56 protein-coding genes, 1 tRNA gene and 1 riboswitch (2 of these 58 cut by a window edge) are annotated in these 54678 nt (G+C 71.8%); of the genes, 28 read left to right on the top strand and 29 right to left on the bottom strand.

Translation table 11 applies throughout. The features are described from left to right. From pdhA to NYZ95_RS09860, 5 genes are all read left to right on the top strand, one after another. Window positions 1-773: the 3' portion of a pyruvate dehydrogenase (acetyl-transferring) E1 component subunit alpha gene (gene pdhA, locus NYZ95_RS09880; protein WP_262851102.1), read on the top strand. The gene continues 334 nt to the left of window position 1, outside the view; 773 of the gene's 1107 nt are visible here — the last part of the coding sequence; the start codon falls outside the window, past its left edge; its stop codon occupies window positions 771-773. Then, window positions 770-1756 carry an alpha-ketoacid dehydrogenase subunit beta gene (locus NYZ95_RS09875; RefSeq protein ID WP_262851101.1) on the top strand — a complete coding sequence of 329 codons (987 nt, stop codon included), beginning with the start codon at window positions 770-772 and terminating at the stop codon, window positions 1754-1756. The genes pdhA and NYZ95_RS09875 overlap by 4 nt, the downstream gene beginning before the upstream one ends. Window positions 1757-1761: 5 nt before the next feature. Continuing rightward, window positions 1762-3078, top strand: a complete 1317-nt coding sequence (locus NYZ95_RS09870; RefSeq protein ID WP_262851100.1) for a dihydrolipoamide acetyltransferase family protein — start codon at window positions 1762-1764, stop codon at window positions 3076-3078. Window positions 3079-3224: 146 nt separating this feature from the next. After that, window positions 3225-4709, top strand: coding sequence for a hypothetical protein (locus NYZ95_RS09865; protein WP_262851099.1), 1485 nt, complete (start codon window positions 3225-3227; stop codon window positions 4707-4709). A gap of 50 nt (window positions 4710-4759) precedes the next feature. After that, the gene (locus tag NYZ95_RS09860; RefSeq protein WP_262851098.1) at window positions 4760-5317 is read left to right on the top strand and encodes a PadR family transcriptional regulator; all 558 of its coding nucleotides are present in this window, start codon (window positions 4760-4762) and stop codon (window positions 5315-5317) included. Here the strand turns inward: NYZ95_RS09860 and NYZ95_RS09855 are convergent. Further along, complete coding sequence (locus tag NYZ95_RS09855) at window positions 5314-6513, bottom strand: CaiB/BaiF CoA transferase family protein (RefSeq protein ID WP_308212231.1); 1200 nt, start codon at window positions 6511-6513, stop codon at window positions 5314-5316. The two genes, NYZ95_RS09860 and NYZ95_RS09855, sit on opposite strands and share 4 nt — an antisense overlap. Window positions 6514-6619: 106 nt before the next feature. Here NYZ95_RS09855 and NYZ95_RS09850 point away from each other — a divergent pair, with 106 nt between their 5' ends. Continuing rightward, window positions 6620-7309, top strand: coding sequence for a GntR family transcriptional regulator (locus tag NYZ95_RS09850; protein WP_262851097.1), 690 nt, complete (start codon window positions 6620-6622; stop codon window positions 7307-7309). Beyond that, window positions 7306-8628: an MFS transporter gene (locus NYZ95_RS09845; protein ID WP_262851096.1), complete on the top strand. Its 1323-nt coding sequence runs from the start codon at window positions 7306-7308 to the stop codon at window positions 8626-8628. Before NYZ95_RS09850 ends, NYZ95_RS09845 begins: the two co-directional genes overlap by 4 nt. A gap of 15 nt (window positions 8629-8643) precedes the next feature. Here NYZ95_RS09845 and NYZ95_RS09840 read toward each other — a convergent pair whose 3' ends face one another. Genes NYZ95_RS09840 through NYZ95_RS09830 form a run of 3 tightly spaced genes read right to left on the bottom strand, consistent with a single transcriptional unit; the run spans window position 8644 to window position 10950 of the window. Further along, window positions 8644-9141 (bottom strand): GNAT family N-acetyltransferase, encoded by a 498-nt coding sequence (locus NYZ95_RS09840; protein WP_262851095.1) that lies wholly within the window; start codon window positions 9139-9141, stop codon window positions 8644-8646. A gap of 55 nt (window positions 9142-9196) precedes the next feature. After that, on the bottom strand, window positions 9197-10150 hold the full coding sequence (locus NYZ95_RS09835; protein ID WP_262851094.1) for an oxidoreductase: 954 nt from the start codon (window positions 10148-10150) through the stop codon (window positions 9197-9199). After that, a complete protein-coding gene (locus NYZ95_RS09830) occupies window positions 10147-10950 on the bottom strand; it encodes a maleylpyruvate isomerase family mycothiol-dependent enzyme (RefSeq protein WP_262851093.1) in 804 nt (267 codons plus the stop codon). Before NYZ95_RS09830 ends, NYZ95_RS09835 begins: the two co-directional genes overlap by 4 nt. Before the next feature lie 60 nt (window positions 10951-11010). Here NYZ95_RS09830 and NYZ95_RS20400 point away from each other — a divergent pair, with 60 nt between their 5' ends. After that, window positions 11011-12786 (top strand): redoxin domain-containing protein, encoded by a 1776-nt coding sequence (locus NYZ95_RS20400; RefSeq protein WP_262851092.1) that lies wholly within the window; start codon window positions 11011-11013, stop codon window positions 12784-12786. A 4-nt stretch (window positions 12787-12790) separates the two neighbouring features. Here NYZ95_RS20400 and NYZ95_RS09820 read toward each other — a convergent pair whose 3' ends face one another. The 3 genes from NYZ95_RS09820 to NYZ95_RS09810 form a co-directional block, all read right to left on the bottom strand. Next, window positions 12791-13525, bottom strand: coding sequence for an SDR family NAD(P)-dependent oxidoreductase (locus NYZ95_RS09820; protein WP_262851091.1), 735 nt, complete (start codon window positions 13523-13525; stop codon window positions 12791-12793). Window positions 13526-13640: 115 nt separating this feature from the next. After that, the gene (locus NYZ95_RS09815; RefSeq protein ID WP_262851090.1) at window positions 13641-14237 is read right to left on the bottom strand and encodes a hypothetical protein; all 597 of its coding nucleotides are present in this window, start codon (window positions 14235-14237) and stop codon (window positions 13641-13643) included. Between the two features lie 19 nt (window positions 14238-14256). After that, complete coding sequence (locus NYZ95_RS09810; RefSeq protein ID WP_262851089.1) at window positions 14257-15174, bottom strand: LysR family transcriptional regulator; 918 nt, start codon at window positions 15172-15174, stop codon at window positions 14257-14259. An 81-nt stretch (window positions 15175-15255) separates the two neighbouring features. Here NYZ95_RS09810 and NYZ95_RS09805 point away from each other — a divergent pair, with 81 nt between their 5' ends. Genes NYZ95_RS09805 through NYZ95_RS09795 form a run of 3 tightly spaced genes read left to right on the top strand, consistent with a single transcriptional unit; the run spans window position 15256 to window position 17541 of the window. Beyond that, a complete protein-coding gene (locus NYZ95_RS09805) occupies window positions 15256-15969 on the top strand; it encodes an aspartate/glutamate racemase family protein (protein WP_262851088.1) in 714 nt (237 codons plus the stop codon). Between the two features lie 25 nt (window positions 15970-15994). Next, window positions 15995-16597 (top strand): RNA polymerase sigma factor, encoded by a 603-nt coding sequence (locus tag NYZ95_RS09800; protein WP_262851087.1) that lies wholly within the window; start codon window positions 15995-15997, stop codon window positions 16595-16597. Then, window positions 16594-17541 carry a hypothetical protein gene (locus NYZ95_RS09795; protein WP_262851086.1) on the top strand — a complete coding sequence of 316 codons (948 nt, stop codon included), beginning with the start codon at window positions 16594-16596 and terminating at the stop codon, window positions 17539-17541. Before NYZ95_RS09800 ends, NYZ95_RS09795 begins: the two co-directional genes overlap by 4 nt. A gap of 81 nt (window positions 17542-17622) precedes the next feature. Here the strand turns inward: NYZ95_RS09795 and NYZ95_RS09790 are convergent, their stop codons facing one another. After that, complete coding sequence (locus tag NYZ95_RS09790; protein WP_262851085.1) at window positions 17623-19494, bottom strand: acyl-CoA dehydrogenase; 1872 nt, start codon at window positions 19492-19494, stop codon at window positions 17623-17625. A gap of 145 nt (window positions 19495-19639) precedes the next feature. Between NYZ95_RS09790 and NYZ95_RS09785 the strand changes: the two genes are divergently transcribed. Further along, window positions 19640-20098, top strand: a complete 459-nt coding sequence (locus NYZ95_RS09785) for an RrF2 family transcriptional regulator (RefSeq protein WP_262851084.1) — start codon at window positions 19640-19642, stop codon at window positions 20096-20098. Window positions 20099-20129: 31 nt separating this feature from the next. On the opposite strand, the gene NYZ95_RS09780 is transcribed toward NYZ95_RS09785, so the two are convergent. After that, window positions 20130-20354 (bottom strand): hypothetical protein, encoded by a 225-nt coding sequence (locus NYZ95_RS09780; RefSeq protein ID WP_262851083.1) that lies wholly within the window; start codon window positions 20352-20354, stop codon window positions 20130-20132. A gap of 83 nt (window positions 20355-20437) precedes the next feature. On the opposite strand from NYZ95_RS09780, the gene NYZ95_RS09775 reads away from it, so the two are divergent. Continuing rightward, a complete protein-coding gene (locus NYZ95_RS09775; protein ID WP_262851082.1) occupies window positions 20438-21187 on the top strand; it encodes an SCO6745 family protein in 750 nt (249 codons plus the stop codon). A gap of 69 nt (window positions 21188-21256) precedes the next feature. On the opposite strand, the gene NYZ95_RS09770 is transcribed toward NYZ95_RS09775, so the two are convergent. The 4 genes from NYZ95_RS09770 to NYZ95_RS09755 all read right to left on the bottom strand — a co-directional run bounded on the left by NYZ95_RS09770 (window position 21257) and on the right by NYZ95_RS09755 (window position 24605). After that, window positions 21257-22831 (bottom strand): M20/M25/M40 family metallo-hydrolase, encoded by a 1575-nt coding sequence (locus NYZ95_RS09770; protein WP_262851081.1) that lies wholly within the window; start codon window positions 22829-22831, stop codon window positions 21257-21259. A gap of 218 nt (window positions 22832-23049) precedes the next feature. Continuing rightward, window positions 23050-23120, bottom strand: a tRNA-Gly gene (locus NYZ95_RS09765). Between the two features lie 98 nt (window positions 23121-23218). Then, entirely contained in the window at window positions 23219-23758 is a 540-nt protein-coding gene (locus tag NYZ95_RS09760) for a pyridoxamine 5'-phosphate oxidase family protein (RefSeq protein ID WP_262851080.1), read from the bottom strand. Window positions 23759-23825: 67 nt separating this feature from the next. Further along, on the bottom strand, window positions 23826-24605 hold the full coding sequence (locus NYZ95_RS09755; RefSeq protein ID WP_262851079.1) for a VldE C-terminal domain-containing protein: 780 nt from the start codon (window positions 24603-24605) through the stop codon (window positions 23826-23828). Window positions 24606-24717: 112 nt separating this feature from the next. Between NYZ95_RS09755 and dcd the strand changes: the two genes are divergently transcribed. Further along, window positions 24718-25293 carry a dCTP deaminase gene (gene dcd, locus NYZ95_RS09750; RefSeq protein ID WP_262851078.1) on the top strand — a complete coding sequence of 192 codons (576 nt, stop codon included), beginning with the start codon at window positions 24718-24720 and terminating at the stop codon, window positions 25291-25293. A 15-nt stretch (window positions 25294-25308) separates the two neighbouring features. Further along, the gene (locus NYZ95_RS09745; RefSeq protein ID WP_262851077.1) at window positions 25309-26211 is read left to right on the top strand and encodes a pseudouridine-5'-phosphate glycosidase; all 903 of its coding nucleotides are present in this window, start codon (window positions 25309-25311) and stop codon (window positions 26209-26211) included. Window positions 26212-26298: 87 nt separating this feature from the next. On the opposite strand, the gene NYZ95_RS09740 is transcribed toward NYZ95_RS09745, so the two are convergent. Beyond that, on the bottom strand, window positions 26299-26496 hold the full coding sequence (locus tag NYZ95_RS09740) for a hypothetical protein (RefSeq protein ID WP_262851076.1): 198 nt from the start codon (window positions 26494-26496) through the stop codon (window positions 26299-26301). 138 nt (window positions 26497-26634) lie between these two features. Further along, window positions 26635-26826: a hypothetical protein gene (locus tag NYZ95_RS09735; RefSeq protein WP_262851075.1), complete on the bottom strand. Its 192-nt coding sequence runs from the start codon at window positions 26824-26826 to the stop codon at window positions 26635-26637. A 97-nt stretch (window positions 26827-26923) separates the two neighbouring features. On the opposite strand from NYZ95_RS09735, the gene NYZ95_RS09730 reads away from it, so the two are divergent. The 3 genes from NYZ95_RS09730 to NYZ95_RS09720 all read left to right on the top strand — a co-directional run bounded on the left by NYZ95_RS09730 (window position 26924) and on the right by NYZ95_RS09720 (window position 29703). Beyond that, window positions 26924-27829, top strand: a complete 906-nt coding sequence (locus NYZ95_RS09730; RefSeq protein ID WP_262851074.1) for a carbohydrate kinase family protein — start codon at window positions 26924-26926, stop codon at window positions 27827-27829. Window positions 27830-27970: 141 nt separating this feature from the next. After that, the gene (locus NYZ95_RS09725) at window positions 27971-28891 is read left to right on the top strand and encodes an ABC transporter ATP-binding protein (RefSeq protein ID WP_262851073.1); all 921 of its coding nucleotides are present in this window, start codon (window positions 27971-27973) and stop codon (window positions 28889-28891) included. Next, a complete protein-coding gene (locus tag NYZ95_RS09720) occupies window positions 28888-29703 on the top strand; it encodes an ABC-2 transporter permease family protein (RefSeq protein WP_262851072.1) in 816 nt (271 codons plus the stop codon). The genes NYZ95_RS09725 and NYZ95_RS09720 overlap by 4 nt, the downstream gene beginning before the upstream one ends. Window positions 29704-29769: 66 nt before the next feature. Here NYZ95_RS09720 and NYZ95_RS09715 read toward each other — a convergent pair whose 3' ends face one another. Further along, on the bottom strand, window positions 29770-32151 hold the full coding sequence (locus NYZ95_RS09715) for a (Fe-S)-binding protein (RefSeq protein WP_262851071.1): 2382 nt from the start codon (window positions 32149-32151) through the stop codon (window positions 29770-29772). 190 nt (window positions 32152-32341) lie between these two features. Beyond that, a riboswitch (guanidine-III (ykkC-III) riboswitch) is annotated at window positions 32342-32400 on the top strand. Window positions 32401-32430: 30 nt separating this feature from the next. Here NYZ95_RS09715 and NYZ95_RS09710 point away from each other — a divergent pair. After that, window positions 32431-32745 carry a DMT family transporter gene (locus tag NYZ95_RS09710; protein WP_262851070.1) on the top strand — a complete coding sequence of 105 codons (315 nt, stop codon included), beginning with the start codon at window positions 32431-32433 and terminating at the stop codon, window positions 32743-32745. Window positions 32746-32770: 25 nt separating this feature from the next. Here NYZ95_RS09710 and NYZ95_RS09705 read toward each other — a convergent pair whose 3' ends face one another. After that, window positions 32771-33316 carry an NUDIX hydrolase family protein gene (locus NYZ95_RS09705; RefSeq protein ID WP_262851069.1) on the bottom strand — a complete coding sequence of 182 codons (546 nt, stop codon included), beginning with the start codon at window positions 33314-33316 and terminating at the stop codon, window positions 32771-32773. Window positions 33317-33364: 48 nt separating this feature from the next. On the opposite strand from NYZ95_RS09705, the gene NYZ95_RS09700 reads away from it, so the two are divergent. Continuing rightward, the gene (locus NYZ95_RS09700; protein ID WP_262851068.1) at window positions 33365-34819 is read left to right on the top strand and encodes an MFS transporter; all 1455 of its coding nucleotides are present in this window, start codon (window positions 33365-33367) and stop codon (window positions 34817-34819) included. Here NYZ95_RS09700 and NYZ95_RS09695 read toward each other — a convergent pair. Genes NYZ95_RS09695 through NYZ95_RS09685 form a run of 3 tightly spaced genes read right to left on the bottom strand, consistent with a single transcriptional unit; the run spans window position 34809 to window position 36742 of the window. Further along, on the bottom strand, window positions 34809-35513 hold the full coding sequence (locus NYZ95_RS09695; protein ID WP_262851067.1) for a GOLPH3/VPS74 family protein: 705 nt from the start codon (window positions 35511-35513) through the stop codon (window positions 34809-34811). The genes NYZ95_RS09700 and NYZ95_RS09695 overlap by 11 nt on opposite strands. Window positions 35514-35553: 40 nt before the next feature. After that, window positions 35554-36171 (bottom strand): nitroreductase family protein, encoded by a 618-nt coding sequence (locus tag NYZ95_RS09690; RefSeq protein ID WP_262851066.1) that lies wholly within the window; start codon window positions 36169-36171, stop codon window positions 35554-35556. 1 nt (window position 36172) lies between these two features. Then, on the bottom strand, window positions 36173-36742 hold the full coding sequence (locus NYZ95_RS09685) for a hypothetical protein (protein WP_262851065.1): 570 nt from the start codon (window positions 36740-36742) through the stop codon (window positions 36173-36175). A gap of 60 nt (window positions 36743-36802) precedes the next feature. On the opposite strand from NYZ95_RS09685, the gene NYZ95_RS09680 reads away from it, so the two are divergent. Continuing rightward, window positions 36803-37462 carry a hypothetical protein gene (locus NYZ95_RS09680; RefSeq protein ID WP_262851064.1) on the top strand — a complete coding sequence of 220 codons (660 nt, stop codon included), beginning with the start codon at window positions 36803-36805 and terminating at the stop codon, window positions 37460-37462. Between the two features lie 5 nt (window positions 37463-37467). Here NYZ95_RS09680 and NYZ95_RS09675 read toward each other — a convergent pair whose 3' ends face one another. The 9 genes from NYZ95_RS09675 to NYZ95_RS09635 form a co-directional block, all read right to left on the bottom strand. Beyond that, on the bottom strand, window positions 37468-38259 hold the full coding sequence (locus tag NYZ95_RS09675) for a DUF1295 domain-containing protein (RefSeq protein WP_262851063.1): 792 nt from the start codon (window positions 38257-38259) through the stop codon (window positions 37468-37470). Beyond that, on the bottom strand, window positions 38256-39524 hold the full coding sequence (locus NYZ95_RS09670; RefSeq protein ID WP_262851062.1) for an SAM-dependent methyltransferase: 1269 nt from the start codon (window positions 39522-39524) through the stop codon (window positions 38256-38258). The genes NYZ95_RS09675 and NYZ95_RS09670 overlap by 4 nt, the downstream gene beginning before the upstream one ends. Beyond that, window positions 39521-40849, bottom strand: coding sequence for an SAM-dependent methyltransferase (locus NYZ95_RS09665; RefSeq protein WP_262851061.1), 1329 nt, complete (start codon window positions 40847-40849; stop codon window positions 39521-39523). Before NYZ95_RS09665 ends, NYZ95_RS09670 begins: the two co-directional genes overlap by 4 nt. Continuing rightward, entirely contained in the window at window positions 40846-41538 is a 693-nt protein-coding gene (locus NYZ95_RS09660; RefSeq protein WP_262851060.1) for a DUF1365 domain-containing protein, read from the bottom strand. Before NYZ95_RS09660 ends, NYZ95_RS09665 begins: the two co-directional genes overlap by 4 nt. Beyond that, the gene (locus NYZ95_RS09655; protein ID WP_262851059.1) at window positions 41535-42797 is read right to left on the bottom strand and encodes an NAD(P)/FAD-dependent oxidoreductase; all 1263 of its coding nucleotides are present in this window, start codon (window positions 42795-42797) and stop codon (window positions 41535-41537) included. Before NYZ95_RS09655 ends, NYZ95_RS09660 begins: the two co-directional genes overlap by 4 nt. Window positions 42798-42836: 39 nt before the next feature. Continuing rightward, a complete protein-coding gene (locus tag NYZ95_RS09650; RefSeq protein WP_262851541.1) occupies window positions 42837-43337 on the bottom strand; it encodes a MarR family winged helix-turn-helix transcriptional regulator in 501 nt (166 codons plus the stop codon). Between the two features lie 81 nt (window positions 43338-43418). Then, window positions 43419-44930, bottom strand: a complete 1512-nt coding sequence (locus NYZ95_RS09645) for a gamma-aminobutyraldehyde dehydrogenase (protein ID WP_262851058.1) — start codon at window positions 44928-44930, stop codon at window positions 43419-43421. An 82-nt stretch (window positions 44931-45012) separates the two neighbouring features. Next, window positions 45013-45186, bottom strand: coding sequence for a hypothetical protein (locus tag NYZ95_RS09640; protein ID WP_262851057.1), 174 nt, complete (start codon window positions 45184-45186; stop codon window positions 45013-45015). Between the two features lie 36 nt (window positions 45187-45222). Then, a complete protein-coding gene (locus NYZ95_RS09635) occupies window positions 45223-46842 on the bottom strand; it encodes a PucR family transcriptional regulator (protein ID WP_262851056.1) in 1620 nt (539 codons plus the stop codon). Window positions 46843-46943: 101 nt separating this feature from the next. On the opposite strand from NYZ95_RS09635, the gene NYZ95_RS09630 reads away from it, so the two are divergent. The 7 genes in view from NYZ95_RS09630 to NYZ95_RS09600 are tightly spaced (at most 52 nt apart) and all read left to right on the top strand, a layout consistent with a single transcriptional unit that may run on beyond the window. Continuing rightward, window positions 46944-48464 carry a CoA-acylating methylmalonate-semialdehyde dehydrogenase gene (locus NYZ95_RS09630; RefSeq protein ID WP_262851055.1) on the top strand — a complete coding sequence of 507 codons (1521 nt, stop codon included), beginning with the start codon at window positions 46944-46946 and terminating at the stop codon, window positions 48462-48464. Between the two features lie 9 nt (window positions 48465-48473). After that, entirely contained in the window at window positions 48474-49799 is a 1326-nt protein-coding gene (locus NYZ95_RS09625; protein ID WP_262851054.1) for an aspartate aminotransferase family protein, read from the top strand. A 6-nt stretch (window positions 49800-49805) separates the two neighbouring features. Continuing rightward, entirely contained in the window at window positions 49806-51218 is a 1413-nt protein-coding gene (locus NYZ95_RS09620; protein ID WP_262851053.1) for an NAD(P)/FAD-dependent oxidoreductase, read from the top strand. A 52-nt stretch (window positions 51219-51270) separates the two neighbouring features. Then, window positions 51271-52383: an ABC transporter ATP-binding protein gene (locus NYZ95_RS09615; RefSeq protein ID WP_262851052.1), complete on the top strand. Its 1113-nt coding sequence runs from the start codon at window positions 51271-51273 to the stop codon at window positions 52381-52383. After that, window positions 52380-53546 carry a polyamine ABC transporter substrate-binding protein gene (locus NYZ95_RS09610; protein ID WP_262851051.1) on the top strand — a complete coding sequence of 389 codons (1167 nt, stop codon included), beginning with the start codon at window positions 52380-52382 and terminating at the stop codon, window positions 53544-53546. The genes NYZ95_RS09615 and NYZ95_RS09610 overlap by 4 nt, the downstream gene beginning before the upstream one ends. Window positions 53547-53550: 4 nt before the next feature. After that, window positions 53551-54450, top strand: a complete 900-nt coding sequence (locus tag NYZ95_RS09605; RefSeq protein ID WP_262851050.1) for an ABC transporter permease — start codon at window positions 53551-53553, stop codon at window positions 54448-54450. Continuing rightward, a protein-coding gene (locus tag NYZ95_RS09600; RefSeq protein WP_262851049.1) for an ABC transporter permease crosses the window boundary here: on the top strand, window positions 54447-54678 show its start. 635 nt of this gene lie beyond the right edge of the window; the window shows 232 of its 867 coding nt (coding positions 1-232); the start codon lies at window positions 54447-54449; the stop codon falls past the right edge of the window. The genes NYZ95_RS09605 and NYZ95_RS09600 overlap by 4 nt, the downstream gene beginning before the upstream one ends.

Here is a 54678-nt window from a genome sequence, read left to right as displayed (position 1 = left end):
GCACCGACCAGGGCACCTGGGACCCCGACGAGCACAACTTCGGCCTCTACACGATCGTCATCGGCGCTCAGACCCTCCACGCGACCGGGTACGCGATGGGTGTCCAGCGCGACGGCGCGGTCGGCACCGGCGAGCCCGGTCGTGACGCGGCGGTCGTCGCCTACTTCGGTGACGGCGCGACGAGCCAGGGCGACGTGAACGAGGCGTTCGTGTACGCCGCGGTGACCAACGCGCCGGTCGTCTTCTTCTGCCAGAACAACCAGTGGGCGATCTCCGAGCCCACGACCAGGCAGACCCGGGTCCCGCTCTACCAGCGCGCTGCCGGCTTCGGCTTCCCCGGCGTACGGGTCGACGGCAACGACGTCCTCGCCGTGCACGCGGTGACGACGGAGGCGCTCCAGCGGGCGCGGGAGGGGAGCGGGCCGAGCCTCATCGAGGCCTTCACGTACCGCATGGGCGCGCACACCACGACGGACGATCCGACGCGCTACCGCCACTCCGACGAGGTCGAGAGCTGGAAGCTGCGCGACCCGCTCGAACGGGTCCGCGCCTACCTGCGCCGCGTCAACGCGGTCGACGAGCAGTTCTTCACCGACGTCGAGGACGAGGCCGAACGCCTGGGCGAGACGCTGCGCGAGCAGGTGCGCGCGCTCGCCGACCCCGATCCGACCACCCTGTTCGACCAGGTCTTCGTCGAGCAGACGCCCGAGATCGCCGCCGAGCGCGACGAGTTCCGTACGTGGTCGGCGAGCCTGGAGGAGGTCGCGCGATGAGCCGCACCGTGACGATGACGATGGCCAAGGCGCTCAACGCCGGACTGCGCGCCGCGATGGACCGTGACTCCAAGGTCGTGCTGATGGGGGAGGACATCGGCAAGCTGGGCGGCGTCTTCCGCATCACCGACGGCCTCCAGAAGGACTTCGGCGAGGACCGCGTGATCGACACCCCGCTGGCCGAGGCCGGCATCCTCGGCACGGCCGTGGGTCTCGCGCTGCGCGGCTACCGCCCCGTCGTCGAGATCCAGTTCGACGGCTTCGTCTATCCCGCGTACGACCAGATCGTGAGCCAGGTCGCCAAGTACCGCTACCGCTCGGGCGGGCGGCTCTCGATGCCCCTGGTCGTCCGCATCCCGTTCGGCGGTGGCATCGGCGCTGTCGAGCACCACTCCGAGAGCCCCGAGGCGCAGTTCGCCCACACGCCCGGTCTCAAGGTCGTCGCGTGCTCCAACCCGCGCGACGCCTACGCGATGATCCAGCAGGCGGTCGCGTCGCCGGACCCGGTGATCTTCCTCGAGCCCAAGCGGCTCTACCACTCGACGAAGGCCGAGATCGACCTCGACGCCACACCTCCGCCGCTGTTCAGCTCGCGCGTCGTCCGGCCGGGGAGCACGGCGACGGTCCTCGCGTACGGGCCGTCGGTGTCGGTCGCGATGGGTGCTGCCGAGGCAGGCGTCGAGGACGGGCTCGACCTCGAGGTCATCGACCTGCGCACGCTGTCGCCGCTCGACATGGGACCGGTGCACGAGTCGGTGCGCAAGACCGGGCGCGCGGTCGTGGTCCATGAGGCCCACCGCAACCTCGGGCTGGGTGCCGAGCTCGCAGCCCGGATCAGCGAGGAGTGCTTCTACTCGCTGGAGGCCCCGGTCCTGCGCGTCGGCGCGTACGACATCCCGTACCCGCCCAGCAGGGTGGAGGAGTCGTACCTCCCCGACCTCGACCAGGTGCTCGACGCCGTCGACCGAAGCCTGGCGTGGTGAGGCCGGTGACCACGAACGAGTACAAGCTGCCCGATCCCGGTGAAGGTCTGACCGAGGCGGAGATCCTCACGTGGCACGTCGCCGTCGGCGACACGGTGAAGGTCAACGACATCGTCTGCGAGGTCGAGACCGCGAAGTCGGTCGTCGAGCTGCCCACCCCGTACGCCGGCACGGTCGTCGCGCTGCTCGTCGCAGCGGGCGAGACGGTGGCCGTCGGGACCCCGATCCTCGCCGTCGGGGACGCGGTGGCGGCGCAGGAGCAGCCGCCGGAGCAGGCGCCGGAGCAGGCGCCCGCCGAGGAGCACGAGCCTGTCGCCACCTTGGTCGGGTACGGCCCGCGCGAGCGCCAGTCGGTACGCCGCCGTCGTCGGGCCACCCCCGCCTCGGCCGACGGTGACGGGGCTCCCGACCGCCCGATCCGTACGCTCGCCAAGCCTCCGGTCCGCAAGCTCGCGAAGGACCTCGGCGTCGACCTCCGCGAGATCCCGCCCGGCGAGGGCGGGATCGTACGCAGGGCCGACGTCGAGGCCTACATGCGGACGCTCGAGACGACGGTGAGCCCCGCGTCCACGACGTCCGCCGAGGCCGACGAGTCCTCCGTGCCGGTCGTCGCGTCGCCGGGAGGGCGCGAGACCCGCGTCCCGGTGAAGGGCGTCCGCAAGGCGACCGCGGAGGCGATGGTCGCCTCGGCGTTCACTGCGCCGCACGTCACCGAGTGGCTCACCGTCGACGTGTCCGCGTCGATGGAGCTGCTCGACCGGATGCGACGCGACCCCGACCTGGCGGAGGTCAAGGTCTCACCGCTCCTGCTCGTCGTCCGGGCGGTGTGCCTGGCGCTGCGGCGGACGCCGGAGATGAACGCGACGTTCGACGCGGACGCGCAGGAGATCGTGCTCAAGCACGACGTCCACCTCGGCATCGCGACCGCGACGCCCCGTGGGCTCCTCGTCCCCGTCGTCCGTGACTGCGACCGCCTGCCGATGCCCGAGGTCGCGTCCCGGATCGCCGACGTGGTCTCGACGGCCCGCGAGGGGAAGACCCAGCCCGAGGCGCTCGCCGGAGGGACGTTCAGTATCACCAACGTCGGCGTCTTCGGCGTCGACGCCGGCACGCCGATCCTCGTCCCGGGTCAGACGGGGATCCTGGCGGTGGGCGCCATCAACCGCCGCCCCTGGGTGGTCGGCGACGACATCGTCCCTCGATGGGTCACGACCTTGGCCGTCTCGTTCGACCACCGGGTCGTCGACGGGGCTCAGGGCTCGCGCTTCCTTGCCGACGTGGGCACCCTCTTGGAGGATCCCGCACAGGCGATGACCCTCTGACCAGCGCGATGGCGGGTCCGGGACGGCGCCGACCCGCCATCGTACTGGCGTGAAAACGCCAGTTCTGCCGTTTTACCCACTCGTGAACCGCCTAATCGTTACGTTGCATGAGGACAACCGGGGCCGGGGGGCGAAGGGGTGATCCGGTGACGGGCGAAACTCGCGACGTCAGCGCGTACGAACGCGTCGGCTGGCTGCTGCGTCAATGGCGGCTCATGTCGGCTGACACCACCCTGCGCAAGCTGCAGCCCTACGCAGAGGTGCTGGCGCAGCACGGGCACCGCGCCGACGCCTCACGCATCTCACGGTGGGAGTCCGGCCGCCTGCGCGTGCCGGAGTCGGTGCTCCGGTCGTACGAGGAGATCCTCGGGATCCCCCGTGCCGGGCTCTCGGCCCTGTGCGAAGGCATGGCGCGCTCGTGGGGCGCGCGGCCGCCCACCCGTACGACGGAGGTGACCGACGAGGCGCTCCACGAGGCGTTCGCCGTGGTCCAGGGCGACGTCGTCGAGGGCGTCGACTGGTTCGAGTGGGCCGGCTGCGTCGCTGCGCGCCACTCGCTCGACGACGACCTGCTCGCCGCGACCGAGCCGCTCGTGGCCCGTCTGGTGAGCGAGGCCTCCCGGGCCAACGGTCTCGCGCTCGTCACCCGTTACGAGGCATTGCGACGCTTGATCGAGTCCCCGGTCCACCAGGCGCGCGTCATGCGGACGGTCGGTGCGCAGGTGATCGACCCCACGGCCCAGGCGACGCTGATCCCGGTCGTCCTCATCGCCGACGTCCGCGCCGAGAAGGCGGTCAACACCCTCATCTCCCTGCTGGGCCAGCCGTCCGCGCAGCTGCAGCTCGGCGCGACGTGGGGTCTGCACCGCAAGCTCACGCGGCACGAGGTCACGCCGGCCTCGATGGCAGCCTTGGAGGCGCAGCTCGCCCAGATCCTGTTCGACGGCTCGAACGAGAACGCCCTCGTCCGGATCGTGCCTCTGTTCGACGTGCTCCCTCCGCCGACGGCCGAGCGGCTGCGGCGGCTGCGGCCGCAGCTGTTCCCTGCACGCCCGCGCGGCGTCGCGGCGTCGGCGACGAGCCGCGCGACCATGCTCGCGACCGCGGTGCGCGGGGCGACGGCCCGCATCGAGTCGGTGACCGGCCGCGAGGTCGACGCCGTCGGACGCGCGATCATCGAGGACGCGTACAGCGCCACGAGCCACGACGTCCGCCACCAGTCGGCGATGCTGCTCGCGCGCAGCCCGTACGCGTCCCTGCTCGCCGAGGTGCTCATCGAGCAGACCCAGCCCAACCGCTGCTTCGACGGCGCGCCGGGCGTGCTGCCGTACGTCGTGGGCAAGGCCGAGCGTGACGCACTCATCTCCCGTCTCGACGAGCCCGGCGCCGACGTGCGGCAGACCCTGGTGACCCTCGCGCACGTGCCGGGGGGCCCTGTCGCCGGGGTCGCGCCGCTGCTCGCGCACGACGACCAGGGGGTCGCGCACGCGGCGCTCTTCGCGGCAGGGATGCAGCAGGACCCTGTCCTCGCGCGGCTGGCGCGCGACCGCCGGCGCTCGCTCGAGATGCGGGCCGGGGCGCGCTGGTGGCTCGAGCACGGCGGACGCATCGACGACGCCCGCGTCACCTGAGCCTCTTCGCCCTCCGGCGCGTCGCCCGTGGCAGCGGCTAGGTTGGCGTCGTGTCGTTGAGGTTCGCGCTGCTGGCCGCCCTGCTCGAGGGTGACGCCTCGGGGTACGAGCTGAGCAAGGTGTTCGACGTGTCGTCGGCCCACTTCTGGTCGGGCACGCCACAGCAGCTCTACCGCGAGCTCGACCGCTTGGAGCGCGACGGGCTGGTGGACGTCGAGGTCGTGCCGCAGGAGCGTCGGCCGACGAAGAAGGTGCTGTCGCTCAACGAGGCCGGACGTGCGGCGCTGCGCGCGTACGCGTCGGCACCGGCCCGGGCGCAGGCGATCCGCAGCGACCTCATGGTGAAGGTGCAGGCGGCCGACGTCGCCGACATCGACGACCTTCTCGCGACGGTGACGCAGCAGGCAGACGAGTTCCGCGCCAAGCTTCGCCTCTTCGAGCGCGTCCGCGAGCGGATGCTCGACGGGCGTGACGAGGAGACCTACCTGCGCGAGTCGGACCGTGTGGGGCCCTTCCTCACCCTCGAGCGCGGCCTCGCGTTCGAGCGCGAGAACCTCGCGTGGAGCGAGCGGGTGATCGCGGTCCTCACGGCCCGCCGGGCGCGCTAGCTCGCCGCCTCGGCTTCGCGGGCGTCGAGCCACGCCGCGACGTGGTCGTTGTGCTGCCCGAGCCGGGGAGGGGCGAGGTTCTTCTCGCGCGCCCCCGCGTACGGGAGGTCGTCGAGCCGGAGGACGGGCCCGGGAATCTCGATCGGGCCGAGCGTCTCGTGGTCGACCTCGACGAGGAGTCCCTGCGACCGGGTCTGGTCCCAGGCGTAGACGTCGTCGAGCGTCCGCACCTTGCCGGCGGGGACGCCGGCCTCGGCGAGCCGCTCGAGCCACACCTCCGCGCCGGCGACCGCGAACGCCTCCTCGATCCGTGCGGTCAGCGAGTCGCGGTTGCGCACGCGCAGCGGGTTGGACGCGTACGCGGGGTCCTCGACGTCGATGCCGACCAGCGGTGCGAACCGGTGCCACAGCCCTTCGGAGCCCACCGAGAGCTGGACCGGCGCGTCGGCGGTCCGGAAGAGGCCGTACGGGGAGATCGACGGGTGGTGGTTGCCGGCCGCGCTCGGCCGCTCGTGGGCGACGGTCCACCGGGTGCCTTGGAACGCGTGCACGCCGACCATGCCCGCGAGGAGGCTGGTGCGCACGACGCGCCCGCGCCCGGTACGCGACCGCTCGTGCAGCGCGGAGGCGATGCCGTACGCGGCGTTCATGCCGGCGAGGAGGTCCGCGATCGGGACGCCGACCTTCGTCGGGTGCTCGGCGTCGGGACCGGTCATGCTCATCAGGCCGCCCTCGCCCTGCGCGATCTGGTCGTAGCCCGCGCGTGCCGACTCCGGGCCGTCGTGCCCGAACCCGGTGATCTGGCAGATCACGAGCCGCGGGTTGAGCGCCTGCAGTCGTTCGTAGCCGAACCCGAGGCGCTCGAGCACCCCCGGGCGGAAGTTCTCGAGGAGGACGTCGGCCTGCTGCACGAGCCGCTCCAGCGTGCGGCGACCGTCGTCGCTCTTGAGGTCGGCAGTGATCGAGAGCTTGTTGCGGTTGCAGGAGAGGTAGTACGTGGACTGCTCGTCGCCCTCGCTGCCGGTGACGAACGGCGGGCCCCACTGGCGGGTGTCGTCTCCGGCGGGCGACTCGACCTTGATCACCGTCGCTCCCAGGTCACCGAGCATCATCGCGGCGTGCGGGCCGGCGAGGGCGCGGGTGAGATCGACGACGACGATGTCGGACAGCATCACGGCTCCAGGGTTCGGGGTCACGGGGCCCGTCCATCGTCACACCTGCGGGCGTGCGTCCGTACGGCGAATGGTGCCAACCCGGTCCGCGCGCGCCTGGCAGCGCCCGTTCTGGCATCATGTATGCAACATGTGTGCATCTCCAGCCTCGCCCGGGTCCGGGCCCACCGCCCCTGTCCGTACGTCCGCCACCGAGCGGACGTACGCGGCGATCAAGCGCGCCATCCTCGTCGGCGATCTGCCGGGCGGTGACGAGCTCGGCGAGGTCGCGCTCGCCGAGCGCCTGGGCTGCTCGCGCACCCCGGTCCGCGAGGCCCTGCTGCGGCTCCAGACCGAGGGACTGGTGCGGATCTACCCGAAGCGGGGCGCGATCGTCCTCCCGGTGACCAGCGCCGAGGCGGACGCGATGTGGGAGGCGCGTGCTCTGGTGGAGCAGTGGGCGGCGCCGCGCGCCTTCGCCGAGGGAGCCCGGGTCCGTCCCGAGATGGACGCGCTCGTGGACGCGATGGAGAAGCACCGCGGCGACGACGACCTCGCCGCGTTCACCGAGTCCGACCGCCTCTTCCACGAGGTCGTCGTCGACGCTGCCGCCAACCCCCACCTGTCACGCTTCTACCGCAGCCTGCGGGAGCGGCAGATGATGATCAACGCGACCGCGATGGGCCCCTCGCCCGCCCGGATGGACCGCGCGATCCGCGACCACCGAGAGCTGGCCGCCCTCATCGCCGGCGACGACCTCGACGCGTTCGTCGCCGCGAACGACCGGCACCTCGCGACGGCGCGCCACGCCGCACGGGGAGACCTGGCGGTGGACGCGTGATCGCCACCGTCTCGCGGCGCCTCGGTCTGCGGCGGGGCGCCTACGCCGTGTGGGTCGTCGCGCTGCTCGTCTACGTCCTCGCGGTCTTCCACCGGTCCTCCCTCGCCGTGGCCGGTCTGGAGGCCACCGAACGGTTCGGCATCGGCGCAGCGCAGCTCTCGACCTTCACCGTGCTGCAGCTCGTCGTCTACGCCGGGATGCAGATCCCTGTCGGCCTGGCGCTCGACCGGTTCGGTCCTCGGGCCGTCATCCTCACCGGCGTGCTGACGCTGAGCGTCGCGCAGGTCGGGTTCGCGTTCGCGACCTCGTACCCGGTGGCGCTCGCCGCCCGGGTCGCGGTCGGCGCCGGTGACGCGATGGTGTTCGTGTGCGTGCTGCGGCTGGTCGCCAACTGGTTCGCGCCGCGCAAGGTGCCCCTGATGACGCAGCTCACCGGGATCAGCGGACAGGCCGGCATGATCCTGGCCGCGGTCCCGATGACGTGGGCTTTGCACCACGTCGGGTGGACCACGGCGTACCTCGTGACCGCAGCGGTCGGACTGGTCCTGGCGTTCGCGCTGGTCGTGGTCGTGCACGACAGGCCAGGGCTGCGGCGTCACCTCGGGCCCCCGCTGGAGGTCCGCGGCCTGGGACGTCGCGTGCGGGAGGCATGGGCCGACGACGGCACGAGGCTGGGGTTCTGGACGCACTTCTCCACCCAGTTCAGCGCGACCGTGCTCGGCATCCTGTGGGGCTACCCGTTCTTCGTGCGGGGCGAGCACGCCTCCCCGGCGTTCGCTGCGTTCCTCCTGACCCTCCTGACGCTGGCGACGATGGCGTCCGGTCCGTTTCTGGCCTGGCTCACCTCCCACCGGCCGTACCACCGCTCGTCCACGACGGTGGCGATCATCGCCGCGATCGCGCTGTCGTGGGGGGCGGTCCTGCTGTGGCCCGGCGACGCCCCGTCCTGGCTGCTCGTCGTCATGGTCGTCGTCACGGCGGTCGGTGGCCCGGCGTCGATGGTCGGTTTCGACTTCGTCCGGACCTTCGGCAGCGCGGAGCGTGCGGGGCTGGCGACGTCGCTGGTGAACACGGGCGGGTTCATCGCCTCGCTGTGCACGATGCTGGGGATCGGCGTGGTGCTCGACGTGCTGACGCCCGCGGGCGCCGACACCTACCCGTCGGAGGCGTTCGGCTGGGCGATGGCGGTGCAGGTCGTGCCGTGGGTGCTCGGCATCGTCATGATCCTGCGGCACCGCGGCGCGATCCGGCGCAAGCTGGCAGCCACGGCGCCGGAGCTGCTGGAGGCGATGCGTCGCGGCGAGTCGGTCACGGTCTGACGACCCGCCGGGCGGTCAGCGGGGTCCGCCGACGCGCTTGACGAGCATCGCGACCTTCTTGCCGTTCGGCTGGTCGAGGCGGCCGACCTCGGTGTAGCCCCGCGCACGGTGGAACGCGAGCGAGGGCTCGTTCGGCGGGTCGACGTAGACCTCGAGCGCCATCAGCTCCCGCGCGCGGGCGCGCTCCTCGAGCACGTTGTAGAGGAGGGTGCCGACCCCGCGCCGCCGGAACTCCGGCGCCACCACCACCCGGTCCAGGTAGGCGAAGTCGTCGGCGTCGAACTGCTCCTCGTACCAGCGATAGTTGAGACTGTCGTAGGGCGTGCCGGGCGGCAGCGTCAGCGCGAACCCGGAGAGCACGCCTTCGGCGTCGGTGCTCACCACCGACTGCTCGGCGTACCCGACGATCTCTTCGAGCCTGTCGGCCGTCAGCGTCCCGACGCCGTCCAGCGCGCCCTGGTTGAGGGCGAGGACCGCGTCGAGGTCGGAGTCTTCCATCCGTCGTACCAGCATGGGCGGAGCCTAACCCTCCCACGCCTTCCGTGGGAGGGAAGCCGACCGTTCGTCGTCAGGCGACGTCGAACGTGAGGCCCGCTGCAGCTTCGGACGCGGCCCACAGCCGCGCGGCCAGCTGGGGGTCTCGCGCGGTCTTCGTCATCCCGACGAGCCGGGGGCGGCCGCGCAGCTGGCGCAGCCCCGACGGCCCGACGTACGAGCCGCCCGGAAGGCCCGGCTCGGTCGCGGCACGCTCCAGCGGCCAGGCCCCGGCGGCGGCCGACTGGCCGACCGCGCGTGTGATCTGGTGCACGAAGACGCCCTGGAACGAGCGTCCCCCCAGCTCCAGACCAGAACGTTGGAGGTGGGTGATCGCGTAGCCGGGATGCGCCGCGACGCTGGTGACGTCCAGACCGGCGGCCCGGACGCGGCGGTCGAGCTCACGCATGAAGAGCAGGTTCGCGAGCTTGGACTGGCAGTAGGCGGACCAGCGGTCGTACCGCCCGAGATCGGCGTGCGGCTCCAGGGTCCGCAGGTCGACGTCACGGGCGAAGGAGTGCATCAGCGAGGAGACCGTCACCACGCGCGCGCTGCTCGCGACCAGAGTCGGCCAGAGGTGCGCGGTGAGGGCGAAGTGCCCGAGGTGGTTGGTCGCCATCTGGAGCTCGAAGCCCTGGGCAGAGGTGCGACGTGGCGTGGCCATGACACCGGCGTTGTTGAGGAGGACGTCGACGCTCCCGCCCAGCGCGAGGATCGCCTCGGCGCCCTCCCGCACGGAGTCGAGGTCGGCCAGGTCGAGGCGTACGGCGGTCGCGTCGAGGTCGTGGATCCCGTGGCGGAGGGCCGTGAGCGCAGCCTCGACCTTGTCGAGGTCACGGCCGGTCGCGATGATGCGGGCGCCGTGGTGGGCGAGCTGGTAGGCGGCCTCGGTGCCGAGGCCGCCGGTCACGCCCGTGAGGACGACGGTCGAGCCCGAGAGGTCGGGGATGTCCTCGGTGGTCCAGGTGGCTGCGGGACGTCCGCTCACGGGGTCACCGCGATCTCGGCCAGCAGGTCGCCGACGAGGGTGGAGTCGCCGGTCCAGGTGATGCTGAGCGGCTGGAGCGCGTCACGGCCGGCGACGAGCGTGACGAACGTGTCCGTCGACATGGAGACCCTTACGTGCGGGTCCGTGCTCGCCCCGTCGCGGAGACGCCCGCGGCCGTCGTCACCGACCTCCACGGTGACCGTCCGGGTGACCGGTCCGGAGACGTCGAGGACCAGGCTGGTGCCGCGGTCGGCCTTGAGCTTCTTGGCGAGCACGTACGGGAGCGCCAGGAGGAACCCGCTGACCACGAGGACGGCGGCCTTGCCGTCGTACCCACCGGGCACTCCCGTCGCCGTACGGATGTCCTGCTCGTGGATCCACATGTCGATCATCCGGTTGCGCAGGACCACCTCGTTGGTCCAGGCGATGCCACCAGGGGTGTCCTCCGCCAGCGCGCGGGGGTCCTCGGGGAGCGTGGCGAGCACGTCGCGGCGGACGGCCACCGCGATGCGCAGCTCGTCGACGAGCGCGTCGGTCGTCATGTCCTCGCGCTGCCGGATCCCGGCCTCGGTGTAAGCCGACTCCACCTCGCCGCTGCCGACGTCGAGCCCGGTCGGCCCCCCTCGCCCGGTGTGGGACAGCTCGGCCTCGATCGCGGCGAGGTGGGCGACCACGTCGCGCACCTTCCACCCCGGGCAGCCGGTCGGTGTCTCCCACGCCTCCGCGGGCAGGTTGGCGAGCAGGGAGAGTGTCCGCTCGGCCGACTCGGCCCAGGCGTCGACGTACAAGGAGAGGTCCATGCGCGGAAGCCTAGGGGACGCGATGGTCCCGGAGGCCCGTCTGCGCGCGACACTGGAGGCGTGACAGACGGACTCAAGCCCCGCGTACGCGCGCCCGAGCTCCGCGGACGCGGTTGGCTCGGCACCGGCGGCGCACCCCTGACGCTGGCCGACCTCCGAGGACGCTTCGTCCTCCTGGACTTCTGGACTGCCGGGTGCGTGAACTGCCTGCACGTCCTCGACGAGATGCGGCCGCTGGAGGAGCGCTACGACGACGCCCTCGTGGTCGTCAGCGTCCACTCGCCGAAGTTCGCCCACGAGGCCGACGCCGACGCCCTCGCAGCCGCGGTCGCGCGCAACGGCATCACGCACCCTGTGCTCGACGACCCCGAGCTCACCACCTGGCAGGCGTACACCGCCCGCGCGTGGCCGACGCTCGTGCTCATCGACCCCGAGGGCTACGTGATCGCCCAGTACGCGGGGGAGGGGCACGTCCACGCGCTCGACGCGGTGCTGGCACGGCTGGTGCCGGAGTACGAGGCGCGCGGCACGCTCACGCGAGGACGCTCCCCGTACGTGGCGCCGGCGGCCGAGCCGGGCGACCTGCGCTTCCCCGCGAACGCGATCCGGCTCCCGTCCGGCGGGGTCCTGGTCGCGGACGCGGGCAGCGGGAGCCTGGTCCACCTGGCCGCCGACGCGTCGACGGTGGTGCGCCGGTACGAAGGGTTCCGTGAGCCCAACGGCCTCCTCCTGCTCCCCGACGACCTGCGCGACCTCACCGGCTACGACGTCGTCGTCGCCGACACGGTCGCGCACCGGCTCCTCGGGCTGAACCTCGCCGACGGCGCCCTCCAGGTCCTCGCCGGCGACGGTCGGCAGTGGATGCAGGGCGACGGGACGCGCTCGCTCTCCTCGCCGTGGGACGTCACCTGGTGGCGCGACCGGGTCTGGATCGCCATGGCAGGCATCCACCAGCTGTGGACGTACGACCCGGTGTCGCACGAGGTCGCCGTCGCGGCGGGGACGACGAACGAAGGTCTCGTCGACGGGCCGCTGCCTGACGCGTGGTTCGCCCAGCCGTCGCGTCTGGCCCCCGACGGGGACACGCTGTGGCTCGCCGACCCCGAGACGAGCGCGCTGCGGAGGGTCGTGGAACGCGACGGGTCGCTGGTCGTCGAGACGCTGGTCGGCAAGGGACTGTTCGACTTCGGCTTCGTCGACGGTCCTGCGGACGAGGCGTTGCTGCAGCACCCGCTCGGGCTCGCCGTCCTGCCCGACGGCTCGGTCGCCGTGGCCGACACCTACAACGGCGCCGTCCGCCTCTTCGACCCCGCCGCCGCCCGGCTGGGCACGCTGGCGACCGGTCTCGCCGAGCCGTCGGGTCTGCTCCTCGACGGAGACGAGCTGCTCGTGGTGGAGTCGGCCGCGCACCGTCTCTCACGGGTCCCTCTCGGCGCCTCGGCCCGGGCTACCGGGGCGAGCCACACCACCGGCCGACCGACCACGGAGGTCCGCGCCGGGGAGGTCGAGCTCGCGGTCGCCTTCACGCCGCCGCCGGGCCAGCACCTGGACGAGCGGTACGGCCCGGCGACCCGCCTGGTGGTCACGGCCACGCCTCCTGCGCTGCTGCGCGAGGGCGAAGGGCGCGGCACCGGCCTCGTACGGCGACTCGTGCTCGACGCGGCCGTCGGTGACGGGGTGCTGCACGTCGCGGCGATGGCGGCCTCGTGTGACGACGGTGACGAGGTCGGTGCTGCGTGCCACGTCCACCAGCAGGACTGGGGCGTGCCCGTACGCCTCACGCCCGACGGCGCCATGCGCATCGACCTGCCTCTGGGCGGCGCCCCTTCCGCCTAGGCGCTCACCACGGGACGGTCCCTTCGGTGCTCATGAAGGTGCCGGACGGGACGTCGTCGGCGAGCGTGGCGGCCGCGACGACCACCTCGGCCGCTGCCTCAGGTGTCGTCGGTGCCTGCTCACGAGCGCCCGGCGCGAGATCGGTCTGGACCCAGCCGGGGCACACGGAGGTCACCTTGATGGGGGTGTCTGCCAGCGCCTTGCTCAGCGCGATCGTGACGCTGTTCAAGGCGGCCTTCGACGCCCGGTACGCCGGCACGCCCATCGGGTAGTACGGCGAGTCGGGGTTCGTCTGGTCCGCCAACGACCCCATCGTGCTCGAGACGTTGACGATGCGGCCGGCCGCGCTCGTGCGGAGCAACGGGAGGAACGCCGACGAGACGGCGACCGCCCCGAACAGGTTCGTGGCGAAGGTCTGCTCGAACAGCGCGATGTCCACGACGCCGTCTGCGTCGGCCGCACCTGCCTCGGGCAGGATGCCGGCGTTGTTGACGAGGACGTCGAGCCGGCCCAGCTGGTCGGCGACGTACGAGGCTGCTTCCCGGACCTGCGCGCGGTCGGTCACGTCCAGGGTGACGCTGCTCGCCGCGTACCCTTCCTCGGTCAGACGCCGCGCGACCTCGGCGCCGCCCGCGGCGTCGCGCGCGGCGACGACGACGTGGTGGTCGTCCTTGGCGAGCCGTTGCGCCACGGCGAGCCCGATCCCTCGGGTGGCGCCGGTGACGAGTGCGATCTTCATGTGGTCCCTTCCTGAGGCGGAGCCGCCGGCTCGTCCGCGGCGGTTCCTCCATCCCAGCAGCGCGAGCCGGGCGGTACCGGCGGGAAACGGACGCCGCGTCGCGGGCCGCGCGAGGTCAGGCGGTGGCGCTGTGTCGCGCGGCCCGGCGCCGCAGGAACAACACCAGCAGCGCCGCGAGGGCTCCGAGGACGACGCCGCCCGTGCCCACCACGAGGGCGGCGACGGCCAGGACGATGACGCCGAGGACCTGCGGCTGCTTGCCGGTGCCCCAGCCGGCCTGCGCCAGCTCCGGGTCGGTCGAGCGGCAGGAGAGCGTCGCCGGCGCGCCGACCCAGTCGCGCGTCGCGCCGTCGGCCGACAGGGCGACCAGGTGCCATCCCGTCACGGCCGCACTCTGGTTGCGGAGCGCAGGGACGTCGATCGCCGGACCGCCCTGCGGGGTGAGGGTGCACGTGACGCCGAGGTCCTCACCTGTGCTCCCTGACGGGACGTCGGCGTCGACCCACACGGCGAACCGGTGCTCGGGGACCGTCATCGCGCCGTCGCTCGGCAGACGCGTGACCTTCGCGTCGCGGGCCAGCCCGGCAGATGCGAGCCCGAGGAGGAGGGCGCCCACGAGGCCGATCACGGCGATCACCGCGCCGACCGCGTACCAGCCGCCCGACACCCTGCGCGGCCGGCGTGGCTCGTTGAGGGGGACGGGCGGGGACATGGCGCGAGCGTATCTGCTGTCAGCCGTCACCGGCGGCGCGGCGCCGGCGACGGCCGAGCACCGCCTTGGCGGCGGTCTGCATGCGCTCCATGAGCGCGCGCACGGCGGGGACCGCCTCCGCCCCTCTGCGGTGCACCATGCCGACGTGCCGCGCACCGAACAGGTCCGACCGACGCAGCTCGACGTCAGGGTGTCGGAACGCGGACAGAGCGAGGTGGGGGAGCACGGTCACTCCGAACCCGTGAGCGACCAGGTTCTGCACCGCGACGTAGTCGTCGCTCTCGTGGAGCAGCCGGGGCTCGAAGCCGGCCGTCCGGCAGCAGGACACCAGGTGCTGGCGGCATCGTTCGCAGCCCGCGACCCAGTCCTGGGCGGCGAGCCACGAGGCGTCGACGTCGTCCGGCGCGGACCCAGGAGGCACGACGAGCGACAGCGGCTCCACGCCCAGCGGGACCCAGGCGAGCGCGCCGTCCTCGGCCGGCGGACCGTCGTACCCGAAGACCAGGGCCACGTCGGCCTCCCCGGCGAGGACGGATGCCCACGCCTCGGGCGGCTCGGTCTCGACGAGAGTGACCTCCACCTCCGGCCGCTCCTCGCGCAGCGCGCGCAGGGCAGGCGGGACGAGGGTCGCGGCGCCCGACGGGAAGGAGACGAGGCGTACGACGCCCCCGCGCGCCTCGGCCAGCGCGTCGAGCTCACCCCGGGCGAGGTGCAACGCGCCGTGGATGGTGTCGGCGTGCGCCAGGAGGGCGACGCCGGCTTCGGTGAGCTGGGTCCCGCGCGCGGTCCGCAGCAGCAACGGTCCGCCGGCCTCGCGCTCCAGCTGCCTCAGCTGCTGGCTCACGGCCGACTGCGTCGTCCCCAGCTCGCGGGCGGCGGCGCTGAGCGAGCCCGACCGGGCGACGGTTCGGAATACCAGCACACGTCGTGGGTCCATCGTCAACCATCAGATCTGCTAAGACCCGCTCTCGTCAAGCACGGGCTACTGCGGCGTCCGCCTCGACGCGAGCATGGAGCCATGGAGACGTTGGGACTGATCGGCGGCATGAGCTGGCACTCGACCGCGACCTACTACCGGATCATCAACGAGGTCGTCGCCTCGGCGAGGGGAGGTCACGCCTCCGCGAAGATCGCCCTGCAGTCGTTGGACTTCGAGGAGGTCCGGCAGTGCCAGCTCCGTGACGACTGGGACGCCGCGGCGGCGCTGCTGACCGAGGCAGGGCAGCGCTGCGTGGGAGGAGGGGCCACGACGGTCGCGATCTGCACGAACCTGATGCACAAGGTCGCTCCTGCGGTCGAGGCGGGCATCGACGTCCCGCTCCTCCACATCGGTGACGCGGTCGCGGCGGAAGCGGCCCGCAACGGCTGGGGCACCCTCGGCATCCTGGGCACGCGCTGGGTGATGGAGGAGGACTTCTACGCGGAGCGGCTGGCGCGTCAAGGCGTCGGTGCGGTGGTCCCCGACGCCGCCGACCGTGAAGCGGCCGACACCATCGTCTTCGACGAGCTGACCCGTGGGATCGTGCGCGACCCCTCGCGTACGCGTTACGTCGACATCATCCGGCGGCTCGGTGACCAGGGGGCCGACGCCGTCGTCCTCGCCTGCACGGAGGTCGGGCTGCTGGTCGGACCCGCCGACTCCCCGCTGCCGCTCGTCGACAGCGCGGACGTGCACGCGCGGGCGCTCGGTCTCCTCGCGCTGGGAAGCAGCCAGGGCGTGGAGGGAACCTGAGTCGCTGAGGAGGACTCTTCAGGGTGTGAGCAGCTTCGACGACGACGGTCCGCGACCCCAGACGGACCGCGAGGTGTGGGAACGGCTTCGTACGGGGAGCGAATCGGCGTTCGCCGAGATCTTCACCCGTCACAGCGACGCCGTCTACAACTTCGCGTTCCGCCGGACCGCCTGCTGGGCCACGGCCGAGGACATCACCCAGGCCACGTTCGTCACGCTCTGGCGTCGGGCGCTGGCGGGTCGCACGGACGTGCTCCGGCACGACTCCGCGCGTGCGGTGCTCCTGGCCATGGCAGGGCACGAGAGCGCGAACACGCTGCGCGGGCTGCGTCGGCTCACGGCGCTCAAGCGCAAGGTCTCCGTCGAGGAGGTCGACCCCGACCACGCCGACCGGGTCGCCGCCGGCATCGACAGCGAGCGCCAGATGCGCCGTGTCCGGGAGGTCGTCGACCGGCTCCCGGCGTCCCAGCGCGAGGTCGTCGAGCTCGTCTGGTGGTCGGGCTGCTCGATGCAGGAGGCGGCCGACGCGCTGTCGGTCCCGGTCGGGACGGTGAAGTCTCGCCTCTCCCGCGCACGCGCACGCCTGGGGGAGCACACGGTGACAGTCGGACGAGAGGAGCTGGCATGAGGATCGACCTTCCACCCGAACGGGTGCTCCACGACAAGGACGAGCGCGTGGCGCTGATCGTGGCTGCGGCATCTCGGGGTCGCGGCACACGTACGCGGGGGTGGGCCGTCCCGGTCGCGGCGGCCGCGGCGGCAGCGACCGTCGTCGGGCTCGGGGTGGTCGTCGCCGGTGAGGACGCTCCCACCCCGTCGCCCGCAACGCTCGGCCCGCAGGTCGCGGCGTCGCCGGCGGCTCCGCCCGAGCCGGTGGTGCCCGAGGTCGAGCTCTGGCTGCGCGACCTCCCGCAGGACGAGGCCGCGACCCTCGCCACCGTCTGCGGCTCCGGGATGGGGAGCACGCGGTCGGTGTTCGAGACGAGGGAAGTGCTGTCCGCGCAGGTGCAGCGCGCGCTGAACGGGCCGGGTCCCGTGGCCGTCGTCGTCGCGGAGGACGCGACGACCGGAGAGCGTGTCGGGTGCGAGGTCGCCGTGCGGTCCGGTCGTCCGCCGGAGGTGCGCAGCGCCGCGCTGCTTGCCGGGAGGGGGAGCAAGTCGACCACGAACGCCAACGACGCGACACATCCGGCGATCCCGATCGACGGCCCGGGCGGCTACGCCCTCGGGTACGCGGGGGACACCTACCAGGTCGACGAGCGGGTGGCGTCCATGCGCCGGCGCTTCGTCGTCGACGGGGAGGCCGGACCGTGGCACGTGGCGCCGGCTGTCGACGGCTACGTCTTCCTGCAGGCGCGGGTGAGCGAGCGTGCCCTCGACGGAGCGGCGGCGCTGACGCTCGAGACGCAGGTGCTGGACCACGACGGCAACCTGCTGGGCGCGCCCGGCGAGCAGGAGGACGGGGGTGGGATCAGCGCGAGCCCGGGCACCACCCGTACGGACGACCGCAGCTGGGACCTCTGCGAGCTGGCGAAGGCCGACGGCGCGATCAGCGCGTCCACCTGCTCCTGACGCAGGACCGACAGAAGGACCCGACGTTCCACCCCGCATGAGGGGAACGTCGGGTCCTTCTGTCGTGCGGTGCTTCAGTCCTTAGAAGGCAGCCTCGTCGAGCTCCATGACGTCGAGGTCGATCGCCTCGGCGATGGCCTTCTCGGCAGCCAGCTTCGGGAGGACCTGGCGCGCGAAGAACTGCGCCGCGGCGACCTTGCCCTCGTAGAAGTGCTTGTCCGATGCGGAGACGTCACCCTCGAGCGCCTTGAGCGCGACCTCGGCGCCGCGCAGCAGCAGCCAGGCGCAGACGACGTCGCCGAGCGCCATGAGGAGGCGGGTCGAGTTGAGCCCGACCTTGTAGACGTTCTTCGGGTCGCCGCCGTCGGCCGGGTTGGCCGACATCATCTGGCCGAACACCGCGCCGAGGATGCCCTGCGCGTCCTCGAGGCCCTTGGCGAGGAGCTCGCGCTCGACCTTGAGACGGCCGTTGCCCGCCTCGGAGCCGATGAACGCCTGGATCTCCTGCGCGACGTGCGCGATGGCCTGACCCTGGTCCTTCACGATCTTGCGGAAGAACAGGTCCTGGCCCTGGATCGCCGTCGTGCCCTCGTACAGGGTGTCGATCTTGGCGTCGCGGACGTACTGCTCGATCGGGTAGTCCTGCAGGAAGCCCGAACCACCGAGGGTCTGCAGCGACTCCGTGCCGAGCAGCACCCACGAACGCTCCGAGCCGTAGCCCTTGACGATCGGCAGCAGGAGGTCGTTGACGCGCTCGGCGAGCTTGTCCTCCTCGCCGGCGGCCTCGGCCTGCATGACGCGGTCCTGCCAGCTCGCCGTGTAGATCACCAGCGAGCGCAGCGCCTCGGCGAACGCCTTCTGCGTCATCAACGAGCGGCGCACGTCCGGGTGGTGCGTGATGGTCACGCGCGGTGCGTCCTTGGCCGGGTTGAGCATGTCGGCGCCCTGGACGCGCTCCTTGGCGTACTCGAGCGCGTTGAGGTAGCCGGTCGACAGCGTCGCGATGGCCTTCGTGCCGACGAGCATGCGCGCGTTCTCGATCACCTGGAACATCTGGGCGATGCCGTCGTGGACCTCGCCGAGCAGCCAGCCCTTCGCCGGGGCGCCGTTGCCGACGGACGGGTCGCCGAAGGTCACCTCGCAGGTCGTCGAGACCTTGATGCCCATCTTCTTCTCGACGTTGGTGACGTAGGCGCCGTTGCGCGTGCCGTCGAGCTCGCCGGTCTCCAGGTCGAAGCCGTACTTCGGGACGATGAAGAGCGAGAGGCCCTTGGTGCCGGGGCCGCCGACGCCCTCGATGCCGACCGGACGCGCGAGCACCAGGTGGATGATGTTCTCGCTCATGTCGTGCTCGGCCGAGGTGATGAAGCGCTTGACACCCTCGATGTGCCAGGTGCCGTCCTCCTGGAGGTACGCCTTGGTGCGGCCGGCGCCGACGTCGGAGCCGGCGTCGGGCTCGGTCAGCACCATCGTGGCGCCCCACTTGCGGTCGACCATGTGCTGCGCGATCTTCTTGTCACGATCGGTGCCGTTGCGGTGCACGATGTAGCCGAAGTTGGGGCCGGCGGAGTACATCCACACCGGCGGGTTCGCACCGAGCACGAGCTCGGCGGTCGACCACACGAGCGACGCCGGAGCAGGCTGGCCGCCGAGCTCGACGGGGAGCTGCAGGCGGAACCACTCGGAGTCCATCCACGTCTTGTAGCTCTTGGCGAAGCCTGCGGGCATCGTCACCGTGCAGGCCTCCGGGTCGTACACCGGCGGGTTGCGGTCCGCGTCGGCGAACGACTCGGCCAGGTCCTCGCGCGCCATCCGGTCGATCTCGCTCAGGATGCTCTTCGCGGTGTCGACGTCGAGGTCCTCGAAGAGGCCGGTCCCGAGGACTTCGTCGCGGCCGAAGACCTCGAAGAGGTTGAACTCGATGTCGCGAAGGTTGCTCTTGTAGTGGCTCACGGCGACGTGTTCCTTCGTGGTTGGTGCTGCCTCGGGAGGCAAGCGCACTTACTGGTCGGTAACACCAGTGTCCTACCCGCCGGTAACCGGCGCAAGCCCGGGGCGGCCAACCCGAGTTCCCGTACGGATCTGGGAGACTTCTCGCATGCGGGTTTCCACCAAGTCCGACTACGCCCTCCGCGGCCTGATCGAGATCACGAGCCGCGACGACGCCGGTCCCGTCTCTGCAGAGGAGATCGGCCGCAAGCAGGACATCCCGCACGGCTTCTTGCAGGCGATCCTCGCCGACCTGCGCCGGGCGGGGATCGTGGTGAGCCAGCGCGGGCAGTCCGGCGGCTGGCGCCTGGCCCGCGCCGCCGACGACATCACCGTCGCCGACGTCATCAGGGCCGTCGACGGGCCGCTCGTGAGCGTGTACGGTCTGCGCCCCGAGGCTGTCTCGTACCAGGGCGGGGCCGAGGTCCTGCAGCACGTCTGGATCGCGGCGCGGGCGAGTCTGCGTGACGTGTTCGAGACCGTCACCATCCAGCACCTCGCGGACGGTGTGCTCCCCGACGCGGTGGAGGCGCTCACCAAGGACGACGACGCCTGGCAGCCGCACTGACGGCTCGAGGGCTCGGACGGCGTCGCGGGTCTCAACCCTCCGGGGTGACCCGGTCCTCCAGCACGAGGGGAAGCTCGGCGGTCCGCTCGCGCTCGCGTTCGAGGAGCGTCCGGGTCACCAGCACGGACGACGTGACGAGGCCGAGCACGAGCAGGCCGATCTGCAGCGGGATCGGACGGAAGCCCAGCAGAGCGAGGGTTCCTGACCACGCCGCGACCAGGGCGACGTGGGCCGCCAAGATGCGGAGGACGAGCACAAGACCTCCTCGGGGGAAGGGGTCTTCCCGAGCCTAGTGGTGCGTCTCTTCGCACCGTGCGCCGGGGCGGCTAGGTTGCTTGCATGACGACGACCGCGAACCCCTGGCGCGACGCGCTCAACAGCCTCGGCAGCACCTTCATGACCTCGACTCTCATCCGCTCGACGTCGAAGGACGCGGGCATGCCTGGCTCTGCTCTCTACTTCCGCGGGAGGGCCGGCGTCCTCGGTGACGTCTCCGCCGAGGCGGCGTACGACGTGATGGCGATCTTCTCGCGGCGGGTCGTCGACTCGATGTGGGAGCGCAGCGCCGACGTGACCCCGGAGAAGGCGGTCGAGCTCTACCTCGACGCCTGCCGCGGATGGGGCCGTGACCATCTCGTGGAGGACGCGGCGGCGACCCGGGCGACCGAGCTCCTCGAGCGCGTGCTGGACGAGGCCGCCCTCGCGCCGATGGTGCTCGCGCAGGGGTGGCAGCGCGCCCCGCGTGCCGACGACGTCCCGGCACGGCTGGCGCAGGCCACGATGGCGGTACGCGAGATCCGCGGAGGCCTCTACTTCGCGGCGCTCGCGCTCGTCGGGCTCCCGGTGCCGCGTGCGATGCTCGTCGACCCCCACGCGGGCCCGGAGGGGATGGCCTCGCTCGGTTGGAACGAGGAGGAGATCGACGAGGTGAAGTCGAGCCAGCGGCCCGGTGACGCCGCCCGGTGGCGAGACGCCGAGCGTGCGCTCGACGGAGCGTTCGTCGGCCTGCTCGGCGACGTCCTCGGCGAGGACGGGGTCAACGAGCTCGGTGAGGCGCTGCTCCAGGTCAAGCGCGTCGGCGAGGAGTAGCCGAGCCGAGCGCACCGACGCCCCTGCACCCGGGTGGGGTGCAGGGGCGTCGGCTCCCTCCGAGACGGGTCAGCGGGTCGCTGCGTGCCCGCCGCGCACGGCCGCGGCCGGCGCGGACAGCGCCTGTGCCTTGGCAGCGGCCGCCGCCTTGGCCTTGCGGCTGCCGTCGGGGTACAGACCCGACTTCGACTTCGTCAGCGTGAGCGTCGCGTGCGCGGCGGCGTCGCCGAGCTCGTCGAGCGCCTTGACGCTGAGGTTGGTGATGTCGTCGCACGCCTGGTGGTAGCACGGGTCGTACCACTCACCGGCCGTGCCGCCGTACACCGCGGCCTGCTCCTCGGTCTTCACGCCCTCGGCGCCGGAGAAGAGACCACCGGCGGGGATCCCGGCGGCGATGAACGGACCGTAGTCGGACCGGCCGTCGAAGTCCGTCGGCTCGCTGGCGAGACCCTTGCTCTCGAAGTAGTCGGTGAACACCGACTCGATCACGTCGGACCCCGGAGGACCGGACGGACCACCATCGGAGCCGTCACCGTCGTAGACGAACCGGACGTAGTTCGGCGAGCCGATCATGTCGAAGTTCAGGTTCGCGTAGATCTTCGAGCGCTGGTTCTCCGACAGCGTGTTCACGTAGTGCTCGGCGCCCAGCAGACCGGACTCCTCAGCACCCCAGAACGCGAAGCGCACCGGGCGGGCGAGCTTCTTGGTCAGCTTCAGGTCGGCCATCTCCTGCGCGATCGTCAGGATGCCGGCAGACCCGCTGCCGTTGTCGTTGATCCCCGGGCCTTCCGCGACCGAGTCGAGGTGCGCCCCGACGACCACGACCTGGTCCTTGTTCTTGATCTTCTTGAGCTGCTTGGCCGGCAGGTCGGCGATCACGTTCCAGGTGGTGCGGTCCGGGTCGTTCAGGACGTCGGTGCTCACGCTCAGGGTGACCGGGCCGTTCTCGAGCTGGTCGAGGATCGCCACGGCGTCGGCGTACGAGAGGCCGACGACGGGGATCGGCTTCTCTCCACCGAGCGTCCCGACCGACAGCTCGGTACGGCCCGGGTTGCCCTCGTTGAAGATGATGAGCGCGTCGTAGCCGGCAGCGGCAGCGTTGTCGGCCTTCACGGCGAAGTCGCAGCCGCCGCGCTGGACGAGCGCGACCGCAGGCTCAGCAGGCGCGGCGTCGAAGTCGCCGGGCTCGCAGCCTGCGGTGCTGCTGGGCTCCGGCGTCGCGGGGATGACATTGTTGTTCGCGGGGACCACGACGCCGGTGACGTCGCCGTCACCGGAGTACTGGTAGACGTCCGTCTCGTAGTCGGTCGGCGTCGGGGAGACCTGCGAGAGGGTCGGCGCAGAGAGCGACTGGAAGAAGGGGAAGCTGAACGCCTGCCGGCGGACGGTGTAGCCGGAGCGGCGCAGCTGCCGGGTGACGTAGTCGACGGATGCCTCGTACCCGGGGAGCCCGGAGGCGCGCGTGCCGTCGTTCTGGTTGGCGATCACCTGCAGCGCGCGCGCATGCTTCAGGATCCCGTCGACGGTGACAGCCTTGCGGAGCTGCGTCGTGTTGACGTCGTCGATGGCGCCTGCGGGTGCGGCGGTGGTGACCATGGTGGCGGCGACCACTGCTCCCAGGGCTCCGGTGAGTGCTTTTCGCACGTCGGACCTCCTCGTTGTGTCTGTCGGACCCGCCTCAACCTAGGTGAGACGTGGGTCACATGCCAGAGGTGACGTGAATTGACGGGGAGGTGCCGAACGAGAGGTGCGGTGGCGTGACGGATCGGGGACACCGCCGCATGACCCTCGCCGTGACGGGTACTGCCGACCTTCCCCACGACGAAGGCCCCGGACCGCTGGGTCCGGGGCCTTCGTGAGCGAGCGGGCGACGGGAATCGAACCCGCACTATCAGCTTGGGAAGCTGATGTTCTGCCATTGAACTACGCCCGCGAGGCGTCGTCGCCGAGGCGACGCGGACCACTCTATACGAGCACCGTCGACGCGTGCGCGCGCCCACCCCGTCCGCGATCGGCCGAGCAGAGGACGGGTCATTCCGCGACCAGCAGCTCCGTGTACGGCTCGCGCGGCCCGACGCTCGTCGCCGACGTCCCGCGGCGTACGTACTCCTTCCCCGGTGGCCACGTGGTGACGAGCTGGTCGTTGGCCGAGGAGTCCCAGCGCACGAACGCGACGTGCTCGACGTCCACGCGGAACAGGTGGAAGCGTCCCGGTTGCGGGCGCCACCCGAGGGCCTCGCCGACGGCTTCCGCATAGCGGCTCTGCACGTCGCGGTCGTCGACCGGCACAGCGCGTCCACGGAGCTTGAGCTCGCCGTCCGTACCCTCGGGGCCGGTGACGATGCTGTGGACCAGGATGCGTGGGTCGTGGGACACGTCCTTGGCCTTCGTCGAGCCCCACAGCATCGAGAGGAGCAGGTCGTCGCCGAGGACGAAGGGCTCGACAGGGCTCACGCGAGGAGTGCCGTCACGCCGCACGCTGGCGAGGAGCACGACTCCGGGGTCGAGGAGCCGACGCCGCGCGGCGTCGGCCAGCCGCGGCTGGCGGGAGACGAGATCGCTCCAACGCACGTCGACCTCCTGGAAGCGGTGTGGTGTCCACCGCCGACACTCGCAGGAGGGTCTGACAGGTCCGGCGTCAGTGCACCGTCACGTGGACGTGGTCGTAGTGGTTGGCCGTCGTCGAGCCCCGGTCCTCCATGAACCGCCAGCCCTCCGAGGACCGCTCGGTGGTCCAGATCTTCTGGGCCCAGATCACCTCGGAGACGCCCAGTCGAGAGGCGTTCGCGCGGACGTAGTCGGCGATCTGGTCACCGGTCGAGCCGGAGACCATGATGTCGAGCGCGTTGCCGGTGCCGTGCTCGCCGCCGTCGCCCGCGCGGACCCCGCCGTACGAGGTGACGCTGGGGAACTGCGCGCACACCGCGCGGTGGACCTTCACCGCGTTGGAGGAGAGCCCGCTCTCGACCGACGACCCGCTCGCGCAGGGCTTGCCCGACACGGAGGTGCTCGGGGAGTCGGAGTCGCTGCTGTCGCCACCCTCGGCCTCGTCGACCTCCTCGGGCTCGGCGGTGGCCTCGGCCATGCCGGCGACGAGTGAGGCGCGTGCGGTCGGGAGCGCCTGACGCTCGCTCGAGCGGCTGACCGCCACCTCGCGGCGCTCGGCGATGTGCTGCTCCAGGCTCGGCGCCGAGGCGAGCGCCTGCTCGGACGAGGACGCACTGGTCGCCGGCTGCGTGCCGACGGCTGCGGTGGTGAGGACCTGCGGTGCGGACGCACCCACGGTGGCGACGCCGGCGAGGACCAGGCCTGCCAGGGCCGCGGGGGTGCGGCGGGACCTCACGGAGAGACGCGACGCGGGGCGCAGCGCCCGCTTGCGCGGGGCGCGGTGCGCCTTCCTGCGGCCGGGGGTAGCCACAAGATTCACCTTCCAACGAGGACGAGGGACTTGGGCAGTCAAGCACACTTCCCCAACCGGGCCAAGGAGTGCGACAGACCGTCTGGGGGTTTCGTACGCTAGTTTCGGTTCTGTGCTGCTCTCCGACCGCGACATCCGCGCCGAGCTCGACAACGGCCGGATCGAGCTCGATCCCTACGACGACGCGATGATGCAGCCGTCCAGCATCGACGTGCGTCTCGACAAGTACTTCCGGGTCTTCGAGAACCATCGCTACCCGCACATCGACCCCGCCGAGGACCAGTCCGACCTCACCAAGGAGGTCACTGCGGCCGACGGTGGGCCGTTCATCCTGCACCCGGGGGAGTTCGTCCTCGGGTCGACGTACGAGCGTGTGGCGCTGCCCGTGGACGTGGCCGCCCGGGTCGAGGGGAAGTCCTCGCTGGGGCGCCTCGGCCTGCTCACCCACGCCACCGCAGGGTTCGTCGACCCCGGGTTCAACGGGCACGTGACGTTGGAGCTCGCCAACGTCGCGACGCTGCCGATCAAGCTCTACCCGGGCATGAAGATCGGCCAGCTCTGCTTCTTCCGGCTCTCCTCGCCGGCCGAGCACCCGTACGGCTCGGAGAGGTACGGCTCGCGCTACCAGGGGCAGCGCGGCCCGACGCCCTCGCGCTCGTACGCGAACTTTCACCGCACCCAGATCTGAGGCCAGACTGGGGGGATGCACATCCTTCCTGAGGTAGCCGACGCTCTCGCCGCCGGCCGTCCCGTCGTCGCGCTCGAGTCCACGATCATCTCCCACGGTCTCCCGCGTCCGCGCAACCTCGAGGCCGCGCGCGACTTCGAGCAGATCCTTCGGGACCGCGACGTCGTCCCGGCCACGATCGCGGTCGTCGACGGGGAGCCCTGCGTGGGGCTGGACGACGCGGCGCTGGAGAGGGTCGCCCTCGACGAGTCAGTCGTGAAGGTCAGCGTGCGCGACCTGCCGGTGGCGATGGCGACCGGCGCGTGCGGCGCGACCACGGTGGCGGCGACGGCGTACCTCGCCGCCAAGGCCGGCGTCCGCGTCTTCTCGACCGGGGGGCTCGGGGGCGTGCACCGCGGCGCCACCACGACCTTCGACGAGTCGGCCGACCTCACCGTCCTCGCGCACACCCCGGTCACCGTCGTCTCGGCGGGTGTGAAGTCGATCCTCGACATCCCGGCGACGCTGGAGCGGCTCGAGACGCTCAGCGTCACGGTCGTCGGTTACGGGACCGACCAGTTTCCGAGCTTCTGGCTGACCGAGTCCGGCGAGACCCTCGACTGGGCCGTGCCCGACGCCGACGGCGTCGCGGCGGTGATGGCGGCCAACGACGTCCTCGGGCGCAGCAGCGCGGTCCTCGTCGCCAACCCGCTGCCGTACGACAAGCAGCTCGACCCCCAGCTTCACCACGACGCCCTGACGCAGGCGCTCGCCGAGGCCGACCGCGAAGGCATCACCGGCAAAGACGTGAGCCCGTACCTGCTCTCGCGCATCGTCGAGCTCACCCGCGGCTCGAGCCTCGAGGTCAACCTCGACATCGCGGCGAACAACATCGCGGTCGGTGCGCAGATCGCCCGTGCGTGGAGTGCGCGCGGCTGAGCGCCCGGCGCCCGTACGCGAAAGACCGGTGACACCTCCCCTGCAGGTGTCACCGGTCTTCGGTAGTGCGAGCCGTACGGTCGTGGCTCACCGGGTCGGGGCGTAGCCCCGCGCGTGCGCGCGGTGCTCGCCGTCGATCCGGTCGGCGCTGCTGCGCAGCGTCCGGGCGAGACTCGCTCGCCAGGTCGGGCGCGGCATCGTCTGCTGACGCTGTCGCTGCTCGAGGGTGCGGTAGAACTCTTTCTCGCGCGCGTGCTCGAGGAAGAGATGGGTGTACTCGGTCATGGCTGTGCCCCCGTCATCGGGTGGTGCGAAGACCCGGGTGCGTCGGACGACCCGGGCGAAAGAAGTGCGCAGACCTCGAGGAGGCCGTAGGTCACCGCTGCGCGGCAGCGGGGTGCGATGCGGCTGGGCGAGCCTCGGTCACATCGGACGGGCGGGAGCGGTCGTCCCTCGGGGATCGACGTCCACCGTGTCAGCGAGCGTGCGGAGCGCGCTCGCGGCGCGTCCACGCCAGGAGGCGCGGCGGACGTCGCCGGCTCGCGCGCAGCCGTCGAGGCTACGCAGCCTTGCCTCACGCTGACGCATGAGGATCTCGTGCGTGTAGTCGTCCATCTTTCGCCTCCTTCTGACTCTCGTCGTGCAACGGACTCGAGCCTAGAGGGCGGGTCGCATGGTCCGCATCCGAATATTCGCCGGTAGCGTTCCGACCATGGCGCGCATCCTCGTGGTCGGTGACGTGGTCGACGACGTCATCGTCCGTCCCCTCACCTCCGTCACTCCGGCGAGCGACACGCCGGCGGCGATCCGCCGCCGCGACGGGGGCTCGGCCGCCAACGTCGCGGCCTGGCTCGGCTGGCAGGGCGCCGACGTCATGTTCGTGGGACGCGCGGGGCGCGACGGCGCGCAGCGCCACGCCGAGGCCCTGTCCCGGTTCGGCGTCGAGGCGCGTATCGCCGCCGACGGGGAGCACGACACCGCCACGATCGTGATCACGCTGGACGGGCGTGGCGAGCGGACCATGTACGTCGACCGGGCCGCCAACAGCGCGCTCGCCATGAAGGACGTGCCGTTGTCGGCGTGGAAGGACCTCCGCTGGCTCCACCTCACCGGCTACACCTTCTTCGACCCGGCGACCCGCCCGATGGCGCAGGAGCTCGTGCTCCGGGCCCGCGACCGGGGCGTGACGGTGTCGCTCGACCCGGGGTCGGTCGCGTTCCTCCGCGAGGCGGGGGTCGAGGAGTTCGCGCGGTGGACGTCTGGGGTCGACGTCGTGCTGCCGAACCTCGACGAGCTGCGCTGCATGACCGGGGAGGATGTCCCCGACCGTGCGGTGCTGGAGCTGTCGCGCTGGTATCCGACGGTCGTCGCGACGCTCGGCGACGTCGGGGCGGTCCAGATGACGCCCGACGGCTTCCTCGTACGCCAGCGTGCCGAGCCCGCCGACGTCGAGGACCTCACCGGTGCCGGTGACGCGTTCGCCGCCGGCTACATCGCGGCCAGCGCCGACGGCCTCGACCCGCAGCACGCGCTGCGCCGCGGCGCGGAGACCGCCGCGATCGCCGTCTCCCGTACGGGCGCGCGGCCGGTGCTCGGCGAGGCCCGCTCGGCGCTGTGACAGCAACGTGACCAGGGGATGGTCCCTCGCCTGCGCCAGGGCCGAGTCAGGGCTCGCCCCGGGTCGTTCCCCGATGCCGAGCGCGGTGCGCCACCGGCACCGTGGAGCCATGAACAGCTCAGGCAGCGGGGCGGCGATCGTATGATCCGCGCCCAGGCACTCACGAAGACGTACGGAGACAAGACCGCGGTCGACGCCATCGACTTCACGGTCAAGCCGGGCAGGGTCACCGGGTTCCTCGGGCCGAACGGCGCCGGCAAGTCGACCACCATGAGGATGATCCTCGGCCTGGACGCCCCGACGGCGGGCTCGGTGACCGTGAACGGGCACCGGCACCTCGCCTCGCCGGCACCCCTGCGCTCGATCGGCGCCCTGATCGAGGCCCAGGGGTTCCACCCCGGACGCAGCGCTCGCGACCACCTGCGCTGGCTCGCGGCGAGCAACGGCATCCCGACCACCCGCGTGGGAGAGGTGCTCGAGCTGGTGGGCCTCGAGAACGTCGCGGGCCAGCGGGCCGGCCGCTACTCGCTCGGCATGGGCCAGCGGCTCGGCATCGCGGCTGCGCTCATCGGGGATCCTCCGGTGGTCGTCCTCGACGAGCCGGTCAACGGCCTCGACCCCGAAGGCATCCGCTGGGTCCGCTCGCTCGCCCGCCGCCTCGCCGACGAGGGGCGGACGGTCTTCATCTCGAGCCACCTCATGACGGAGATGGCGCTCACGGCGGACCACCTCATCGTGATCGGCCGAGGCCAGATCCTGGCCGACTGCTCGACGGAGGACTTCATCGCGCGCCACGCAGCCTCGTACGTCCGGGTGAAGTCGCCCGCGCGCGCCGAGGTCGGTGCGCTGCTCGAGCGCGCAGGCCTGGAGGTCACGGTCGTGGACGACGCGCTGCACGTCCAGGGCACCGAGGCTGCGGCGATCGGCGACCTGATCCACGCGAAGGGCCTCGGTCTGCACGAGCTGACCCTCGTACGGTCCTCGCTCGAGGACGCGTTCATGACCCTGACCGCCTCGCACGTCGAGTACACGTCGAAGGCCCGAGAGGAGGTGGCGGCATGAGTACCGTGACCCAGAGCGTCCCGGCGGCGCCGGAGCAGGTGCTCCACCGCCAAGGCTTCGGTGACGTGCTCAGCGCCGAGTGGATCAAGCTGCGGTCGGTCCGCTCCACGTGGTGGACCCTCGCTGCTCTGGTCGGCCTCGGAGCCGGCCTCACGGTCGCGGTGTGCTGGGGCAACGCCGAGTGGCTGGCCAGCGCCGAGGCCGACGAGCCTCCCGGCGCGTTCCTCACCTGGGGCATGATGATCGCCCAGGTCACGGCCATCGTGCTCGGCGTGCTCGCGGTGACCAGCGAGTACGGCACGGGGATGATCAGGGCGACGTTCGCCGCCGTCCCCCGGCGGGGAAGGGTGTTCGCCGCGAAGGCGCTGCTCGTCGCGGTCCTGCTGTTCGTCACCGGGACGCTGACGGCGCTGGTCGGCTACCTCGGGGGCAACTACTTCCTCGACCGCGAGGGCATCGGCTTGGCGCTCGAGGGCGACGTGCTGCGCGCGATGTACGGCAGCGGCCTCTACATGGCCGGGCTCGGGCTCTTCGCTGTCGCCGTCGGCACCCTGCTGCGCCACACGGCGGCGGCGATCACGATCACGATCGCGGTGTGCTTCGTGGTGAGCAACATGGTGATGCTGATCCCCGGCGACGTCGGCCTCTTCCTCGAGCGGGTCATGCCGGGCAACGCCGGCACGGTGATCGCGACGCCGGAGACGTTCAACCCGAACCTGCTCGACGCGTGGCCGAGCTTCGCGATCTTCGCCGCGGAGGTCGCGGTGCTGCTCGCGGCAGCTGCCGTCGCGGTGCGCCGCCGCGACGCCTGAAAGACGAACGCGGCGTTCCGACCCACGGGGGGTCGGAACGCCTCGTCGTTGCTGCAGGTCGTGCTCTCAGGCCTTCGGGTGCCCGTGGCCCTCGTCGTCGACGTGGACGTTGGACTCCTCGGCGATCGCCTCGTTCTCGGCGGCGGTCCCGGGCTGCGGCTCGTCGAGCTTCTCGCCCTGGCCCTCCGGGCGCTCGAGGACGGCGGTCGCGGTGGCCGCCATGCCGGCGTCGGCGGCGGTCGCGTCCGGACCCGGCTCGGTCGCCTCGGCCGTGTCCTTGCCGCGCTTGACGCCGGCGAGGAGCAGCTGCGCGACGTCGAGAACCTCGACCTCCTCGCGCGCCGCGCCGTCGGCCTGCTTGGCGGTGAGGCCGTCGGCGAGCATCACGCGGCAGAACGGGCAGCCCACGGCGATCTGGTCGGCACCGGTGTCGATCGCCTCCTGGGTGCGGTTGAGGTTGATCCGCTCGCCGAGCGTCTCCTCCATCCACATGCGGGCGCCGCCGGCGCCGCAGCAGAACGACCGCTCGGAGTTGCGCGGCATCTCCTTGAGCTCGGCGTTCGGGATGACGTTGAGCAGCTCGCGCGGCGCCTCGTACACCTGGTTGTGGCGGCCGAGGAAGCACGGGTCGTGGTACGTGATCGTCTTGCCGGCCACGCCGCTCTCGGCCGGCGCCACCGGGGTGAGCTTGCCCTCGCGCACGAGGCGGTTGAGCAGCTGGGTGTGGTGGACGACCTCGAGCTCGACACCGAAGTCGGCGTACTCGTTCTTGAGCGTGTTGAAGCAGTGGGCGCAGGTCGAGACGACCTTCTTGACCTTGGTCTCCTTGAAGACCTCGGCGTTCTGCATGGCGAGCTGGGCGAAGACGATCTCGTTGCCCGCACGTCGCGCGGGGTCACCGGTGCAGGTCTCGCCGTCGCCCAGGACGGCGAAGCTCACGCCCGCGGTGTCGAGCAGCTCGGCGACCGCCTGCGTCGTCTTCTTGGCGCGGTCCTCGTAGGCGCCGGCGCAGCCGACCCAGAACAGCCACTCGACCTCGTCGAGGTCCTCGACGTCCACCCCGACCTGCTTGACCTCGAAGTCGAGGTCCTTGGCCCAGTCCATGCGGTTCTTGGGGGACATGCCCCAGGGGTTCCCCTTGCGCTCAAGGCCCTTGAAGATGTTGTTGAGCTCGGTGGGGAAGTTCGACTCGACGAGCACCTGGTAGCGGCGCATGTCGAGGATGTGGTCGACGTGCTCGATGTCGACCGGGCACTGCTGGACGCACGCGCCGCAGTTGGTGCAGGACCAGAGCACGTCGGGGTCGATCACGCCGTACATCGACTCGTCGCCGATCAGCGGGCGCTCGGCCTCCTTGACGACCTCCTCGGGCAGGCCCTCGCGGCCGTCCTCGCCGGCCAGCACGTACGGGGACTTCGCGTACGCGTGCTCACGCAGGCCCATCACGAGCAGCTTCGGGGAGAGCGGCTTGTCGGTGTTCCACGCAGGGCACTGGCTCTGGCAGCGGCCGCACTCGGTGCAGGTGGTGAAGTCGAGGATGCCCTTCCAGGAGAAGTCCTCGACCGCCCCGACGCCGAGCTTGTTGAAGTCCTCCTCCTCGAGGTCCTCCATCTTCTCGAGGTCGAGCGGCTCGCCCTTGATGTAGATCGGCTGCAGGCCGCCCAGCGCCGTACGGCCCGACGACTCGCGCTTGAACCAGATGTTGACCCACGCGGTGAAGCGGTGCCACGCGACGCCCATCGTGATGTTGAGCGAGATGGTGATCAGCCAGGTCATCGAGATGGCGATCTTGACCATCGCGACCGCGTAGATGGTCGTCTCCAGCGCGCTCGCGGACATGCCGGAGAAGATCTCCCCGAGCCAGAACGTGCCGGGGAAGTGCGCGAACGTCGCCTTGGACGGGTCGTCGATGCTGAACAGCGCGTACTCGAGGCCGCGGAGCAGGAAGCCGCAGACGACGACGGCGAGGATGACCGCCTCGACGAAGTAGGCCTGCCAGAACGTCGAGCCGAAGAAGCGGGACTGGCGTCCGAGCTGGTTCGGCTTGTTCCGCTGGCGGACGAAGATCAGGTAGAGGATGCCGATCAGGGTCAGCCACGAGAACAGGTCGGCGACCCACTGGTAGACGACCCAGTGGCCGATGATCGGCAGCACCGCGTGGGCGTCGAAGATCTGGAAGTACGCCGCGGCGACCATCGAGCTCAGCAGGATGAAGCCCGCGAAGACGAACCAGTGCATGACACCGATCCAGCTCCACTGGAGCATCCGCGTGTGGCCGATGGTCTCGACCAGCATGTTCTTCCAGCGGGCACCCTTGTTGTCGGTGCGCACGCCACGCGTCGGGCCACCCATCCGGACCACGCGCACCATCTGCGTGACCGCCTTGGCGGCCAGTGCGACGGCGACGGCGGTGATGGCCAGCGACACGATGATCGCGACGACCTGCATGCTCTTCTCCTGCCGGGAGTAGTACGGTCAAGCGAACCTTAGCCCCAGAGGCCGTGATCCTACGGGTAAGGCTTCCCAAACACTACCCGCCGGTAACATCTCGCGCCCTCCGGGGCCACCGCCTCGGCGGTGACTCTGGTCCCATCGGGCGCGTTCGGGTGGGACCAGGCTCACCGCTCGCGTAGGCTGAGGGCAGCCGTGAGGCTCCGGACGAGGGTGACGTACCCGGTGATGCGAAGACGTCGCGTTCTGCTCGTCCGCGATCAAGGAGCTCTCGTCATGGCATGGCTCGTCCTCGTCGTCTCCGGCGTCCTCGAAGCCGTCTGGGCCACCGCGCTCGGCCGCTCCGACGGCCTCACCAAGGTCGTCCCCACCGCCGTCTTCGGCGTCACCGTCGTGCTCAGCATGGTCGGCCTGGCGTACGCGATGCGCAGCCTGCCGACCGGCACCGCGTACGCCGTGTGGGTCGGGATCGGCGCCTCGCTGACCGTGGCCTACGGGATGGTCGCCGGTGGCGAGCCCGTGTCGGCGCTGCGCATCCTCTTCCTCGCGATGATCGTCGGAGGCGTGATCGGCCTGAAGGCCGTGGACTGAGCAGCCGCCGGTCGTCCCGGCCGGCTCAGCCGCCGAGCAGTCCGAGGTGGCCGAGGGCCTGACGCAGCAGCGCGCCCCGGCCGCCCTCCATCTCCGCGGCGACCGCGTCGCTCGCGGCCTCCTCGGGCGTGAACCAGGTGAGCTCGAGCGCGTCCTGCCGAGGCTGGCACTCGCCGGAGACCGGTACGACGTACGCCAGCGCGACCGCGTGCTGGCGTGGGTCGGAGAACTGCGACGCGCCGGGGTACGGGAAGTACTCGGTGACCGCGAAGGGCACCGTGCTCACCGGCAGCACGGGGAAGGCGGTCGGGCCCAGGTCCTTCTCGAGGTGACGCATCAGGGCGTCGCGCACACGCTCGCCGTGCATCACCCGACCGCTGACGAACGAGCGCGCGATGGTGCCGGTGTGCTGGGCGCCGCGCAGCAGCAGACCGACCTCGGTCACGAGCCCGTCGGGGTCCGTCCGTACGGGGACCGCCTCGACGTAGAGCATCGGGACGCGCTTGCGGGTCTCGTCGAGGTCGTGCTCGGACAGCCAGCCGGGGTTCGGGTCGGGCGTGCGTACCGTCATGCGGTCCATCCTTACCCATGCGCCCGCCGCCGTGCGTACGGTGGCGAGGTGGACGCCGTCGTTCGCCTCCGCAGCGCACCGGGGCGCTGGCTCCTGGTCGCGACCGTGCTGGGTTCGAGCATGGCGATGCTCGACGGCACGGTGGTCAACGTCGCGCTGCCGACCATCGGCGAAGACCTGGGCGCCGACGTCGGCGGGCTCCAGTGGGTGGTCAACGGCTACACGCTCGCACTGGCCTCACTGATCCTCCTCGGCGGTGCCCTCGGCGACCGGTGGGGGAGGCGGCGCGTCTACGTCGTCGGGGTGGTGTGGTTCGCGGTGGCGTCGCTGCTGTGCGGGATCGCCCCGAACGTGGAGATGCTCGTCGCCGCGCGGGTCCTCCAGGGGATCGGCGGAGCGCTGCTGACGCCGGGCAGCCTCGCGCTCATCTCGGCGTCGTTCGACCCCGACGACCGAGGAGCCGCGATCGGCGCCTGGTCGGGCCTCGGTGGCGTCGCGACGGCGCTCGGCCCGCTCCTCGGCGGCTGGCTCGTCGAGGCGGTGAGCTGGCGCGCGGTGTTCCTGCTCAACCTGCCCTTCGCCGTCGCGATCGTCTGGATCTGCGCCCGCCACGTCCCGGAGAGCAGGGACCCAGACGCGCCGGCACGCTTCGACCTGCTCGGCGTGGCCCTCACCGCCGGCGGTCTCGCCGCGCTCACGTACGGGCTCATCGGCTCGACGACCTGGATCGCGGTGGCCGGGCTCGTGGTTCTCCTGCTGTTCGTGGCGCAGGAGCGTCGCAGCCCGAACCCGCTGGTGCCGCTGGGACTGTTCGCCGACCGCGTGTTCGCCGGCGCGAACCTCGTGACGTTCGCGGTGTACGCGGCGCTGGGGGCGGTCTTCTTCTTCCTCGTCGTCCAGCTCCAGGTCGTGGCGGGCTACTCCCCGCTGGCGGCCGGTGCCGCGACGTTGCCGGTCACCGTGCTGATGCTGCTGTTCTCGCCGGCGGCGGGGCGGCTCGGCACCACGATCGGCCCCCGCCTGCCGATGACCGTCGGCCCGCTGGTCGCGGCGGTCGGGCTCGTGCTCCTGCTCCGCGTCGGGGAGGATGCGTCGTACCTCGTCGACGTCGCCCCTGGTGTCGTCGTCTTCGGAGTCGGCCTCACGATCCTGGTGTCGCCGCTGACCACCGCGGTCCTCGCTGCCGCGCCGGACCACCTTGCGGGGACCGCGTCCGGGGTCAACAACGCGGTCGCCCGTACGGCGCAGCTCCTCGCCGTCGCCGCGCTCCCGCCGCTGGTCGGGGTGGTGGGCGGTGCGCTGTCCGACCCGGTGCTCTTCGACGACGGCTTCGACCAGGCGATGCTCGTCTGCGCCGGGCTGCTGGTCGTCGGAGGCGTCCTCGCGTGGACGACCGTCCGCGACCGGCCGCGCACGCACGGCATCCCGGTCGAGGAGCAGCCGGGCTGCGACCTCGCCGGGCCGCGTCCCTACCCGAACGAGGCGCCGACCCCTAAGCCGTGACGGTCTCGGTCGACACCGTCGGGCTGGACGCCGACGTGCTGAGCGCCCCGTGCACGGCGCGCTGGAAGGCCAGGACGTCGTCGGGGACGCTGTGCAGGCAGTTGCGTCCGTACGCGACGTCGGTGCACCACGTGCGCATCCGCTCGACGGCGGCGGCGTCGGGCGACGTCTCGGCGAGGGAGAGCAGGTCGGCGCCGCCGAGGACGGTGAGCAGCGCCGTCTCGCGCGGCCCGAGCACGGGATCGGAGGACGAGGCGTGCGTGCCGGACGACGTCGCCAGGATGCTCGTGAGGTCGGCGCGCGTCGCCTCCGCCATCGCCGGGGCGGTCATGTGCCAGCGCACGAGGATCTTGAGGACGAGCGTGCGGTGCTCGTCGCGGCGTACGAGGCCGCGCGCCGCCATCGTGTCGAGGACCGTCTCGGTGAGGCCGGGCGCGAGGTGGTGGATCGCATCGCGGACCTGCAGCGGGATCTGCCCCGTGAGGCGCGAGAGCCCGCAGCCCAGGACGGGGTGGGTCGGCGCGGTGTTGACCAGGCCGAGCGACCCCGACGCGTCGAGGCGCAGATGCCCGGCGTGGGCGAGGTCGAGCAGGAGCGCACCCGCGAGCGCCCGGTTGACGGTGGACGGGTTGGCGCGCGTCCTCCCGGTCTCGGGATCGAGCGCGAGCAGAGCGAGTTCCTCGGCGACCAGCATGCGGCGAGGCTACTCGTGATCTTGCTCACAGACCAGGGTCTTAGGTCCCGGCCCGCCCCCAGCTGCCGCGGTGCACGACCTCCGAGAGCGGGCGGCGTCCACGCGCACGAGAGCCCTCGAGGTCGTCGGCCGCACGGTACCCGACCGTGATCGCCCCGACCGGGTCGTACCCGTCGGGCACCCCGAAGGTCGTCCGCAGCGAGGAGAGGCGCGACGGCGGGACGCCGAAGAAGCACGCGCCCAGGCCTTCGTCGACCGCGGTGAGAAGGATGAGCAGCGAGGCCATGCCGGTGTCGACGTACCAGTAGGGGGCAACCCACCGCGACTCGTCGCGGTCGGTCCATCCCTTGTCGGGCTCGGCGTAGCGGTCGAGGTAGGCGCCCTTGTGCGCGAACGGGACGATCACCACCGGCGCGTCGCGCATGCCGCGCAGCCAGCGTGAGGGGGAGGCCGCGCGCTCGGGCGGGGTCGTGGCCTCCCAGAACCGTGTGACGTCCTCGGGGGTGTCGAGCACGAGGAACGCCCACCCCTGGCTGAACCCGGCGCTCGGTGCGCGGGTGGCGTGCTCCAGCATCCGGTCGACGACCTCGCGCGGCACCGGGCGCGAGTCGTACGCGCGGACCATCCGCCGGCGGCGGACGACCTCGCGGAGCTCCACCTCAGGCCCCGGGCGCCAGGTGCACGTCGGCGGCCTCGGCCTCCTCGTCGTACCCGTCCTTGGGCCTGCCGAGGCGGGCGCGCAGGTTGCGTCGCGAGATCAGCAGGAGGTCCCACGTTCCGGTGTCGACCATGTCCGGGTCGAGGTGCTCGAGCGCGCGGATGCCGATGTTGAGCCACCGCTCGGCAGCGAGCGGCTCGCCCCCCTCGTCGAAGAGGTCGGCCATGTAGTGGGCCGACAGCGGCGTGATGTGGCCGGACTTGCGGTAGCGGTCGGCGTACGGCGACGGATCGAGCCCGCGGCTCAGTGCGGCACCGACGCGCACCACGTCCGGGTGGATCGCGGAGACGCCGTCAGCGACGTCGGCCTGAGCGAGGACCTCCTCCTGACGCTCGTAGGCGCCGGCGTACCCGAGGAACTCTGACGCGGCGACGAGCAGCGAGCGCGGGTTGACGTCGTCGACGAGCTCGTAGGCGTCGGACGTCGCGTACTCGATCAGCTTCTCGGCCTTCTCGCGCGCCGAGAGGGCGGACTCCTCGACGGCATCGGCCTCGTCCCGCGTGATGCGCATGCTGCCAGTATCACCTGCGCCCCGGGGCGCGCCGCCCACCGGCAGGGCAGGATGACGCGCATGGAGCCGTCGATGGTCGAGTCCGGGCCGGGGTGGACGCTGTGGCGCACGCCGGGCGGGACGTGGGTCGAGACGTGCGACGACCTCGCGGATGTGCTCCCCGAGGGTGTGGACGTGGCGGTGGTCGCCGCCGGCTGGCCGCGCGGGCGGTGGACGTTCACGTTCACCGGGACCGCTGCGCCGTACGAGGCGCCGATGGGCGTCCGTGCCGACCCGCTCCTCACGGCGTCGATGACGGTGCTCGCCGCGGCGAAGCAGGCGAGGGTGCACGGGGCGTTGGCGACCTTCGGCGAGCTCGTCGCGCAGGCCCCGGCGGTCGGCGTCACCGCGGCGCGGGTCACCGCGGTCCTGGACCTCCGGGCGGTGACGGAGGCGGAGCGCGACGCCTTGGCGGATGCGGTCGTCACCGCCGCCCGCGGACGCGCGCAGCGCGACCGTACGCACGTCGAGGTCACGACGGACACGCTCACCGGGGCCCTGCGCTTCGACCCGGACGTCGTCGAGACGCTCTGCGCACGCCTGGGGGCTCCGCCGCTGACCTCCCCGGGCGTGGGCCCGCCGGGGGGCCCCGGCGGGGCCCACGGCAGCAAGGCGGCTGCCGTGGCCCTGCGTCGTCGCGACGACGCCCTGGTGAGGAACGCGCTCGCCGTCCTGCCGTGAGGCCCTCAGCGCTTCGGGGGCAGCGGGACGAACCCGGAGGTGCGGCGCATGTACTCGCGGTACGCCGGGCGCTGCGACATCCGTCGCTCGAGGACGCGCTTGCCGGAGCCGAACGCCAGCAGGTAGATCATGATCGCCGGCGCGAAGACGGTCAGCGCACCGGGCCAGCGGTCGGCGGCCACCAGGAACAGCCCGACCCAGACGCACGCGTCACCGAAGTAGTTCGGGTGCCGCGTCCAGGCCCACAGGCCGCGGTCCATCACCGGGGGCCGCGACTCCTTCGGCTGCGCCTTGTAGCGGTCGAGCTGCCAGTCGCCGACGGCCTCGAAGACGATCCCCACGAGCCACACCACCACGCCGACGTACGCGAGGACGCCGAGCGGACCCTCGAGGAACATCCCGACCTGGACCGGCGCCGAGATCACCCAGGCGAGCACGCCCTGCAGCCCGTACACGGCCGCGACGATCCCGAGCTCGCCGCGGTCGCGCAGGAACTCCTCGTACCGCGGGTCTTCGCCCGAGCCGCGGCTGCGGCGGCCGATGTGCACCGCCAGGCGCAGGCCCCAGACGAGGACGAGGACCAGCAGCAGCCACCGGCGCGCGTCGTCGCCGTGCCCCGCCGAGAGGGCGAACGCGACGACGGCGACCGCGCAGAACAGCAAGCCCCAGGCCACGTCGATCACCGCGTGCTTGCCCGCGATCTTCGCGCTCACGTACGTGACCGCCAGGACGGCCACGACCCCGAGCGCGGTCCACGGCAGGGCACCCCAGAACGCGGAGTCGAGCGAGGACGTCATGCGTCCGTCCTCGTCGCGAGCACCTGGTCGACGCCCATGCGGCCCTGCGCGAAGGCCAGTCCGCCACCGACGAGGTAGAGCCGCCACATCCGGGCCTGCTCCTCGCCGACCAGCGCGACCGCCTCGTCGAAGCGCTTCTCGTACGCCGCCTGCCAGTCGGCGACCGTGCGGACGTAGTGCGTCCGCATCCCCTCGACCCCGAGCACCTCGAAGCCGCCGGCCTCGACGTACGCGAGCGTCTGCGGCAGCGGACGCATGTGCATGTCCGGCGCGATGTAGGTCTCGATGAACGCCCCGCCGCCCGGCGCCGCGTCGGCGCGTCGCGACATCTGCTGGACGAGGACACGCCCGCCGGGGCGTACGTGGTGGCGCAGCACCGAGAGGTAGGTGGCGTAGTTCTCCTCGCCCACGTGCTCGCCCATCTCGATCGACGCGACGGCGTCGAAGCCGCGGCCTCCGGGCGTGCGGTCCAGGGCGTCGAGCGCGCGGTAGTCCTGGAGGCGCACCTCGACGAGCTCGCTCAGGCCGCGCTCCTGCGCGCGCGCCGTCACGTACGCGTGCTGCTGCGCCGACAGCGTGATGCCGACGACGCGCGCGCCGCGGTGCTCCGCGGCGTGCAGGGCGAGGGAGCCCCACCCGCAGCCGACGTCGAGGAGCGTCGACCCCGTGGTGAGCCCGAGCTTGTCGCAGACCAGGTCGAGCTTGGCCGTCTGCGCCTGCGCGAGGGTGACGTCCTCGGCGCGGTAGTAGGCGCTCGAGTACGCCATCGTCGGGTCGAGGAACAGCCCGTAGAAGGCGTTGGAGAGGTCGTAGTGGGCGGCGATGACGTTGGCGTCACGGCGACGGGTGTGCCGCCGGCCGCCGAGCCGGATCTCGCCGGCCGGCGGTCGCGGGCGGGGTCCGAGCGCGCCCAGGCGAAGGGCGGTCGGCACTGCTCCCGCCCAGGTGCGCCAGGTCGGTGCCTCCGGAGCAGGGCGCTGGCTGAACCCCTCCCAGACGGTGCGCAGGCCGTCGGCCAGCGCCTCCGCGCCGCCAGGCACCTCGAGGTCCCCGGTGATGTACGCCCGTGCGAGGCCGAGCTCGCCGGGAGACCAGAGGAGCTGGCGCAGCGCGCGCCGTGAGCGGACCTCGACCAGCGGGGCGTCGGGCGGGCCCGCGGTGCTCCCGTCCCAGGCCCGGACCCGTACGGGCGGCGCCGTGCCGAGGAACGGGGTGACGAGGTCGAGGAGGCGGTGCGCGGCCCCGTACGCGTCGGTCTCGGTCATACGGTCGGATCCCCCTGCTGGTCGGTGGTCGGCTTGACGAACCCGTACTGGACGACGTCGAGGTACCCAGAGCGGAAGCCGGCCTCGGAGTATGCGAGGTAGAACGACCACATGCGCCGGAAGACCTCGTCGAACCCGAGCGTCGCCACCTCGTCGGCACGGGCCTCGAAGCGGGCCCGCCACCGCCGCAGCGTCTCCGCGTAGTGCAGGCCAATGGAGAGCTCGGTCTCGATGTGCAGACCGACCGCCGCCGTCTGCTCGGCGACGACCTCCTTCGACGGGAGGGCCCCGCCGGGGAAGATGTAGGCGAGCACCCACGTGCCGGTGTCGCGGCTGGCGAGCATCCGGTCGTGCGGCATCGTGATGGCCTGGAGGCCGACCCGGCCGCCTGGGACGAGCAGGTCCGAGAGCGTGGCGAAGTACTCGTCCCAGTGCTCGGCGCCGACCGCCTCGATCATCTCCACGCTGACGATCGCGTCGTACGCGCCCTGGGTGTCGCGGTAGTCCTGCAGGAGCACCCGCACCTGGTCGCCGAGGCCCGCGTCGAGGAGCCGGCAGCGCGCGAGGGTCGCCTGCTCCTGCGACAGCGTGATCGTGGTGACGTCGGCGCCACGGTCGGCGGCCTCGAGCGCGAGCTCCCCCCACCCGGTGCCGATCTCGAGGAGCCGGGTGCCCGCACCGACGCCCGCCACGTCGAGTACACGCGCGACCTTGTGGCGCTGCGCGTCGGCGAGAGACTCGTCGCCGAGGTCGGCCGGACCGTCGAGGAGGTGGGCCGGGTCGTCGGAGAAGAGGGCGGAGGAGTAGGAGAGCGTCGGGTCGAGGAAGGTGCGGAAGAGGTCGTTGGACAGGTCGTAGTGGTGCGCGATGTTGGCGCGCGACCCGTCGCGCGTGTTGGCGTCCCCGTCGGGCCTGCGCGGCACCGCGATGCGACGCAGCCGTTGGAGCGGGGCCGGGACGAGCGTCGCGGCACGCTCGGCGAGGACCGTCAGGACGCCCGAGAGGTCGTCCGTCTCCCAGTCACCGGCCATGTACGCCTCGCCGAACCCGATGAGTCCTCGCGAGCCGAGCCGCTCGTGGAAGGCGTCGGGCCGTACGAGGCGGAGCTCGGGGGAGTCCGGCCCGCCCGCGCCGCGGACCGTCCCGTCAGGCCAGATCAGCCGCATCGGGAGCCGGCGAACGACGGTCCGTACGAGAGCGCGCGCGGCGAGCGCCCGCCCGCGGTGGGACGGGACCTCGGCGACGTACGGCCACCGCACGGGGTCGATGGCCGGGGCGGTCTCCTCGGCGCCCTTGCGGGGCGGGGACGAGTGGAGCGTGATCATGCGTGTTCTCCTCGCGGGAAGGGGCGCAGGCCCTTCAGGTAGAGGCGGATGCCGTGCCAGCGGATCGCCGTGCTGACGGCGCGGGTGCGCCACGGGGGGAGCGCGGCGCGCCACAACGAGGCGCTCGCGCTCCGGGTGCCGGCCATCGTCGCTGTGAAGGGCGCGCTTCCGGGACGGTGCAGGGTCACGACCACGCTGAGCGTGGATCCCGGCTCGGGCACGCGGAGGGTGTAGTGGCCGTCGACGGGGTGGAACGGTGACACGTAGAACGCCTTGTCGGTCTGCGCACGGCCGTCCGGGTCGGGGCGGAGCAGGTAGCAGTGGCGTCCGCCGTAGGTGTTGCGGACCTCGGCGACGACGTGGCTGACCTCGCCGTCGGCGTCCTCGCACCAGAACACCGTCAGCGGGTCGAACGCGTGGCCGAGCACGCGTGGCTGCGCCAGCATCCGCACCTGGTGGGGAGGGGCGACGCCGGACTCGGCCAGCCAGGCATCGAGGTTCTCGCGGATGCTGCGCCGAGGGTCGCCGAGGTGGTCGCCGGCATGGAAGCCGGTGAGCCAACGCATCCCGCGCGGGAGCCGCGGCAGGTCGTCGAGGTCGACGAGCCACACCGCCTGCCGTGCGCGCAGGCCGTAGCGGACCGGGTCGCGCCGTTGATGGCGGACGACGACGTCGTAGCGTGCGGTCACCACTCGACCCCCAGGCTCGCGGCCGCCTCGACCCCGGAGCGGCACCCGTCCTCGTGGAACCCCCACCCATGGTAGGCGCCCGCGAAGGCGAGCACGCCGTCGTTGAGCGCGGGGAGCAGCTCCTGGGTCCGGACGGACTCCGGGGTGAACACGGGGTGCGCGTAGTCCATCCGCGCGAGGACCCGGTCGGCCGGGACGTCACCGTCGTGGTTCAGCGTGACGAACCAGCGACGGTCGGTGGCGAGCCGCTGCAGACGGTTCATGTCGTAGCTGACGCGCACGGCGGACGAGCGCGCGTCGCAGGAGGGCATCCGATAGTTCCACGAGGCGGCCGCCCGCGGGTGCCTCGGCATGACGCGGTCGTCGGTGTGCAGGACAGTCGCGTTGCGCGAGTAGCGCCAGGGGCCCAGTGCGGCCATCTGCGCGGGCGTCGGGTCGGCGAGCAGCCGGAGCGCGTCGTCGGCGTGCGTCGCCACCACGGCCGCGTCGAAGTGCCGGCTGTCCCCGTCGCCGTCGTGCACGACGACTCCGTCGTGCACGCGCGCCACGGCGCGTACCGGAAGGCCGGTGTGGGTGGCGGTGAGCCCCTTGGCGAGCCGCTCGACGTAGCGGGCCGAGCCGCCGACGACGGTCCGCCAGGTGGGCGACCCCGTGACCGAGAGCATCCCGTGGTGGGCCAGGAACTGGAAGAGGTAGCGGGCGGGGTACGCGGCGGCCGTCTCGGCGTCGCAGGACCACACGGCGGACACCAGCGGCACCACGAAGTGCTGACGCGTGTAGGCGCCGAAGCGGTGCCGGTCGAGGAACGCGCCCAGCGTGAGGGTCTCGTCAGCGCCGTCGTGCGCGAGGTGGGCGCGCGCCGCGCGGTGGAAGCGGGGGACGTCGGCGAGCATCCGCAGGTAGGCGGGCCGGGCGACGTGCCCCGCGGACGGGAAGAGTCCCGGCAACCCACGGGCCCCGGCGTACTCGAGTCCGCAGCCGTCGCAACGCACCGACATGCTCATCTCGGAGTCCTGGGTCGCGACGCCCAGCTCGTCGAACAGCCGGATGAGGTGGGGGTACGTCCTGCGGTTGTGGACGATGAAGCCGCTGTCGACGCCGACCGTACGACCGTGGGTGTCGAGGAGGTCGTGCGTGTGCGCGTGGCCGCCGAGGCGGTCGTCGGCCTCGTAGACCGTCACGTCGTACGCCCGCTGGAGCAGGTACGCGGCCGTCAGGCCGGACACGCCCGCTCCGATCACCGCTGCGCGTCGTCTCATGCGGCCTCCCTGCGTCGTCCCACGGAGGGGGTTCGTAGGTCAGGGGGCGCTGGATGGGTCCTCGGAGGACTCTTCTGCGTCCGCGTGGTCGGCGAAGGCACGCAGCACGTCGATCGCCTCGGCCAGGAACGTGTGGATGCGTTCGGCCGTGGGGTCGTCGAGATCTGCGGTGAGGCCGCGGATGGCGCCGACGAGCGGCGCGGCGGCGCGGCGGGCGTCTGCGTACGCGGACTCGGTCGGCACGAGGCTCGTCCGGCGCTTGTCGGTCGGGTGGGCCGCGCGCTGCATGTGGCCCGAGGACACGAGGCGGTCGACCGCGACGGTCGCCGACGCCGAGCGGATGCCGAGGTTGTGGGCGAGGTCGCCGACGCCCAGCGGCTCAGGGAGCGCGGCCATGGCGTGGTCCAGCGCCTGCGCGTCGGTGACTCCGATGCCGATGTCGGAGGCGAGGCGCGAGTGGACCGACGGAGCGAGTCGGAGCAGCTCGCGCAGCTGCATCCCGACCTGGAAGCGGACGTCGGTCCGGTCGAACGCAGGCATGGGGTCCACGAGATCATGCTACGGGATAATACCCGTAGATTATCTATCTAACTCAGTCGGGCTTGGGTCGTCAGCGAGGAGTCAGGCGCTGATGACCGTGCTGTGCCATCCCTTGCGCGGCTCGCCGGTGAGGTCGTGCATCACGTGCTTGACCTGCGTGTACTCCTCGAACGAGTAGGTGCTCATGTCCTTGCCGTAGCCCGACTGCTTGTACCCGCCGTGCGGCATCTCCGACACGATCGAGATGTGGTCGTTGATCCACACGCAGCCGGCCTGGATCTCCGCCGACGCGCGCTGAGCCCGGTAGACGTCACGCGTCCATGCCGAGGCGGCAAGCCCGTACGGGGTGTCGTTCGCCAGGCGCAGCGCCTCGTCGTCGGACTCGAACGGCAGGGCGACGAGGACGGGTCCGAAGATCTCGTCCTGCACGGCCTCCGCGTCCTGGGGCAGCCCGGTGAGCAGGGTCGGCTCGTAGAAGAAGCCCGGACGCTCCGGGGCCCGCCCGCCGCACACGACGTCGGCGCCCGCGGCCCGTGCACGGTCGACCATCGCGGCCACCTTGTCGCGGTGCGCGGCCGAGCTCAGCGCGCCGAGGTCGGTTGCCGGATCGGTCGGGTCGCCGACCACGACCTTGCCCATCAGCTCGGCGACGCCGCTGACGAACTCGTCGAAGCGGCTCGCGTGGACGTACGCACGGGTCGCCGCGGTGCAGTCCTGGCCCCCGTTGATGAGCGAGCCCGCGACGGCGCCCCGGATCGCGGCCTCGAGGTCGGCGTCGTCGAACACCACGAACGGCGCCTTGCCGCCGAGCTCGAGGTGCACGCGCTTGACCGAGGCTGCCGCCGTGGTCGCGATCTGCTTGCCGACCGCGGTCGACCCTGTGAAGGAGACCATGCGGACCCCGGGGTCGCCGACGAGCGCGGTCCCGGTCGAGACGCCGGGCCCGTTGACGACGTTGACGACGCCGTCCGGGATCCCGGCCTCGGTGGCCGCGCGGGCGAACATCAGCGAGGTCAGCGGCGTGATCTCGGCGGGCTTCAGGACGATCGTGTTGCCGGCCGCGATCGCGGGGAGCACCTTCCAGGCCGCCATCTGGAGGGGGTAGTTCCACGGGGCGACGGAACCCACGACGCCGAGCGGCTCGCGCCGGATGGACGAGGTGTGATCGGGGGAGTAGCGCCCCGAGGCCTTGCCTTCGAGGTTGCGCGCCGCGCCGGCGAAGAAGGCGGTGTTGTCGATGGTGCCGGGGACGTCGAACTCCGTCGACATCCGGATCGACTTGCCGGTCTGGAGCGTCTCGGCGGCCGCGAGCTCGCCGGCGATCTCCTCCAGCCGTGCGGCCAGGGCGTGCATCGCTGCGCTGCGCTCGCCCGGGGTCGCCCCGGACCACTCCGCGTACGCCGCCTCGGCGACCTTCACCGCTGCCCGCACGTCGTCGGGCGTGGCCGAGGCGAAGGTACGGACGACCTCGCCGGTCGCCGGATTCGTGACCACGACGTCCTCCGGGCCCGAGCCGTCGGTGAAACGTCCTCCGACGTACTGGCCGGCGGGGAAGGAGGCGGGATCGAACGGGCGGCTGGCAGGTGCGCTCATGGCGCGATTCCAGCACGCGCCTCGCGCCGGGACAACACCCGCCCTGTCACCGGAAGGGTCGTCGCGGTGACGAGGTGTCGCCTCAGGCGATGGTCTTGGGCAGGGCGATCACCAGCAGGCCGGCGAAGAACGCCAGCACCACGCAGGCCACCGCGGAGCCCACGAGCTTCGACGACGTGGAGCGGTCCACCACCATCGGCAGCATCCCGACGCCCGCCACCACGGTGAAGACAGCGATCTGAACCCAGGTCGACATCACGGCCCCTTTGCTCGGCTGAGACCAACCTAGCCGTCAGCGCCGCTGGTCGTGCACCATCAAGGCGACGCCGAGCGCGAGCCGGGAGTCCGGGTCGTCGAGGTCGACGTCGAGGATCTGCTCGAGACGGTGGAGCCGCTTGTAGAGCGCCGGGCGGCTGCGGTGGCTCACCCGGGCGAGCTCGGTCTTGTTGCCGCCGACCGCGAGGTACTGCCGGAGCAGGGCGAGCATGCCGTCGTCGTGCGTGGCCTCGTGGACGAGCAGCCGATCGAGCTCGGACTCGGCGAACGCCTGCACCCGCGGGTCGTCGTGCAGCAGGGCGATCAGCCCACGCAGCCGCACGTCGCGGGCGCGGAAGAAGATGCGTCGCCGTCCGGCGGGCAGGGCGTGCGCCACCTCGGCGACGTGCTGGGCGTGACGCAGCCTCGCCCCCGCGGCGCGGAGGGAGGAGGCCTGCTCGCCCGCGCCGACGGCGACCTCGTCGAGCTCGGGCTGGCGGACCACCTGCGTGTGGAGGACCTCGGCGAACGCCTCGAGCGCGGCGTCCTCGGCACGGCCGCCGGCCGCGATGAGGACGGCGACCTCGTACGGCCCCAGCGAGCCGAGCAGGACCGGGACCCGGGCGCTGCGCGACGCCTGGGCGACCCTCTCGACGAGCCCTCGGGCGCGGCGGTGCTGGGCGACCGGGTCGGACGGGCCCGTCCCGCGGGGCGCGGCCCGGACCACCACGGCCACGTATGGGGGTGCCAGCGGCAGACCGAGCGACCGCGCCCGGGCGTCGGCCTCGGCGTCGTCGCGGACCCGTCCCTCGGCGAGCTCGGTGAGGAACCCGCCTTGCGCCTGGTAGGTGATGCCGAACCGGTCGCTCTCGGCCATCCGGCCGAGCTCCAGCGCCTGCGCGGCCCGCTCGAGCACCATCGCCAACCTCGCCTGGTCGGAGGCAGGGTTCACGACGACGAGCCGTCCCCAGCGCTGCTGGAGGCCCACGGGCGTCACCATCCAGCCCTCGGGGCCGGTCAGGCCCGCGGCCCCGGTGGGTGCGGCCAGGCGCGACCGCTTCGCCCAGTCCTTGAGCAGCCCGCTGGCGGGGCGGCCCACCGCGGCGTACGCGACGACGTGGCGGGACAGGTCCTCGAGCACGACGGAGGAGCCGGCGAGCTCCCCGGTCGCCTCGACGATGGCCTGCGCGCCTGCGCCTTCGAGGCTGAGCGCGGTGAACCGTTCGTGGACCCGTCGCGAGAAGTCGACCCGCTCGTACTGCTCGGCGACGATCGCTCGGTGGACCTGCTCGGTGATCTCGACGAAGCGGGTCTTGCGGCGCAGGGCGATCACGGGGAAGCGGCGCTCGCGTGCCACCCGCAGCGCTGCCGGCGGCACCTCGAGGAACCCGTCGCCGGTCTCGACGATCAGGCCCGTCGCTCCGGCGTCGACGAGCTCGGAGACGTACGCCGCAGCGTCGCGGGCGCCGCCCCGCATCGCGAGGCCGGTCGACAGCAGCAGCTCCCCGCCGGTCAGGAGACCGGTGACCTCGCGCACCTCGCTGACGTGGACCCAGCGGACCGGTCGGTCGAGCCGGTCGGAGCCGGCGAGCACCTCGGGCTCGGCAGCGCGGACGGCGTCCGAGGCGAGGACGGCGCGGAGGGTCGGGAGTGCCACGGGATCAGGGTACGGTCGCTTGACGAATCGTCGCGCTCGGGGCCGTGCAGGTGACAGGTCGTCCGTTGCCAGGGTGGCGCCGCAGGGCGCACGCTCGTCCCATGACCACTCCGACCCTGATCCCGCACTGGCTCGACGGCGCCCCGTACACCGGCAGCGCCGAGGGAGCCTCCGCCCGTACCGGCGACGTCACCAACCCCGCCACCGGCGCCGTGAGCGCACAGGTCGCGTTCGCCGACGAGGCCGACGCCGAGCGTGTCATCGGCGCCGCTGCGGCCGCCGCGCGGGCCTGGGGCGAGACCTCGCTCACCAAGCGGACCCAGGTCGTCTTCGCGTTCCGCGAGATCCTCAACGCCCGCAAGGAGGAGCTCGCCGCGATCATCACCTCCGAGCACGGCAAGGTGCTCGACGACGCGCTCGGCGAGGTCACCCGCGGGCTCGAGGTCGTCGAGTTCGCGTGCGGCATCCCGCACCTCCTCAAGGGCGGCTACTCCGAGGGCGTCTCCGGCGGCGTCGACGTCCACTCCAAGCGTCAGCCGCTCGGCGTCGTGGGCATCATCAGCCCCTTCAACTTCCCGGCCATGGTGCCGATGTGGTTCTTCCCGATCGCGATCGCGGCGGGCAACACCGTCGTGCTCAAGCCGAGCGAGAAGGACCCGTCGGCCGCGATCTGGATCGCCGAGCGCTGGAAGGAGGCCGGTCTGCCCGACGGTGTCTTCAACGTGCTCCAGGGTGACAAGGTCGCCGTCGACGCGCTGCTCGACAGCCCCGACGTGAAGGCCATCAGCTTCGTCGGCTCCACGCCGATCGCCCGCTACGTCTACGAGCGCGCCAGCCAGTCCGGCAAGCGCGTCCAGGCACTCGGCGGCGCCAAGAACCACATGGTCGTGCTCCCCGACGCCGACCTCGACCTCGCGGCCGACCAGGCCGTGAACGCCGGCTACGGCTCCGCCGGCGAGCGCTGCATGGCCATCAGCGTCGTCGTCGCCGTCGGTGGCGTCGGCGACGAGCTGGTCGCCAAGATCGCCGACCGCACGCGCACGCTGCGCACCGGTGACGGGACCAAGGGTGCCGACATGGGCCCGCTGGTGACCAAGGCGCACCGCGACAAGGTCGCCTCGTACGTCGACGCCGGTGAGGCGGCGGGCGCCAAGCTCGTCGTCGACGGACGTGAGGTGGTGGCCGACGGCGGTGCGGACGGCTTCTGGCTCGGCCCGACGCTGCTCGACAACGTCACGCCCGACATGAGCGTGTACACCGACGAGATCTTCGGCCCGGTGCTCTCCGTCGTGCGCGTCGACACCTACGACGAGGCCGTCGCGCTCATCAACGCCAACCAGTACGGCAACGGTGTGGCTCTGTTCACCAGCAACGGCGGGGCGGCGCGCAAGTTCGAGTTCGACGTCGAGGTCGGCATGATCGGCATCAACGTCCCGATCCCGGTGCCGATGGCGTACTACTCCTTCGGCGGCTGGAAGAGCTCGCTGTTCGGCGACAGCCACGCGCACGGGACCGAGGGCGTCCACTTCTTCACCCGTGGCAAGGTGGTCACCTCGCGCTGGGGCGACCCGGCCGTCAAGCCCGTGGGCGGGCTCGAGCTCGCCTTCCCGAAGAACAGCTGAGGAGCGTCGATGAGCAACCGCACCTACGACCTCGACCGCGCGCACGTCTTCCACTCGTGGTCCGCGCAGGCCTCCCTCACCCCGATGGTGATCGAGAGCGCCGAGGGCAGCTACGTCGTCGACGACCAGGGTCAGCGCTACCTCGACTTCTCCTCGCAGCTGGTCTACACCAACATCGGGCACCAGCACCCCCGCGTCGTCAAGGCGATCCAGGACCAGGCGGCGACCCTGTGCACGATCGCGCCGCAGCACGCCAACGCCGCCCGGTCGGAGGCCGCCCGGCTCGTCGCCGAGCTCGCGCCCGAGGGGATGGACCACGTCTTCTTCACCAACGGTGGCGCCGACGCGGTCGAGCACGCGGTCCGCATGGCCCGGCTGCACACCGGGCGCCGGAAGGTGCTCAGCCGTTACCGGTCGTACCACGGGGGCACGCAGACCGCGGTCAACCTCACAGGTGACCCGCGGCGGTGGCCGAACGACTACGGCTCCGAGGGCGTCGTGCACTTCTTCGGCCCGTTCCTGTACCGCTCGGAGTTCCACGCGACGACGGAGCAGGAGGAGTGCGAGCGTGCGCTCGAGCACCTCGAGCGCACGATCGTGATGGAGGGTCCCGACACGATCGCGGCGATCATCCTCGAGACGATCCCCGGCACCGCGGGCATCATGCCGCCGCCGCCGGGCTACCTCGAGGGAGTCCGCGCGCTGTGCGACCGCTACGGCATCGTGTGGATCGCCGACGAGGTCATGGCCGGGTTCGGGCGTACGGGCACGTGGTTCGCGCTCGACCTGTACGACGCGAAGCCGGACCTCATCACCTTCGCGAAGGGCGTCACGTCCGGGTACGTCCCGCTCGGAGGCGTGATCATCTCCGAGCCGATCTACGCGACGTTCGCCGACCGCGTCTACCCCGGCGGGCTCACGTACTCGGGGCACCCCCTCGCCTGCGCCGCCGCGGTCGCGACGATCGAGACGATGAAGGACGAGCGGATCGTCGAGGCGGCGGCGACCCTCGGGTCCGACGTGCTCGGCCCCGGCCTCGCCGACATCGCGGCGAAGCACCCCTGCGTCGGCGAGGTCCGTGGCGTCGGTGCGTTCTGGGCGCTGGACCTGGTGGCCGACCCGCAGACCCGGGAGCCGCTCGCGCCGTACGGCGGGTCGAGCCCGGCGATGAACGAGATCGTCGGCGCGTGCAAGAAGAACGGGCTCCTCCCGTTCGCGAACTACCACCGCATCCACGTCGTGCCGGCTCTCAACATCGCGCACGACGAGGCGCGCCAGGGGCTGGAGATCCTCGACGAGGCGCTGTCCCTCGGCGACGCCCACGTGGCGCGGTAGGTCGCCATGACCCGCACCGTCTTCGAGCGGCTGGCGCCGCCCGCAGCGGTCGTCGACGCGTCGCTGTCCGCGACGCGCGACGGCTGCTTCTGGCTGGACGACGTCGATGACGCCACCCAGTACCCGGCGCTGGCCGGTGCCCACTCCACCGACCTGCTCGTCGTCGGAGGCGGCTACACCGGACTGTGGACGGCGGTGAAGGCCAAGCTGCGCAACCCGGGGACACGTGTCGTGGTCCTGGAGGCGCAGACCGTGGGCTGGGCGGCATCCGGGCGCAACGGCGGTTTCTGCGACGCGAGCCTCACGCACGGCGAGGACAACGGCCGGTCGCGCTGGCCCGACGAGTACGAGACGCTCGAACGCCTCGGGCAGGACAACCTCGAGGCGTTGTGCAAGGCCGTCGACGCGCTCGGCATCGACTGCGAGCTCGAACGCACCGGCACCCTCGACGTCGCCGTGGAGCCGCACCAGGTCGCGTGGCTCGAGGAGGGTGCGGGCGAGGTGCTCGACACCGCCGCCGTACGGGCGCAGGTGAACAGCCCCACGTACCTCGCAGGGGTGTGGCACCGCGACTCCACCGCGATGCTGCACCCGGCGAAGCTCGCCAAGGAGCTGGCCCGGGTGGCCGCGGGACTGGGCGTCGAGATCTTCGAGCACAGCGCGGCCGAGTCGCTGGAGTCCTCCGGGCGTCGCGGGCCGGTGCTGGTACGGACGCCGCGAGGCTCCGTCCGCGCCGACCGGGTCGTCCTCGCGACGAACGTGTTCCCGTCGCTGCTTCCGCGCTACGACCTGTTCACCGTGCCGGTCTACGACTACGCGCTGATGACCGAGCCGCTCACCGCTGCCCAGCGTCAGGCGATCGGCTGGGACAACCGTCAAGGCGTCGGCGACATGGCGAACCAGTTCCACTACTACCGCCAGTCCGCGGACGGGCGGATCCTGTTCGGCGGGTACGACGCCGTCTACCACTACGGCGGGAAGGTCCGCTCGGCGTACGAGCACCGGCCGGCGACGTACCGGACGCTCGCGTCGCACTTCCTCACCACGTTCCCGCAGCTGGAGGGCATCGGGTTCACGCACCGGTGGGCAGGTGCCATCGACACGTCGACGCGGTTCTGCGCGTTCTTCGGGCTGGCGAAGCAGGGGCGGGTCGCGTACGCGGCGGGGTTCACCGGCCTCGGTGTCAGCGCCACCCACTTCGCAGCCGACGTGATGCTCGACCGGCTCTCCGGCGAGCGGACGCCGCGCACCGAGGTGGAGATGGTGCGCAAGAAGCCGCTGCCGTTCCCGCCGGAGCCGGCCGCGGCCGTCGGCATCAACCTGACGCGGTGGTCGCTCGACCGCGCCGACCACCGTGGCGGCGCCCGCAACGCCTGGCTGCGCGCGCTCGACGCCGTCGGGCTCGGGTTCGACTCGTGAGCGCCCCGGAGCAGGACCAGCAGGTACGTCACCGGGCAACGGAAGGTAGCCGATGACCACGACCACGACCACGACCACGACCACGGTCTCGCTTCGCGGGATCCGCAAGTCCTACGGGGCGGCGACTGCCGTCGACGGGGTGGACCTCGACATCGCCGAAGGGGAGTTCCTCTCCCTGCTCGGACCGTCCGGCTGCGGCAAGACGACGCTCCTGCGGATGATCGGCGGTTTCGAGGAGCCTGACGACGGGGACGTCCTCCTTTCCGGGACGTCGGTCGTCGGCGTGCCGCCGAACCGGCGTGCCGTCAACACGGTCTTCCAGGCGTACGCCCTGTTCCCGCACATGACCGTCGCCGAGAACGTCGCCTACGGCCTGCGCCAGCGGCGGGCAGGGCAGCCGCGCCCGAGCAAGAGCGAGATCTCCGAGCGTGTCCGCGAGGCGCTCGCGCTGGTCCGGATGAGCGAGTACGCCGAGCGGCGCCCCAAGAAGCTGTCCGGCGGGCAGCAGCAGCGTGTGGCCCTCGCCCGCGCGATCGTGAACCGCCCCGACGTGCTTCTGCTCGACGAGCCGTTGTCCGCCCTGGACCGCAACCTCCGCGAGCAGATGCAGGTCGAGCTGAAGCTGATCCAGCGTCAGGTCGGCATCACGTTCGTCTTCGTCACCCACGACCAGGCTGAGGCACTGTCGATGAGCGACCGGGTCGTGGTGATGAACGCCGGCCGGATCGAGCAGGTCGGGACGCCCGAGGAGGTGTACGGCGCACCGGCGACGGCGTTCGTCGCGGGCTTCATCGGCACTCAGAACTTCGCCGAGGGCGTCGTGAAGGACGGAGCCGTGGTGGCCGGCGGCGTCACCTTCGCGCCCGAGACGACCGTGCTCGACGAGGTCCCGGAGGGAGTCGCGGCACGCGTCGCGGTGCGCGCCGAGGCGGTGAGCGTGACGCCGCAGGCGCCGGAGGTGGGCGCGGCGAACGCCGTCGCCGGCACGCTCGCCAGCACCTCGTTCCTCGGCGACGTCGTTCAGCACGTCGTGCTCGCTGAGGACGGTCGCGAGGTCCTGGCGAGGACGCCGGCGACGGCCTCGCGGGCGCTTGCCACCGGCACGACGGTCTGGGCGACGTGGGAGCCGTCCGCGGTCCACGTCTTCCCGGAGGGCCAGGGATGACGCGCAGGCGTCCGCCCGAGACCGTGCGCGTCCTCGCGCCGCGCTCCGAAGCGGGACGGATCAGCAGACGCGCGCTGCTGGGCGCCTTCGGGGCGATCGGGACGGCGACGCTGCTCGGCTGCGGTGGCAGCCGCACGGTGGCGACCACCGCCAAGCCCGACGGCACGCTCGAGGACCGCCTCAACGTGTACTCGTGGGGCGACTACGAGAGCCCGGACAACGTCCGCGCGTTCCGGGACGCCCACAACCTGACCGTCCAGGTCGACAGCTTCGCGTCCAACGAGGAGATGATCGCCAAGATCGGCGCCAGCAGGGGGACGAGCGGGTACGACGTGCTGGTCCCCTCCGGCCAGTTCGTCCCGATGATGGTGGCGAACGACCTCCTGTCGCCGCTCGACCACAGTCTTATCCCCAACATCTCCCGCCTGGAGCCGGCGTTCACCGACCAGCCGTGGGACCCGGGCAACACGCACGCCGTCCCGAAGGCGTGGGGGACGACCGGGTTCGCGTACGACACGACCAAGATCGACGGTCGTCCCGAGTCCTGGCGCGACTTCCTCGAGCTCGCTGCTGGCCAGGCGAGCGGCTCCGTCTCGCTCCTCGACGATCCGTGGGAGGTGTCGTCGATCTACTTCGGTGCGGAGGGAATCGACCCGAACACGACCGATCCGACGGCGCTCGACGCGGCAGAGGCGTACCTGACGACCGAGCTCGCCCCGCACGTGCGTACCTTCAGCTCGGCGCCGACCCAGAGCATCGTGCAGAACGAGCTCGCGCTGCTACAGATGTACAACGGTGACGCCCGGCTTGCGATCACCGAGTCCGACGATCCCGACCGCTGGCGCTTCGTCTACCCGACACCGACCGCGAACCTGTGGGTCGACACGTGGGCCATCGCGCGCGGTGCGCAGCACGTCGACGCCGCGCACGCGTTCATCAACTTCATGCTCGGCCCCGAGACCGCCATCGGCGAGGTGGACTGGAACGGCTACCCCACCGGGATCGCCGGTCAGCGCGCGCTCGCCGAGGAGTGGGAGCTGGACATGCTCGACCTCATCTTCCCGCCGGACGACGTGGTTGCGCGGCTCACTCCGGCCGAGCTGACCGACGCTCAGGACCGCCTCACCGCGATCCTCGAGCACGTCCAGTCGAAGGCGGGGTGACGACGTGTCGCGGCTCCGAATCCGCGCGACCAGCGCGTGGCTGTCCTTCCCGCTGTGGGCGTGGCTGGCGTTCTTCGTGTTCATGCCGCTCGCGCTCGTCGTCTGGTACTCCTTCGGCGAGAAGCCTGATCTCTTCACTGCGGTCTCGAACGACCAGCTCTCGTTCGATCGGTACGGCGAGGTCCTCGACGGCGTCTTCATGTCCACGTTCTGGGCGACGTTGCGGATCGCCGGAGCAGGGACGCTGCTCTGCCTGCTGGTCGGCGTCCCGTTCGCGTACTGGATGGCGGTCAAGGTGGACCCGCGGTGGCGTCCGCTCCTCCTCGCTCTCGTGCTGGTGCCCTTCTGGACGAACTTCCTCGTCCGGACCCTCGGGTGGCAGATCTTCCTGGCGCCCAACGGCATGGCGTCCGACGCGCTCCAGTGGCTGGGTGTCCTGAACGGTCCGCTCGACATCCTCTACACGCGGGGAGCCGTCCAGCTCGGCGTCGTCTACAACTACCTGCCGCTGATGATCCTGCCGCTCTACGTGGTGTTCGAGCGCCTCGACCCGAGCCAGCGCGAGGCGAGCCGCGACCTCGGTGCCGGACGGTGGAAGACCTTCTTCTCCGTCACGGTGCCCGAGGCGCTCCCCGGCATCGCGTCGGGATGTCTCCTGGTGTTCATCCCGCTGATGGGCGACTACCTCACCGCGTCGGTGCTCGGCGGTGCGCGCGGGACGATGATCGGCCAGGTCGTCGCCCGCCAGTTCACGTCGGCCCAGAACTGGGCGCTCGGCTCGGCCATGGCGGTGACGCTGATGGCGTTCGTGCTGCTGACCGTCGTGCTCGCCGCCGCCGTCTTCCTGCTGGTCCGGACGATCGTCCGGCGAGCCCGCCACCTTGACCTGGAGGTGACGCCATGAGCGCCGCGCGTACCCGTCGGCCTCGGGATCCGCTGAGCCGTGCGCTCACGGTCCTGGGCGTGCTGGTCTTCGTGTTCCTCTTCCTGCCGATCCTGGTGATCGTCGTCTACTCGTTCAACACGGGCCGGCTGCTCGGCGCGTGGGACAGCTTCGGGTTCGACGCGTACACCCGGGCCTGGAACAACCCCGTCATCGGTGACACGGTCCGTACGTCGCTGGTCGCCGGCG

The sequence above is a fragment of the Mumia quercus genome, from assembly GCF_025506335.1.
Taxonomy (GTDB): Bacteria; Actinomycetota; Actinomycetes; order Propionibacteriales; family Nocardioidaceae; genus Mumia; species Mumia quercus.
Note: the sequence above shows the minus strand (reverse complement) of the source record. Positions and strands in the feature narration are given on the sequence as shown.

What these genes read in the sequence shown, in the direction of transcription:
- NYZ95_RS09875 (WP_262851101.1), top strand. Translation starts at nt 770, where the DNA reads ATGAGCCGCACCGTGACGATGACGATGGCCAAGGCGCTCAACGCCGGA.
- NYZ95_RS09850 (WP_262851097.1), top strand. Translation starts at nt 6,620, where the DNA reads ATGTGTGCATCTCCAGCCTCGCCCGGGTCCGGGCCCACCGCCCCTGTC.
- NYZ95_RS09840 (WP_262851095.1), bottom strand. Translation starts at nt 9,141, where the DNA reads ATGCTGGTACGACGGATGGAAGACTCCGACCTCGACGCGGTCCTCGCC.
- NYZ95_RS09830 (WP_262851093.1), bottom strand. Translation starts at nt 10,950, where the DNA reads ATGGACCTCTCCTTGTACGTCGACGCCTGGGCCGAGTCGGCCGAGCGG.
- NYZ95_RS09820 (WP_262851091.1), bottom strand. Translation starts at nt 13,525, where the DNA reads ATGAAGATCGCACTCGTCACCGGCGCCACCCGAGGGATCGGGCTCGCC.
- NYZ95_RS09815 (WP_262851090.1), bottom strand. Translation starts at nt 14,237, where the DNA reads ATGTCCCCGCCCGTCCCCCTCAACGAGCCACGCCGGCCGCGCAGGGTG.
- NYZ95_RS09810 (WP_262851089.1), bottom strand. Translation starts at nt 15,174, where the DNA reads ATGGACCCACGACGTGTGCTGGTATTCCGAACCGTCGCCCGGTCGGGC.
- NYZ95_RS09805 (WP_262851088.1), top strand. Translation starts at nt 15,256, where the DNA reads ATGGAGACGTTGGGACTGATCGGCGGCATGAGCTGGCACTCGACCGCG.
- NYZ95_RS09795 (WP_262851086.1), top strand. Translation starts at nt 16,594, where the DNA reads ATGAGGATCGACCTTCCACCCGAACGGGTGCTCCACGACAAGGACGAG.
- NYZ95_RS09785 (WP_262851084.1), top strand. Translation starts at nt 19,640, where the DNA reads ATGCGGGTTTCCACCAAGTCCGACTACGCCCTCCGCGGCCTGATCGAG.
- NYZ95_RS09775 (WP_262851082.1), top strand. Translation starts at nt 20,438, where the DNA reads ATGACGACGACCGCGAACCCCTGGCGCGACGCGCTCAACAGCCTCGGC.
- NYZ95_RS09745 (WP_262851077.1), top strand. Translation starts at nt 25,309, where the DNA reads ATGCACATCCTTCCTGAGGTAGCCGACGCTCTCGCCGCCGGCCGTCCC.
- NYZ95_RS09740 (WP_262851076.1), bottom strand. Translation starts at nt 26,496, where the DNA reads ATGACCGAGTACACCCATCTCTTCCTCGAGCACGCGCGCGAGAAAGAG.
- NYZ95_RS09735 (WP_262851075.1), bottom strand. Translation starts at nt 26,826, where the DNA reads ATGGACGACTACACGCACGAGATCCTCATGCGTCAGCGTGAGGCAAGG.
- NYZ95_RS09730 (WP_262851074.1), top strand. Translation starts at nt 26,924, where the DNA reads ATGGCGCGCATCCTCGTGGTCGGTGACGTGGTCGACGACGTCATCGTC.
- NYZ95_RS09725 (WP_262851073.1), top strand. Translation starts at nt 27,971, where the DNA reads ATGATCCGCGCCCAGGCACTCACGAAGACGTACGGAGACAAGACCGCG.
- NYZ95_RS09720 (WP_262851072.1), top strand. Translation starts at nt 28,888, where the DNA reads ATGAGTACCGTGACCCAGAGCGTCCCGGCGGCGCCGGAGCAGGTGCTC.
- NYZ95_RS09715 (WP_262851071.1), bottom strand. Translation starts at nt 32,151, where the DNA reads ATGCAGGTCGTCGCGATCATCGTGTCGCTGGCCATCACCGCCGTCGCC.
- NYZ95_RS09710 (WP_262851070.1), top strand. Translation starts at nt 32,431, where the DNA reads ATGGCATGGCTCGTCCTCGTCGTCTCCGGCGTCCTCGAAGCCGTCTGG.
- NYZ95_RS09705 (WP_262851069.1), bottom strand. Translation starts at nt 33,316, where the DNA reads ATGACGGTACGCACGCCCGACCCGAACCCCGGCTGGCTGTCCGAGCAC.
- NYZ95_RS09695 (WP_262851067.1), bottom strand. Translation starts at nt 35,513, where the DNA reads ATGCTGGTCGCCGAGGAACTCGCTCTGCTCGCGCTCGATCCCGAGACC.
- NYZ95_RS09685 (WP_262851065.1), bottom strand. Translation starts at nt 36,742, where the DNA reads ATGCGCATCACGCGGGACGAGGCCGATGCCGTCGAGGAGTCCGCCCTC.
- NYZ95_RS09680 (WP_262851064.1), top strand. Translation starts at nt 36,803, where the DNA reads ATGGAGCCGTCGATGGTCGAGTCCGGGCCGGGGTGGACGCTGTGGCGC.
- NYZ95_RS09675 (WP_262851063.1), bottom strand. Translation starts at nt 38,259, where the DNA reads ATGACGTCCTCGCTCGACTCCGCGTTCTGGGGTGCCCTGCCGTGGACC.
- NYZ95_RS09670 (WP_262851062.1), bottom strand. Translation starts at nt 39,524, where the DNA reads ATGACCGAGACCGACGCGTACGGGGCCGCGCACCGCCTCCTCGACCTC.
- NYZ95_RS09665 (WP_262851061.1), bottom strand. Translation starts at nt 40,849, where the DNA reads ATGATCACGCTCCACTCGTCCCCGCCCCGCAAGGGCGCCGAGGAGACC.
- NYZ95_RS09655 (WP_262851059.1), bottom strand. Translation starts at nt 42,797, where the DNA reads ATGAGACGACGCGCAGCGGTGATCGGAGCGGGCGTGTCCGGCCTGACG.
- NYZ95_RS09650 (WP_262851541.1), bottom strand. Translation starts at nt 43,337, where the DNA reads ATGCCTGCGTTCGACCGGACCGACGTCCGCTTCCAGGTCGGGATGCAG.
- NYZ95_RS09645 (WP_262851058.1), bottom strand. Translation starts at nt 44,930, where the DNA reads ATGAGCGCACCTGCCAGCCGCCCGTTCGATCCCGCCTCCTTCCCCGCC.
- NYZ95_RS09640 (WP_262851057.1), bottom strand. Translation starts at nt 45,186, where the DNA reads ATGTCGACCTGGGTTCAGATCGCTGTCTTCACCGTGGTGGCGGGCGTC.
- NYZ95_RS09630 (WP_262851055.1), top strand. Translation starts at nt 46,944, where the DNA reads ATGACCACTCCGACCCTGATCCCGCACTGGCTCGACGGCGCCCCGTAC.
- NYZ95_RS09625 (WP_262851054.1), top strand. Translation starts at nt 48,474, where the DNA reads ATGAGCAACCGCACCTACGACCTCGACCGCGCGCACGTCTTCCACTCG.
- NYZ95_RS09620 (WP_262851053.1), top strand. Translation starts at nt 49,806, where the DNA reads ATGACCCGCACCGTCTTCGAGCGGCTGGCGCCGCCCGCAGCGGTCGTC.
- NYZ95_RS09615 (WP_262851052.1), top strand. Translation starts at nt 51,271, where the DNA reads ATGACCACGACCACGACCACGACCACGACCACGGTCTCGCTTCGCGGG.
- NYZ95_RS09610 (WP_262851051.1), top strand. Translation starts at nt 52,380, where the DNA reads ATGACGCGCAGGCGTCCGCCCGAGACCGTGCGCGTCCTCGCGCCGCGC.